The following is a 54,013-nucleotide window of genomic DNA, read 5'->3' as shown; positions in this document are numbered from 1 at the left end:
GCCCGCATCATGGAGCGCCTAGGGGCACAAAGCCTGCCTGAGCTGGTGCAGGTTGCCATGGCGGCGGGCTTGCAGGCATCAGGTCGCACCGATAACGGCACTCGCTGATCATCCTGAGCAAAGGCACCCTGTTTGAAGCCGCGGGCCCACGGCGAAGCCCGACTGCACGCGCTACCAATGAATGTCTTGTTATGGCACCGGGCAGACCTTAGCCGAAATTCCGCATTGGCGGCGTGAGCTGACCTTCATGAACAAAAGCTCAAAGGCTCAGTTTGACCTGGAGCAGACCATCACGCTCAACGGCGTCACTCGCTCCGGTAAGTGCTGCCTAATTACCCGCTCAACCGCTACAGCCGATAGTTTAGTCCTGGGCGTTCACGATCCTGGTGCTGCACTGAGTTCGCGAGCCAGGCCGACAAACGCCTTGAGAGCGGCTGACGGATTGCGCTGTCCCGGATAGTAGAGACAGAGCTCTCCAGTTCTCGAACCGCCACCGATACAGAGCCCCATTCGGAAGGCGGACACGGATGCACGGGTTATCAAGGAGGTCCGGCGGTACACGGGGAGACCAAGCGGTCCGAACCTCCTTAAAGTCTGCGCTTGAGATGGAGGGGGCGTGCGCGTCTACGACAGCGGCGCTTCCTTCCTGGTAAATCATGATCTTCCCCAGGATGTCTGTATCGTCATCGATTACAACATGCTAGGAACGAGCGGGATCGAATTGGTGGAGCGTCTCGACGAGCGCTACTTGCATTATCCAATCATTTTCATCACGTCCGGAAGAGCTCAGACATTCCAAGCGTCGTAACCCATCCGGACATCCGAGACGTCCTTGAGAAGCCACTTGCGGACGACGCACTCCTCGACTGCATCCATACTGCCGTTGGCGACCTGTACACGGACCCGATCCAACGAGAACTCGGCTCGAGAGTTTTGGCTTCGTGTTCTCGCTCCTCTCAGCAACACGGTGTCAAGGAGGATTTCATAAAGCCATCAGCAGACCTAGGCGTTGCGCTGAATCAAGGCTGCTCGACGAGGCCCATGCCAATCTAGCTGAATAGCAGGAGGCCTACCATGGGTATGTTGACCACGCTTACAGCTTGGTTGTCCGGCCGAGCAACAGGACAGGAACTCGCCAAACTGGACACCGAGGACCTCGGGGCGCTCGCCCGGGACGTTGGACTTTCTGCAGACCAGTTGATGCAACTGAGCGCTCACGGCAAAACAGCTGGCGAGGAGTTGCCACGCCTCATGCTTGCCCTCGGTCTGGCTCCAGAAAAGACAGAGCGCATCGACCCAACTATCATGCGCGACATGATCATCGTTTGCTCTGGTTGCAAGCTCAAGCACCACTGCCGGCGCGATATCCATTGTGGATGGGCGCCTGTGGTTCAGCGGTATTGCCCAAACGCCTACACCATCAGGTCATTGTTCCGGGAAAGGTATGAACTGGTCCTCCCGCGCTCCCGCGTCGATTGTTAGGCAAGTCCAAGATCGGCAGGCCCGTTTCTAAAAAGGCAAGATTATTTTGCAGCAAGATGTGTGTTCGAGACGCAAGGGCATTGAAACGTCTTATAATTGCTGACGACCTAGGATGAGCGCTCTGTTTGAATGATCAGGAGTTCGGCCGAATTTATCTTGCTTGCCTTGACGGTCGGTGCACCAGCTAATGCCTCTGAAGGTCAACGCAATCCTGCTGACTCGGCTGAGCCAGCGGCGTCCTGTTTCAACAACCTGCTCCGCAATCGCATTGTCGGAACGCAATCCAGGGGCACCGGAGAGTACACTCGGTTCTGGTGTGACCGAGCAGGCGTAGGATGCGCCGGGGGTTGCCTGTTCTTGCTGGAAAGATCATACCCGGGTCGGGCGTGGTGAACTCCTCGATCAGATGATGCCGAATCAATCGTTGAGCTGTTGGAGAGCTGTCTTGTCACTCAGGACGATCCGTCGGGCGGCGAGCATCTTGATCACGGCTTTTTTGTCGAGTTGGGCGAGGCACCGGGACACAGTCTCGATGGTCAGCCCAAGATGGTCCGCGATATCAGTCCGCGACATGGGAAGGTCAAGCGTATCGCCAGCGGGCAGTCGCTCCGCCAGATCGAGGAGGAATGTGGCGATCTTCTCGATAGCCGTTTTGCGTCCGAGCAGAAGCAGGTGGTTCTGCGCCCGCACCAGAGTGCGCATCATTGCAACCGCGAACTGCTGGACGAGTTGAGTGTCTGTTCCCGATAGACTTTCAATCTGGGAGCGGCGGTAGGCGACAACCATGCAGTTGTCGATGGCCTCGGCGCAGAAGCGGTAGTCATTGCCCGATTCGATGCCAAAGATGTCACCAGGCAGATGGAAAGCATCGATTTGACGGCGGCCATCGCTCAAGAGCTTGGCGGTGCGCACCGCGCCCGAAACAACCTTGTAGACATAAGCAGCTCGTTGGCCATCCGCGAAAATCTCATCATCTTTGGCGTAGGATCGCACGGAACCGGCTGCCAACGAGGAGGTGGCATTAGCCGGACGCAGCTCATGGAACGGTCGGGCGATAGCTGCCGCAGTCGAGGAGGGGCGCTTTGTGATGAGTGCGGTATCCATAGAACCCTCGCTGTCTCAAGTCGTTGGCGTTGGTTCATGGCTACCGCCAAGCCGGAGGCTCGGAAATTCAGATGTCCTACCTAAGGGATTCCCCTTAGCTCGACCGCTCCGTCGAAAAACCTTGCCAGAAGTCATGACGCCGACAGAGCGAATCGGATCGTGGTGATCAGGATTCTTGGATGTTGTTTCTTTGGCACCCGCAGAATACCCCCAATTTCGCTTCCGCTCCCGGCAAGCTCTGGTACTCCACGACGAGACAACCGCCCGGAGGTATATCGGAGACGGCCCTGTGGCCGTCCCTCCGAAAGCCAGCTTACTGGCATTTGAAATTCTGGGCCCCATGCGTGGCACGCTTTCGGCCGCCAATGATTGCCAAAAAGGACCGAATTGACTGTCTATGCGAAACCTCCGGTCATCAGAGCTCCTAGCAGAGCCCCCCAAGAATAATTCCGTCGTGTAGGCCGAGGAGCCAGCGGGATGGCCCGCTGCTATGGACCCATAGCGTCGTCCCAAGTGATACAAGCGACCAGCCAATGCCGAGGACCGCGGCGGAAATGGAGAAGCCCGCCGTGCTGTTCGAAAGTCCAAAGGACAACACGGCCATCCCGATGAAAGCGCATCCAGTCAGCGTCATCCATACGGGACGCTGCAGTCCGGGACAGCGGAGTAGGACAAGCGACGGGCCATACATCGCGACGACGTGCCAAGCCACTGCACCTGGGACCCCATTTGACAGGCTGCATCCCACCATAGCGATAGGCATGGCTCCCATCACGGCCGTCATGACGAACCAGCCGAGGGCACCAATCATGGTCGGAACGAGGAACGGGCGCCACCGGGCTGGAGCTGCATGACCATTCTGAGGGTCGCGGTGCCACCGGTAGGGCAAGACAGCAGTCGCGGCGAGCGATCCGACATGCGCCAGCGCAGCTGCCGCTGCCACGCCTACAAATGTCATTGGTGTTGCAAGCGCCTCGGCCATGCTCGCGACCGTGGGTGCAGCCAGACCGGCCATGGCGGCCATGCCGAACACGACGAGGAGTGCACTGGCTCCCTTGCCAGCGAGCGGTACGGCTGCATGACGATAGAAAAGGCTGAAGCCCGATGCGATGCCAAGCCAGAAGGAGCCGAGCACGAGGCCTCCGAAGTGCCACCGGGTCAGGGACCAGGTCAGGATCAGCCCACCGGCAACGCCGAGGCTTGCGCCCAGGGAAAACGCGGCGCGGCGGCCGAACACGTCGAGCAGGAGAGAGGCTGGAAGGCTTGCCACCGCCGCTCCAGCATAGAAGGCCGCATAGGGCAGGGTGGCCAAAGTAGCGCCGGGCGCGAGCGACAGGCCCGCAAGCGGCAGAATGCTCAAGGTGAGCACCTGGGACAAAACTGAGAGCGAGAAAGCAATGGCGAGAAGAGCCGTGTGGCCACGGTGGGAGACGCCCTCAGTGAGTCGCCGGGCTCGCGGACACAATCGAGCCGCCCGGCCCGAGGAATGGCTGTCGCGAGGGTCATCGGCGGATGTCGTCGTCCATCAGGACGCGCAGGGCCGCACCCTGCACGTCGTCATATTGGCCGCTCTTGAGGGACCAGAGGAAGGCCGCGAGCCCGCTCAGACCAAGAAGCAGCGCCATGGGAACAAGATAGATCAGGATATTCATCGTCAGGTTCCCTGCAGAGCTGGGGCGGTGGGCGCGGGATCGAGGCGGGTGGCGGCAGGCTCGGCAGCATCCGCTCGGCCACGGGCCCTGAGGGCATTCAAGATCACCAGCGTCGATGAGCCCGACATGGCGAGCGCGGCCACAAGCGGCGTCACGTAGCCGAGGAACGCGAGCGGCACCGCGATCAGGTTGTAGACCAAGGCCAGCATGAGGTTCTGGCGCATGAGGCTGTGCGCCCTGCGGGCGATCGCCACTGCGTCCAGGATGGGCTCAAGCCTGTCCCCGATGAATACGGCATCGGCCTGCGCCTGCGTGAGATCCGCAGCCGTGATCGGCGACATGGAGATATCTGCGGAGGCAAGTGCCGGCGCGTCGTTGAGACCATCGCCCACCATGAGAACCTTGCGTCCCTGTGCCTTGAACTCCTCCAGGGCCGCGATCTTGTCCGCCGGTGTGGCAGCAGCGCGCCACACCGGGATGCCGAGCGTAGCCGCGATGGGAGCCACTGCCTCTGGGCGGTCGCCGGAGAGAATGCGACAGTCGAGGCCACGGGCCTGGAGGGCTCTCACGGTCCTGACCGCATCCGGACGCAACGCCTGCCGGATGAGCAGGACCGCCCGCTCGTCGCCATGCGCGAAGGCGATCAGAGAGGCTTCGGGATCGCGGGCCGCCACCGCCTGGGAAAGTTCCAGAGCGCCGCAGAAGGCCGGGCTGCCAAGGCGGATCTCTGTGCCGTCGACCGAGGCGCGGACACCCTGGCCAGTTTCCTCGACGGCTCCGTCATACGGCTGGCGGTTCTTAGCTTCATGAGCGGCGGCCGCCGCCAAAGGGTGATGGCTTGAGAGGGCGAGGCGCGCGGCCATTTCCAGGAGCTCCGGGCGGATCGCCGAGGCATTCGCGACCCGCATCTCCGGCAGTGTCAGGGTGCCGGTCTTGTCGAACACGAGGGTATCGACCCTCGCCAAACGCTCCAGCGCATCGCCCGCATTGAGGAAGACGTTGGACCGGAACAACGCGCCGGAGGCGACGACCTGCACCACCGGCACGGCGAGGGCGAGCGCGCAGGGGCATGTGATGATGAGAACCGCAACCGCTGTAATGACGGCGTTATGCACGGAAGAGCCGGTGGCGATCCAGATGAGGGCCGTCAGCGCGGTGGCGATGTGCACCACCGGTGCATAGGCTCGTGCCACCCGGTCCGCCAGTTGCACGTAGCGGGATTTCGCGGCGGCCGCGTTTTCGAGCAGGCGCTCGACCTCGTCGAGCAGGGTGCCTTTGCCTGCTGCCGTAACCTGCAATGTCAGAGTGCCGTTATAATTCAAACTGCCGGCGTAGAGCGTATCGCCTGCAACCGCCGCCCGGCGCGCCGTTTCGCCTGTGACGAGGCTTTCGTCGATGTCCGATGCACCTGAGACCACGATTCCGTCGACAGCGATTCGCTCGCCCGGGCGCACCAGTACGCGGTCGCCGGGCTTCAAGGCCGCCGTGGGCACAAGAGTCGGCTCGCCCCCATCGTCCAGGCGATGGGCGACCTCCGCCTTGAGCGACGCGAGATTGCCTGCGACCGCCCTGGTTCTCCGGCGCATGGCTTGGTCAAGGTAGCGGCCGCAGAGCAGGAAGAAGAGTAGCATGACGACGGAATCGAAGTAGGTGTGCTCCGCATGACTGACGGTTTCCACCACGGACATGACGAGTGCGAGCAGAATGCCGATGGTGATCGGCACGTCCATGTTGGTGCGACGAAGCTTGAGAGCGCCGATGGCGCTGCGGAAGAAAGGCTGGCCCGCATAGGCCACCGTCGGCAGGGCGATCAGCGCAGAAAGCCAGTGGAAGAAATCGCGGGTCTCCGACGAGATGTCGGTCGCGTTGCCCGACCAGACCGAAACCGCGAGTAGCATGATGTTCATCGATGCGAAGCCCGCAATTGCGAGGCATTTCAGCAGCCACTGTGCGCGACGCGTCTCCTCTTCCTCGATGAGACGGGCCTGGAACGGATGGGCGCGGTACCCGAGCCGCCGTAATTCGTCCACGATAGCTGCGGGCTCCAGATCGCCCTGCCATTTCACCGCGAGGCGGTGGTTCGTGTAGTTGAGGCGGGCATCCACGAGCCTGGGGAGGTGCTGCAATCCCCCTTCGATATCATCGATGCAAGCAGCGCAGTCGATCCCCTCGACAGCAAGATCGAGATGCGCCGTTCCGTCGTTTTGGCGCTTCACATAAACGGAGAGATCGAGGATCTCGGCCATGATGCCATCCTTCAGAGAGTGATCCGGCTCTTGGAGCGGAAGACCTGTTCGTCCCGGCGCTTGAGGCCGATAACGAGATCCCATTGCCCGCGCGGAGCGTCGGCAAGCCCCTCGAAGCGGCCCGACTCCGTTTCGGCGAGGTCGATGGTTACGTCACGGCGCTTGTCGGTGGGGTGCGCCAGGCGCGCCTCGATCGAAAGACCTGCAAGGGGATGGGCTTCGGCGTCGTGGGTCGAGACTGTCACACGGGTTCCGCCGCTTTCGTGCCGGAGGCTAGCCTCGACGGCCCAATGGCGTGCATCCTGGGCCTGCGAAGCGGCTATGTCGTTCTTGAACGCGAGCCCCGCCTTGTAGGAGCTATCAGTCTCCACTCCTCCGAAACTCGACAGGGCGACACGGACCAAGACCACGTTCATGGCCAAGATAGTCCCGAAAAAGGCCAGGAGGCAGAACAGGACCATGCGTCCCGTGAGTGGGCGGCCGGAAGCGGCGGTGCCTGACGCGGTAGCGGGCATGGGGTTCATCCTCTTATGGGGCCTTGAAGTGGTCGTTCGCGTGGGCGGTCTCGCCGCTCGCAAGATCTGTCAGGGTGAAGCGAAGCTCCGTGGTCGACGGCAACCGGTTACCTTGAGCGGTGACGAGGATGCGCGCCTCCAGGGTCTGGTCGGGCCGAACGGCCAGGACTGGGCGGCCCTGCTGATCGATGGTTCCGCCCACGGCATCGAGGCTGACCTGGGCCAAGCCTTCGACACTCAGGGCGTAGCGACGTTCCTCTAGGCGCTTGTTGGCCACACGAATCGTGAAGGCATTCCGGATCGAGCCGTCGGACAAGCGAACGAAGATCGGATTGCGGTCATGCATGACGCTGAGGTCGATCCGCTGCCGCAGAGCAAGAGCCGTCAGCATGATGGCGCTGACGAGGACGATCAGCACTGCATAGAGTAAGGTGCGCGGGCGAACGATCCGCCGGACTTCCGGACGGCCCTCGATGCGGGCCTGGACGTTCATCTCGGTGTCGTAGGCGATAAGGCCGGTTGGACGTCCGATCTTCGTCATCACCGTATCGCAGGCATCGATGCACAGGCCGCACAGGACGCAATCGAGTTGCAGGCCCTTGCGGATATCCACACCTGTCGGACATACGGCGACGCATTGCGCGCAGTCGATGCAGTCGCCGGCCGGCAAGCCCTTGGCTTTCAGCGCATTGTTCTTCTTGGCGGAGCCGCGCGGTTCTCCCCGATCATAGCGGTACGTGACGTTGAGGGCATATTCGTCCGTAAGGGCAGCCTGGATGCGCGGCCAGGGGCACATATAGGTGCAGACCTGCTCGCGCATGAAACCCGCAAGCGTGTAGGTCGTGAAGGTCAGGATGGCTATCCAGATGTAGGCGATAGCCGGTGCCTGCAGCGTCGCCAACTCCATCACCAATGTCGGCGCGTCCGCGAAGTAGAGCACCCAGGCGCCCCCGGTCCACCAAGCAATGAGCAGCCAAACGGAATGCTTCAGCAGTTTCCTGGCCACGACATCGAAAGTGAGCTTGCCGCTCGCGTTCTTCATCCGCTGACGGCGGTCACCTTCGATCAAGCGCTCGACTGCGTAGAAGAGATCCGTCCAGACCGTCTGCGGGCAGAGATAGCCGCACCAGATGCGTCCAGCGACAGCGTTCATCAGGAACAGCGCCAGGGACGCCAGCACGAGAAGTCCCGTGAGGTAGTAGACCTCTTGTGGCCAAATCTCGATGAAGAAGAAGTAGAACCGGCCATTGGCTAGATCGACCAGGATGGCCTGATCTAGCGCATTCGGGCCACGATCCCAGCGAATGAACGGCAGGAAGTAATAGATCCCAAGGGTGTGGGCGAGCAGGACCCACTTGATTGTGCGAAAGCGCCCTTTCACGGCCTGTGGGTAAATCGGCTTGCGGGAGACATAAAGGGGCGCATCTTCGATGGACGCCGGTGTGGTATTCGCAAGAGGTCGAACCAGAGGTGCGTCAGCCATCGGACAGGTCGCGATCATCTCAAATTAGTGATGATCCTTCCTATGATGAGCTTTGCGGGCCCTCCTTGATCTGCGTCAAAGCAAGCGGCCGGCAGTTGCCCGCCGGCCGCTCATTCCCGACAGCGCTGTGCCCATTTCGGGTTCTCAGCGCTTCTGGTCGCCCCCCCAGGGAGTTCACGTAGAGAGTCAGCGCCTTGACGGTGGTGTCGTCCAGACGCTCGCTCCAAGCCGGCATCACGCCGCCGCGACCGTTCCAGAGGCTCTCCATGATGGTGGCCTTGTCCGATCCGAAGAGCCAAATCTTGTCCGACAGGTTAGGGGCGCCGAGTTCCTTGTTGCCCTGTCCCTTGTCGCCATGGCAGGCGGCGCAGTTTTCGGCGAATACCTTTGCGCCGGCAGCCAGATCGGCCCCTTTTTCCGCCGGCAGGCCGGACAGGGAGCGCACGTAATCCGCCGTATGCGCGAGTTCCTGCCGCTTGAGCATGCCGTCACGGCCGAAAGCCGGCATGGTACCTTGGTGACCCTTGTCGCTCGTGGAGCGCGCCCCGAAGCGGATGGTCTTCTCCACGTCGGTCAGAGAGCCACCCCAGAGCCAGTCGTCGTCGTTCAGGTTGGGGTAGCCTTTCGCACCCGCGCCGCCTGCGCCATGGCAGCCCGCGCAGTTGTCGCCAAAGGCCGCCTTGCCCTGAGCCCGGGCAAACGCGAAGAGTTCGGGATCCTGCCGAATTTCCTCGAGGGAGGCGTGCGCCAGCTTGGCGGTCGTCCCGGCCCGCTGCGCCTTCAGGGCATCGAGGTCCTGCACGATGGCCTCGCGCGAGTGCCAGTCGAGCACGCCCTTGGTGTAGGAGGAGACAAGGGGCCAGGCCGGATAGGCGATGCAGTAGGCAATGGCCCAGACGATAGTGGCGTAGAAGCTCCACAGCCACCAGCGGGGCAGGGGATTGTTGAGCTCTTGGATCTCGTCCCAACTATGGCCCGTCGTGCTGACGCCTGTGACGGCATCGATCTGCTCGTGAGTCTCCTGAGACATGGATCAGTCCTCCTGGAGAGGCATGCGGGCGGCAGTATCGAAACGGCTCTTCCGCGAAGGTGAAAGGGCGTAAGCCAAGACCACCAGGAAGACGGCAACGAAGTAGACGAGCCCCCAGGTCTGGGCGAAGCCGGCGAGAAATTGATAGGTCGAAAGCATCAGGTCATCCTCACCGCACGTTTGCCTTGTTGTCGTAGAGCTTGAAGTCGACCTGCGTTCCCAGCATCTGCAGGTACGCGATCAGAGCGTCTGCTTCGGTGATCCGCTGAGGGTTGGCGTCGAAGTCGCGTGCCGCCGCCTTGGGATAGCGCTCCGCCAGAGTGGTGGCGTTCGAGTCGTCGGTGGCGGCCTGCGTCTTCAGGTCGGAGGCTGCTTTCGCAATCATCTCGGGCGAGTAGGGCACGCCGAGCGCCGCTTGGACATTCATGTCCTCCTTCACACGCCCCACGTCGACCTCGCGCTCCGCAAGCCACGGATAGCTCGGCATGATGGACCCGGGCACCACGGCTCGGGGATCCTTCAGGTGATCCCGATGCCATTCGTCGGAATACTTGTTGCCGACGCGGGCGAGGTCGGGGCCGGTGCGCTTGGAGCCCCACTGGAACGGCCGGTCGTACATGCTCTCAGCCGCCAGCGAATAGTGCCCGTAGCGCTCCACCTCGTCGCGCAGCGGGCGTACCATCTGGCTGTGACAGTTGTAGCAGCCTTCGCGCACATAGACGTTGCGGCCGGCGAGTTCGAGCGGGGTGTAGGGCCTGACGCCCTCCACCTTCTCGATGGTGCTCTTGAGGTAGAAGAGCGGCACGATTTCCACCAAGCCGCCGATCGAAATCACGAACAGCGTGCCGATGAGGAGGATGATCGAGTTGGTCTCGAAGATCTTGTGACGGGACCAGAGTGACATGATCGTTCCTTTACTCCGCTGCGACGAGGATGGGCTGGGCCGGGAGAGCTTCTTCCTCGACCGCCTGACCGCTGGTGACCGTCTTCCAGACGTTCCAGGCCATGACCAGGCTGCCGATGACGAAGAGGGCCCCACCGAGCGCGCGGATGACATAGAAGGGGTGCATGGCCTCCACGGTCTCGATGAACGATTATTCGAGGAAGCCGAGGCTCGTGTAGGCGCGCCACATGAGGCCCTGGAGGATGCCCGCGACCCACATGGCCGAGATGTACAGGACGATGCCGAGCGTCGAGATCCAGAAGTGCCAGCTGACGGCCTTTAGCGAGTAGAGCTCCTTCTTGTTCCACAGCCAGGGAGCGAGGCAGTAGATGGCCCCGAAGGAGATATACGCCACCCATCCCAGGGCACCGGAATGCACGTGCCCGATGGTCCAGTCCGTGTAGTGGGACAGGGAGTTCACCGCCTTTACGGACATGAGCGGACCCTCGAAGGTCGCCATGCCGTAAAACGCGACCGACACTACCATGAGGCGTAGCACCGGGTCTGTGCGCAGCTTGTCCCAGGCACCGGAAAGCGTCATCAGGCCGTTGATCATGCCGCCCCAGGAGGGCATCCACAGCATGATCGAGAAGGTCATGCCGAGGGTCTGCGCCCAGTCGGGTAGGGCGGTGTAGTGCAGGTGGTGCGGGCCGGCCCAGATGTACATGAAGATCAGGGCCCAGAAGTGGATAATGGAGAGCCGGTAGGAATAGACCGGACGCTCGGCCCGCTTCGGGATGAAGTAGTACATGATGGCGAGGAAACCGGCTGTGAGGAAGAAGCCGACCGCGTTATGACCGTACCACCACTGCACCATGGCATCCTGCACGCCGGCCCACACGATGTAGCTTTTGGGCGAGAAGATCGAGACCGGGATCGTGGCGCTGTTGCCAAGATGCAGGACGGCGATCGTCAGGATGAAGGCGAGATAGAACCAGTTCGCCACGTAGATGTGGGGTTCCTTGCGGCGCATGACCGTGCCAAGGAACACAAGGAAGTACGTGACCCACACGACCGTCAGCCACAGATCCGCGTACCACTCGGGCTCGGCATATTCCTTGCCTTGGGTGATGCCGAGCAGATAGCCCGTGCCAGCGATGACGATGAAGAAGTTGTAGCCCAGAACCACGAACCAGGGTGCGAGGTCACCCACAAGGCGGGCGCGGCAGGTGCGCTGGACCACGTAGAACGAGGTCGCGATCAGCACGTTGCCGCCGAACGCGAAAATCACGGCCGAAGTGTGCAGCGGCCGCATACGCCCGAAGGAGAGCCACGCCGTGTCGAAGTTGAGCGCCGGGAAGGCGAGCTGCAGGGCGATCAGGAGGCCGATGGTAAACCCGGCGATGCCCCAGACGACCGCCGCGATCGTCGCAAACTTTACTGGCCCCATATTGTAATTAGGCTTGCCGTTGATGGTGAGCGGCGGAAGATCGTTTGGGCGGTCGTAGTAGCGATCGACGATCTTGAAGGCGGCCACCCCGAAGGCGGCGGCGTAAAGGTAGGCGTGGAACGCGTATTCGGGCGTATACGCCTTCGCGGCGATGATGATGCTTAAGAACGCCATTGCAACGAAGACGAGGGAGCACCCTGCTTCGCCGAAGGTCATTCCTTTGGGAGTTGTTGCCGTGTGGGCCATGGGCATCGACCGTTCTTTTGAGGGGCGAGGCACTAAGCTTCGCCATCAGTAACAGGCTCTAACGGCAGGGGCGGCCTGGGGCGTTGATGCAGATCAAAGAAACTTTTCGGACCCGAGTCCCTCGCGCGTCAAACGACCTGCGAATAGCGAGCCGCGACGGTATTGAGATATTGGTCAAAGACGGCACAAACGTTGCGTACTAGGGCGCGGCTGTCTTCGGGAACCGAGACGGCAAGGCCGTCCCGGGTCACGAGACCTTCCTGCGCAAGATCATCGATGGCCTGGAGTTCGCGGCTGAAGTCGGGAGCCGTAGTCGCGTGGGCTAAGCCGACCTGGTTCAAGTCGACCGAGAAGTCGCACATCAGGCGCTCAATGATGGTCCGACGCAGGCGATCCTCGTCCGTCAGGGCCACTCCTCGAATCGTCGGAAGACGGCCGTCCATCACGGCGGCGAGATAGGCGGCTGTGGTCGGTGCATTCTGGACATAGCCTTGAGGCAGCGACCCAATGGCGGATGTTCCGAAACCGATCAGAGCCGGCGCGTCATCAGTCGTATAGCCCTGGAAGTTGCGGTGAAGACGGCCTTCGCCCTGACGGGCCGCAAGCGGGTCGATGGGCTTGGCAAAGTGATCCACACCGATGGCCACATACCCGGCATCGATCAGCGTGGCTGCCGCGGCATCCCGCTGTTTCACCCGCGCGATGGAATCGGGCAGCGCATCCTCGGGGAGCAGAGCTTGGTGGCGCTTCATCCAGGGGACATGCGCATACCCGAAGAGGGCAATGCGGTCGGGGTCGAGTTGGAGCGCGAGTTTTACCGACCGTACGACGCTCTCGACGGTCTGATATGGCAGACCGTACATGAGATCGAGGTTGATACCTGAAACCCCGGCCTCCCGGAGCCAGGATGCGACCTGGCGCGTGCGTTCGAAGGACTGAACCCGTTTGATCGTTTCCTGCACTTTCGGATCGAAATCTTGCACGCCTAGACTTGCGCGATTTAGACCAGATTCCGCGAGAGCTCTCACATGCTCCTGGGTGATGGCACGCGGATCAATCTCGAGAGCGATCTCTGCGCCGGGCCGCACGTCGAAAACAACTCCGAGCGCCGACGAGATGCGCCGAAGATCCTCGGGCGACAGGATGGTCGGGGTACCGCCGTCCCAGTGAATATGGGTTACTCCCATGCGGCTCGGCAGGAGTTCGGCCACGAGAGCGATCTCTCGTTCTAGGCAGTCCACGTAGGCCGCTACGGGCCTATAGCTGCGGGCCACGGTCGTATGACACCCGCAGTAAAGGCAAAGCTCTTTACAAAACGGCACATGCAAATAGAGAGAAACTGTCGCCTGTGGCGACAGCGTCGACAGCCAGGCTGCATAGGTCGCAGCCGCGACCTCAGGCTTGAAGTGCGGAGCAGGCGGATAGCTCGTGTAGCGCGGAACGCGCTGATCATATCGGGCAATAAGTTCCGGTGTCATAGGGAAAACTTCTGCATTACACATGTCCACTCGTCGTTGACCTAAATCAAGGAGGGTGTGACGCGTCCTGATTTGAGGCGGACCGTGCTGGCCAATTTCCCTTCCGGGAGTGGATGGGCAGGTGCGCTAGGCTGCTAGGCTGATGTCGGTGAGGATGGCCAAGAGATCTTGCAGGATCGGCTGCAACTCTGGTGCGTAGATGCGCGATGGGGCTTGGGTGGCCGCAAGAGAAGTCTGTACGAACGAAACCCTTCCCGCAGCAGGAAAGTCGGTATCGACAAAGGCCAGGCTTGGCCTTGCGCTAGATCAAGGTGCTATTCCCAGATTCGCCTACTTCATTTCTCACGGTTCTGACCCAGGGAAACAGAACGTGGAGGAACATCATGGTCCAGAATATCAAGAGCGTGCTGATCGGCCTTACGAAGGAGTTCGGCCCCGATGAGGCCTCATCTGCCCTGGGATACGGCCTCTCCCTTGCGCAGCGTGCTGGTGCCCATGTCACGGTGCAGGCCGCATCCGTCAGACTGGCTCTAACGAGTGCCCGGGTCAGCAAGTTCGCGGCAGGCCTCGTGGTGACCGAGAATAGGCGCCTCCAGGAACTGGCCGAGGCCGCCGCCCGCAGCGCACAAGCCGATGCCGCAGTGGCCGGCATCGACTGCACCGTGGAAACCCCGCACCTCGGGTATCGCGATCTGCTGAATGCGTTCCGCGGTCAGGCTCGCCTTAATGACCTCACCATCCTCGATGCCGAGTCCGGGACCGTCAATCTCGACCGCGGTCTCATGGAGGCCCTGCTAATGGACAGCGGCCGTCCGCTCCTCATCGTGCCGCCGGGCCAGGATGCCTTCCGGGCGAGGCGCGTCATCCTGGCCTGGGACGGCAGCGCAAGGGCGGCTCGGGCGGCTGCAGATGCCTTGCCGCTCCTGCGGGCTGCGGAGGGCGTCGACGTGGTCTCCGTGACGGAAGAGAAGGACCTTCCGGTCGCGGTTCCGGGTGCCGGCATCGCGATGCACTTGGCCCGCCACGGCGTTGCCGCCACGGCATTGGACGTAGAGGCGCAGGACGGAGACGTGGCGCAAGCGCTCCGGAATACCGCGGATCGCTCGGGGGCCGACATGATCGTGATGGGCGGATACGTCCACTCGCGGCTGCGCGAGATGATGTTCGGCGGTGTTACCCAGTCCCTTCTGAAGCAGAGCCCCGTGCCGCTCTTCATGGCGTACTGAAGCCGGGGACCCAATTGGGCGAATCGGAGCGGAAACGCAGGTTCGGGGTGCCGTCGTTCGACCTGCACGCTGCGGCTTGCGACGGCCAGCCGTAAGGAGACACGCTAATGGATGTCACAGTCTTCAGCGCCAAACCCTATGACCGACGCTTCCTGGAAGCGGCGAACGCCCCGGCAGGCCACCGGCTGTCGTATCTCGAGGCTCGCCTCTCGACGGAGACTAGTTCTCTGGCGGAGGGCGCCGGTGCCGTGTGCGTGTTCGTCAACGATGAGGTGAGTGCGGATGTCCTGGCCCGCCTGGCCGCCATGGGTGTGAGGCTCGTTGCCTTGCGGGCGGCCGGGTTCAATAACGTCGACCTGGAGGCAGCTCGGCGTGTGGGGGTCATAGTGGCGCGAGTTCCAGCCTACTCCCCCCATGCGGTGGCAGAGCACACGATCGCGCTCATCCTGACCCTGAACCGCAAGACCCATAGGGCCTACAACCGTGTCCGGGAGGGCAACTTCGCCCTCGACGGCCTGCTCGGCTTCGATCTCGCCGGCAAGACGGCTGGCGTGGTGGGAACAGGAAAAATTGGGGAAGTGGTGTGCCGGATACTCTCTGGTTTCGGTTGCACTGTGTTGGCGCATGATCCCCAGCCCAATACCGGCTGCGAGCGGATGGGCGTGCGCTACGTGCCTCTGGAGGAGCTGCTATCGCTCTCCGACATCGTTAGTCTCCATTGTCCACTCACGCCCGCCACGCACCACCTCATCGATGCCGAGGCCCTGGCGCGGATGAGGCATGGCGTGATGCTCATCAACACGAGCCGTGGGGCGATGATCGACACCAAGGCCGCATTGCGGGGGCTGAAGGACGGCACCATCGGGCGCCTCGGTCTCGACGTCTACGAGGAGGAGGCGGACCTATTCTTCGAGGACCTTTCGCAGCGCTTCATTGGTGACGACGTGTTCGCGCGGCTGCTGACCTTCCCGAACGTTCTCGTCACCGGCCACCAAGCCTTCTTCACTGAGGAGGCGCTGACAAACATCGCTGAGACGACGGTCGGGAACATCACTTCGTTCGAGCGTACAGGCCGGGCCGTGCACGAGGTCTCTGTCGAGAGGATCGCCTGGTAAAGGCATCAGGGAACAGGAGTGACTTGTCTCGAAGGTCGAGGACGAGGCTGCATCCCGGCGTTGGGGCTTGCCCTTCAGGGAGGACGTCGGATCATCGCACGACCATAGGCATCGCCGCTTCAGGCTTTGCGCTGAATCAAGGCATCCTTCCTGGTCCTGCTTTATGATGGCCGGGACTGACGACCCGGCGAGCCAGCTTCGCTCCCGATTAGGAAGCAGGAGATGGCGATGATCAAGGACGTGATGGTGCATCTGGACGGAAGCCCCGAGGATGAGGTCCGGCTGGAATGTGCCCAGGCCATCGCGAATGGCGGGCAGGCCTGCCTGATCGGCGTCTTCACCAACCTCCTGCCCGACCTCTCTGTTGTCATGCCGTTCGATGGCGGGGCTGCCGCCGTCGTGCAGGTCGTGACCGAGCTGGAGCAGCAGGCGCGCAAGGACGGGAATGCCACCGCCGAGCGCCTGAGCGGGAGGTTTGCCGGGCTTCAGGTGCCATGGGAGTTGCGCCGCTTCGACGCGACCTTCGGCTCTATGTCGATCAAGGTGGTCGAGCAGGCCCGCTATGCCGACCTTTTCGTCGCCACCCGTCCATATGGTGCGGGCGACACTCCGGTATGGCTTGACCTGGTCGAGTCCGTTCTCTTCGGCAGCGGTCGCGGTCTCCTGGTCGTCCCGCCGGGCTACCGTCAATCGGAATCGGTTGGAACGGTTCTAGTGGCCTGGAACGGCAGCCGGGAGTCTGCCCGTGCCTTGCGCGAAGGGCTGGGCTTCATCCAGGATGCTGCCCGCTCCGTCGTCCTCATGATTGATCCCAAGGTCGATGGCGGGATGGGCCTGGACATCGAACGGCATCTCGCCTGCCACGGGGTGACAGCAGAGATCGTTGCGGTCGAGAGTCAGGGGCGCCGGGTTGCGGACGTGGTACTTGAAGAGGCGCGCCGCGTATCTGCCGATCTCATCATAATGGGAGGGTACGGACACACCCGCCTGCGCGAACAGGTCTTCGGCGGCGCGACCCTGGACATGCTGACGATTTCCGATCGCCCCATGCTCCTGGCGCATTGAGCGGAACGCTGCCCCTAATGGAGGAGCCGGCATGACACGCATCGTCATCATCCAGGGTCATCCGACCTCCGAGAGCCGCCATTTCTGCCATGCATTGGCAGACGCCTACGCCGAAGGCGCCATCGCGGGCGGCCATCAGGTCCGTTTCATTAAAGTTTCCGAACTGGACTTCCCGCTGCTGCGCTCGAAGGATGACTGGGAAAGTACTGCGGCGCCGCCTGCTATTGCGGCGGCACAGCAGGCACTGGCGTGGGCCCAGCACGTCGTCATCGTCTATCCCCTGTGGCTCGGCGGGATGCCGGCTCTTCTCAAAGGATTCATGGAGCAGGCGTTCCGGCCGGCCTTCATAACGGGCGGGGCTGGCGCCGGGACGAGCTGGAAAACCGCCCTCAAGGGCCGCTCGTCCAGGATCGTCGTCGCCATGGGCATGCCGGCCGTCGCGTATCGCTGGTACTTCGGCGCGCATAGCCTCAGGAGCCTCAAGCGCAGCATCCTGTCCCTTGTGGGCATCGGCCCCAACCGGCACCGCTCATCGGCATGATCGAGGCGATGGGGGACGCCAAGCGCGAGGCATGGCTTGCCGCCCTGCGCAAGCTTGGGACAAAGGCCGGGTAGCCGCGCAATGGCAGGTGTTGAACGGATCATTTCTCACCGCTCGTCCTAGCCTCGGCTCCCGGGTACGCAGGCAATGCGCAATCTGCACTACTTCGTCCGCCCTGTCCTCGGAATGGATGGGGCAATACTACGCGCCGCCGACCGATCGGGCTGGCGTAAACTTGCGACTTCGAGCACCCTCTTCCCCGAACCCCGGGGCCGCGATGGCCAACATGCTCTTGGTCTGTTTGATCCAGGTAGAATCGTGGCGCCACCCGATGTTCGCTGCTTTTCATGCGGCACAGCGGACAAGACCGCGCAGGCGATTGGAGCGGATTTGATTTAGGTGAACTCGTATTCGCAGTTGGTGAGGTAGTTCTGGCACTCCTCGGCTAGGAAGCGATCAAGCAGTTCTCCGATTGTCGTCCAGAGCGCCTCCTTGGTGCGAGCAGCAGCCTTGCGGAGCAGCGCCTTGAGTTTGGCAAACACCTGCTCGATCGGGTTCAGGTCGCGCGAGTACGGTGGCAGGTACAACAGGCTCGCTCCCGCAGCCTGGATCTCCCTCAGTGAGATGTCGGCTTTGGTATTAAGGAGAGCCCGCACGACAGCCTCATGTGGGTCGACGATGACTGCCAAAGCGGGCCCGAGCCGGACTGCCGCTCTGGCGAAAGCGCCGTATCAGCTTCACGGCGGCCGACGGGCTGACCTCAAAGCGCAAGGCCGCCTGCCCGGTGGAGGATCCGCCTACCACCGCACGCACGATCCGCTCACGCCAGTCTCGGGACAGAGGAGCTGGCACGGGATTCCTCCCGGCCAACCACAACCAATCGTATGGAATCAGCTCTGCCGATTCCACGCAACCGCTGCACGCTCTAGCGAGACAGATCCTCTAAACCTCCCACACCGTGGGGCGGATTGCGTCCCCCTGTCTGGTATCTGAACCGTCCAGCTTTGGCGGAGTTATCCTATTGGTCATAAGTCGGACTATGTGGAGGAAACCCATGCAAAAGCTCGCATTTGTTACAGTCCTATGTTTCTTGGCGGGTGCGTGCGCCACGCGGCAGCAGACTACAAGCACGGCCGTTGGGGCAACCGCAGGCGCGGTCGTCGGAGGACCGGTCGGGGCTGTGGTTGGTGCTGGGGCAGGAGCCGTGGCCGGAGCGCCCGGTGGGGCCGTTGACGAGGTGCAAGGAGACAACCGCCGCCGCGTTGTCCGGCGGCGCTAGCTTGATAGGTGGCTTGGTTTTGAACTGGGAAGGAGGGCCGCTCCTGGCACCTACCCGAACTAAGGCGAGCGTCGACATCGGCATGTGAAGCGGACATTCCGTTCGCTTCACTCGAACGGGGACCAGGATTGCTTCGCAACAGGTCCTTGGCGGAACCGACTGCAATAGCTCGCTAACGAGAGTACGCCGAAGTCAGACCCCAAACGTCAAGCAGCTTACGGCTCCCATAAAGCCTGGAGGCCATTTTTCTATGAAAGAGCTCTGCCCAGGATCTTCCCAGCGCCAGCTGCGAGAAACTCCAGCGTCTGCCTCTCAGCCCGCTGAGGGACGCCCAGCACATCCATTGCGGCTTTGTGGGCAACCTTTCCATCAGGTTCACGCTCCCGCCGATCCGAGCCCTGCTTTATGAGCCCGCCCGAGAGCCGGGCACCCAGCGGCTCAACCAGCGAAGTTTTCAACAGCATCGACCCACTTCGGACCTTTACTTGGCGCTTCACCTTAATCGCGTTGCTTAGGTTTGTGATCCGATAATCTTCTGAGCGAAAGGCCTAGACCCAATCTCGCCGAGATTGTGGGGCTCCATTGTGAGCAAGCACGAGGTGCCCATGAAGCTCGGCATTACTCGCTTGGATTTCCTGCGCGGCTCTATCGCCAACCTAGCCACAACAGCTGCCTCTCCAAGCTGGGCAGCTGACGCCATCGCCCAGCTTGCTCCACGACCCGCGGAGCGTTTGGAGCCATCCCTTCTCGACCTCGAGTTCTCAATCATCGAGCAGTTTCGACCCTTCGATCTTCTCCCCGAGAGCTTTACTCAGGTCCATGAGCAATTTCGTGAAGCGGCCTTGAGACGCTTCTCGAGAACGGGGGTGCAATCCGACGATGATCTGGCCCAGATGACCCTTTCGCCCGGCCGTCTGCGCCTGACTTCGTCCCGAGCCGAGCCAACGCTGCTCCGCTCCGAGACCGGTCCCCTCGCGCCTTATTGTACAATGGCCCTGACGATGGAGGCCTCTGAGACAGGGATCAATGAGGCGGGAACCGTCGCTGCCGGTCTTGTGCAGGATGCGGGCAACTACGTAGTCGCATCCTTCGAAAACAGCGGTGATCCGGCTAGGGGCACGGTCGGCATCGACGTCCAGGTCGGAGGCAGGAAGACTCGAGTTGCCTCGGCGAATGCCGACCTTGCCGGAGCCATGCAATGTGCGTTCGCGGTAAACGAGAACTACGTGACAGCCCTTGTGGCGAAGGGAGCAGACTGGGTACCACTCGTGCAGCATCGTATCACAGATCTGCTCGATCTACGGGATCCGGCCGTGCTGCGTCAGTTCCGCTATGGGTTCGGCGCCGGCGGGGCCGGCACGACCGTGACGATCGCAGATGTACGGGCAGGCTACTTCGGACAAGCCGGGATCAGGGATCTTCACGTCATCTGCTATTCCGACGGCAGACCCTACATCAGGAATGGAAAGCTGTACTTTACTGCTACGCAGGCAGGCCTGTCCTTTTTCCAGGCTGCGCATTGGGGGGTATGGACGCTTGATCTCGATGAGCCTCACCGGGTCGAACAGGTTGCAACCCTGTTTTTTGAGCGCGACGGCTTCGTTCTTGGCGATCATGCGGGCCAGATTGTTGCCAATGAACGCGAGGGCGGCTTTCATGTTGCGGTGAGCAGCTGGGGCGACTTCGCCTTCAAGGGCGTGCATGTTCGCTACTGCCGCACCTTCGAGAACATTCTCAGCGGTGTGCATGTGCTGAAGAGCGCAAAAATGTCGCTGCCGACCGATGTCAGTGCATGGGATCCGTCCATGGTGCGCATCGGAGGTCGGTGGTATGTCGGGTTCGTCGAAAGCCCTTATCAAGATCCCGCCCGCGGTTTCAATTTCCACCCAGCGCTTGCCCGCAGTGACAGGGGAGGTTCGCTGAACCGGTTGAACAAGGTCGGGGCCGATCTTTCGCGAGACCAGACCGAAGGCACAATTTTACAGAGGGTCGGCGGACGGTGGTACTTGCTTGCCAGTGACGGGGTTGATCGACAATACCGCGTTTACGACCTGTCGATGAAGCTGCTCGGTTTCCTCAAGGCACCATACGGAAGCAATATTCCGCATCCGCAGGTAGTCCCGATTTTCAGTCGGGGGCAGACCACCTACATGCTCATCACGTTCGAGGGTACGCAGTACCACGAAACGCTGCTCGGATATGGTACCCACGGGGACCTCATCATCATGCGTGCCGCCCAGACGAGGCGAGGCTCCGAGTTTGAGCGTCGTTGATCGAGGCTTCTTTGATCATATCGATCTGAAACGAGTCCTTCGTCAGTACGTTGAAACGATTGCCATTATCAGATGTCTGCAAATGGCAGATTGTGTTGATAAAATCTGCAACTACCGTTTTCCAGGTGGTCAGGAGACAGGGTGCTGAGTCTTATCTGACATGCTGACGCTCTTAATAATCCGGCGAAGCAGTGCTCGAAAGTTTTTCAACAAAATCTGCCACGAACGGACGGTCGCAAGGTCGGCGCGTCGTCGCCTAGTTGGCGGATCGTTCGGAAAAGTGGTCCCGGTTTTCCGTGCTGGACGATGTCTTCCTGCAAAAGTACGAGCGTTAGTTATCGGATGAATTGCTCGATGTAGTCTCCCCCGAGACCGTTCTGGCTGTAGTGGGCGCGGCACTTGTCAATGCGCGTGAACACATCATCGAATCCAACCACCTTGCCGTCAGGATCTACATAAATCATGGCTCCATTCACCTGAAACAGTGTAATCATCTCCTCGACGTGAGGGTCGACCACAAGGGTATGTGTCTCGCCGGGTGCTTCGTAGGCATACGACCCCTCGGTTGCAATCCAGTCATGTTCAAGGTAGCGCCATTCGCCCTTCAGTACGAACGCGTGGACCGGTTGCGGATGGCGGTGGCGTGAGAGCACACCTGATTTTCGGACTCGCAGGAGATTCATCCAGTATCCGCGGGAGGCAGCCAGCAGGAGAGGGCGGAACCATACGTTCTCCTCGACGGGCACCCAGATGCGCTCGTCCGTCGGAATCGCATTCGGAATCACCAGTTCCGGTGGTGACTCCTTGGGCTGCGGGTGCCGATAGGGCACCCACTTGCCGTTGAGGGGCGGATGGCTCGCGTCCGATTGGCTCATGGAAAGACTCCACGTCGATTGGGTCAGACAGTCAAGTAGCCGCCATCAACTGGCAGAATAGCGCCTGTCACGAATTGCGCAGCGGGTGAGGCCAGAAAGACAATGCCGGCGGCGACTTCGTCCGGCGTGCCCCAGCGACTCATGGGTGTTCGCGCCAGAATTGGGCCTGCCCGATCCGGATCATCCTGGAGAGCCTGTGTCAGCGGCGTGGCAATCCAGCCGGGCGCAACGGCGTTCACGCGAATTCCATCGCGAGCCCAAGCTGCCGCCAGGCTCTTGGTGAGTTGGCCTATACCGCCCTTTGAGGCTGCGTAACCCGGAACCCGTGCTCCACCAAAGAATGTGAGCATGGAGGCAATGTTCACGATGCAGCCCTTGGAAGAGGCAAGCTTCGCCTTTGCCGCCGTGCAGGCGCGCATGGTGCCGGTCAGATTGATCGCGATCGTGTCGGCAAAGACCTCTGGATCGTATTCCGCGTCACGCTGGATCACGCCTGCCGCATTGACGAGGACGTCGAGGCGTTCGAAGCCTGCGACGAGCGTCTCAACAGCAGCGCCATCGCGTACATCGAGAACTGCGAAATCTATTTCAGATGACCCGAACGCATCGGCTGCGGCGGCCCGCTCGGCCTCGCGGGCTCCGGTGGCGAGGACCTGAGCACCAAGATGACGGAATGCCCGCGCCGCGCCAAGGCCGATGCCGCTCGTTCCTCCGAGGACGAGCACCCTGTGGCGTCGAAAAAGTCCCGGCGCGAAGGTCTCCATCAGACCGGTCATTCGATCAAACCTTCTGCATATGGCACGGTCGTCCGAGCAACGCCGACCCGCTGAATTTCACGAACGTGGTTCCAAGGGAGCGCTTCACAGCGCCTGCTCCTGTGGCCGGTGCCGGATGCGCTTCCACAGCCAGATGAAGACGGGCCAGAGCAGGGCAGAGATGGTCATCGCCGCAAGAATGGCCGAGACGGGGCGCTCGAAGAACGGCAGCAGGCTCCCGTCCGACTTGATCAGCGATGTGACGAAGCTCTGTTCAACCATGGTGCCCATCACGATGCCGAGCACCATCGCGGCGACCGGGTACCCGTTGTTCTCCATCACGTAGCCGATGGCGCCGAATATTGCGACCAAGACGATCGCGAACAGATTGTTTCCAGTCGCAAAAGCTCCCACGGCGCAGCACACGAGGATCACCGGCAGGACCGTGGCTCGCGGTGCCCGCAAGACGGTGCTCGCCACGCGGATCATCACGATGCCTAAGGGAATCATTAGAATGTTGGCGAGAATGAAGATGATATAGAGCGCGTACATGCTCGACGCTCTCTCGGTGAATAGGGTCGGACCTGGATTGAGCCCCTTCATATACAGGACGCCGATGGCGATCGCAGTGATCGTGTCGCCGGGAATGCCGAACAGCAGCGACGGCACCCAGCCGCTCGCTAGGCTTGCGTTGTTGCTCGCGCCGGCTTCCACGAGTCCTTCCGGGTGGCCAGTACCGAACTTCTCCGGCTCCTTGGAGAACCGCTTCGACATGGCATAGCTGACCCAGGCCGCCATGTCGGCGCCAGCTCCCGGGAGGACTCCGATGATGATGCCGACGATATTGCCCCGGGTCATCTGCCGCCAGTATTTGCGGGTCAGGGCCAGTTGACCTGCCAGGATGCTGCCGAACTTGCGTCGCGGCAGGGGAGGCGGCTCCGGCGACACAAGGGCCCGGATCACCTCGGACACGGCGAATACCCCGACCAGGACAGGAATTGCCTCGACGCCGCCCAAAAGTTCCGGGACTCCAAAGGTGAAGCGCGGGACGCCGCCGGGATTTTCCATGCCGATGCAGGCGACGAGCAGTCCAAGCAGCATGCTGGCGATTGCCTTCACGGGGGATGACCGCGCCACCAGCGTCGCGCACATCAGGCCCAGGAAGGCGAGCCAAAAATATTCGAAGGTCGAAAAATTCAAGGCCAGCTCGGCGAGGATAGGGGCCATCACGATGAGCGAGATCGTTCCTGCGATCCCTCCGAGGGCGCTGAACCATAGGCCAGCGCCAAGGGCCACTTCCGCCTGGCCCTTGCGGGTCATGGCATAGGCCTCGTCCGTATAGGCGGCGGAGGCAGGGGTTCCGGGAATGCGCAGCAGGCAGCCTGGAATGTCTCCTGAGAAGATCGCCATGGCGGACGCCGCGATGATCGAGGCTACCGCCGCGATCGGGGAGAGATAGAAGGTCACCGGCACGAGCAAAGCTGTTGCCATGGTGGCCGACAGGCCAGGCAACGATCCAATGACGAGGCCGTAAATCGACGACAGCAGGATCGCGATCAGGACGTCGGGGGCAAGCACAAGGCGGAAGGCTTCGATGAGTTCGTTCATGATCACCACGGCATCGGCAGCAGGCCGGGAGGCAAAGGGACGCGCAGAAGCTTGTAGAAGATCAGGTGGATGGCGATCGGGGCGAGTGCCGCCAGCGGCAGGGCCACGCGCAGCCTAGCGCCAAAGGCGACCGCCACGACGAAGATCATGATGGCGGTCGTCGGCACGAAGCCGAGGCGATCTGCGGCATACACGTAGAACAGAAGCAGGCCGGGCGGAAGCAGGGCGCGAAGCCGGTAGGCCAGCGGATCTGCAGGCTGCGCTCGTTGTGGAGGTCCCTCGACGGCGGCAAGATCAGCCTCGGCTTCTTCCTCGAAGCTGCGCCCGATGCCGAGGGCGATCATGAGCCCGCACAGGATCAGACCCGCGCCGATCACCATCGGGAATGCGCTGGGCCCAACATCTTGGCCGGGCACCGGGGGAAGCCGGGATCCGCCATAGGTGGCTAGGGCGCCCAAGGTGGCGATAAACGAGCCGGTGACGCGATCGGACAGGCGCATAAACGAATGTCTCACTAACGAATGGCAGGGTGGATCGGGCGCCGCCGTCAAAGCGGAGGCTGGAGGGGAACGAGGCGCATGCACTTCATTCCCCTCCAATCATGCACGGACGGCGGGGCCGGGCGGCTGAGGACTGCTCTGGCCTTATCCTGTCAAGTCTTCGCTAAACCTGCGGCCTTCATGGCTTCGCCCATCTGCCGATCCGACTCGTCCATGAACTGACCGAATTCGGCCCGTTCTGCCCATTTGATCCCAAAGCCGCGCCCGCTCATAAAGTCCGTGTATTCCTTGGACGCGTAAACCTCCTTGAGGGCGGCGGTCAGCTTGTCCTGGATGTCTGCGGGCAGGCCCTTGGGGCCGGCAATCCCGCGCCACACCCCGACGGACTTGTGGGGGCCCATCTGCTCGTCGAGAGTCGGCACGTTCGGGAATTGCGGGTTGCGTTCCGACGCCAGAATGGCGAGGCTTTTGGCGCGACCTGCATCGATCATGGGCCGGGCTTCAGGGAGCGAGCAGGGCACGATATCGATCCCACCGGCTGCCAAGTCCTGCATCCCTGGCGCAGCGCCGTTCGACGGCACCCAGGCCACGTGGTTGGGTGGAAGACCTAGCGATTGCAGCCATCCTACAAGGGCCAAATGCCAGATTCCACCCTGGCCGGTTCCCGAAGCTTTTAGCTTGCCAGGCGGGGCTGCCTTGATAGCGTCGGCGAGTTCCTTGATATTCTTGTAAGGGCTGTCGGCCTTCACCTGGATGGCAGGCGCGTCGACGTTCATCAGCGACAGGGGCGTGTAGCTTCTCGGCGTGAGTTCCGTCATCCCCTGCCAGTGCATCATGGCAATCTCGACCGTGAGCAGTCCGATCGTGTAGCCGTCCGGTGGAGCGGTGGAAATCGCCGTATGCCCGACCACGCCGTTACCACCGGTCCGGTTCACGACATTGACGGGCTGGCCGAGCTTCTGCTCCAACACCTGCGCGATGATGCGCGCCGTCGCATCGGTGCCGCCGCCTGCGCCCCATGGACAGATGAGCGTGATCGGTCGGCTGGGATAAGTGGATTGTGCGAAGCTCGCTTTGAGCCCAACCAGCGAACCCGCAAAAACAGTGGACGCCGACGCAATAAAACCGCGTCTCGTGAACGAAGTCATTCATTTCCTCCCGTCTAGTCCCCAACCATAGCCGCGCCTGTTCCCGGCGCTTGACCTGACAGCATTCTACGTAACCTACCTGCCGGCACAACTGGTTTGCTTTGACTTGTCCCGACAATGACAGCAGCCTTGTCGAAAGCGAGCGGCGACCTCAGCCTCGGCGATCTGGCCGCGGCATTGGGCGCTGCCGACCACGAGCGCCGCTTCCGCCATTCACTTGTCTCGAAGTTACACTTTGGGCCGGAACGGCCATGCGATTGCGACAGCCGATCAGCCGCTTGATTAGCGAGCGCTCATGCGGGCAGAAGCAGGATGACCTGGCACCTTGAAGCGCTTACCCGTATCAACCACTTCGGTGCCCTCAACCTTGAGGATGGAGAAATCCTGATCGAGGTAGTTGCCGACGTACAGGTACCGACCATCTGGAGTAAAGCAGACCGGCTCGGGCAGCCCGCCCACCACGACGTCCTTCAGGCGCGTCACCTGCTTGCCGTCGATCTTCAGGATCGTGACTGTGCCAGCCGGATTGTAAAAATACGCCGCTTTCGCCGAGTTGCCGCCACGCAAGATCGCTGCGGCGGCGAGATCGCCCTTTGGACTGATTGCTAGCCCTTCGGGACCATCCCCCACCACGACCCGATCGGTGATACGGGGAGGAGTTGCCTCCAGGTCGATCACGCTCACTGTATCAACGCTACCGTCTGATGCTCCCGCATTGCCGTTATCCGCTGTGAGCGCGATCTTGCCTGATGGCGCAACGGCCACGTTGTAAGGCCACGGTCCAGTCGGCAAGTCGAGCTTGTTATAGCTTAGCTTGCCATCTTTGATTTCGAGCAGAGACACCTTATGGCTCGCGAACTTCACCGCAAGAGCCCTGGTGCCATCCGGAGCAAACGCCACATGCGCGACCTGATCGGCCGGGGATCCGAGTGCCAGGGTGTCCACAACGGTGACATCCGTCCCACGGATCGAGAGCAGACTTATGGTGCCGTCTGCCCGGTTAGCGACAAGCGCTTGATCACCCTTGGGCGAAACGTCGAGCCCTGAGGGTTGTTTGCCGGTCGTTACAGAGGCCACAACACGAGGCGGGCTCGCTTTGAGGTCAATGACATGAACCTTGCTATCCGGCACCTGCTTCAGGGTCTCGCTTTCCTTTGCCACGTCAACTGAGTCAGAGACAAGCGCCAGTACCCCATCCGGCGTGATGGCAACGTTCATCGGTGGGCCTACAATCGAGTTTTTGACAGGGAGATTGGCGATGATTTTGGGCGTCTCAGGATCGGCCAGGTCGAGGATCAACACACTGTCGCGACCGGGCGCTGAGAGAACCGGTTTGCCCTGCTCGTCCCAGATGAGCTTTTCATCATTGCCTACGATCATATAAGGAGCGGCCCGGACGCCATCGGCCAGCATGGAGGCGGCTGTAAGAGAAAGCAGGAACAGGCTCTGTCGCATGGTGCGCACCCTCCGGAGCATTTGCGCCCAAGTGTAGGGGAGCCGGGAAGAGTAGACCAGGGTATCGAATGAGTACCCCTATCTGCCCTGGCCTCGACTGTAACCGCTCACGGCAGGCAGGCGCAGTTCGCACTGGTGATGCCGTTGGACCAGAAATCACTTCCAGCTCGCTACATCGGGCATAACCTGGTTTTTCCTCGCTACGTTCGGCAACGGCGTCCCTTAAGAGCGTTCGCCGACTGGCTTCTTGCAGGACTTGGAGTCGAGGCTCAGATCTCCCTTGTGGGAATACAAGCTGAGATGGACCGACGATCTCGTCACTCCTAGGGGCAAGCGAAAGTATAAGTCCAATTGGAATGGTCAGCAGGCTGAGAAATGAGGCCAACGGCAGTTGATCCATAGATCCAACGCCTTAGTAAAAGTGATGGCAGGTTTCCGAACTCGGCAGAAGGAGCCGTTGATACAAAGTTCCGTCCATCGAGTGCCAAAGACAAGCACATATTAGGTGACGAGGAGGAAAGCTATGGCAGTTCAAAGATTGGTTCGCCAGACCCTGTGGTTGGCCCTCATGTCCGCGCTCTTGACCGGCCTTCCGCGGGTTGCGCAAGCCCAGATCAAAGAGCGCAGCATCAAGATGCCGATCGTGAACAGTATCGATCACCCACAGGGGATTGGTGCGAAAAAATTCGCCGACTTGATCGAGCAGAAGAGCGGCGGCAAAATCAAGGTCAGAGTATACCCGAGTGGAACCCTGGGCGGAGAGCAGCAGGTTGCCTCCGCCATGCAGGGAGGCACGGTTGAAGTATCGATGATGGCGCCGGCCCAGCTTGTCGGCAACATCAAGGAATTCCTGGTGCTCGATTTCCCCTTTGCTTTTGCGAACGAGCGCGAGGCCGACGCCGTCCTCGATGGACCCTTCGGCAAAAGCCTCCTCGACCTGATGCCCGCGAAGGGTTTGGTCGGCCTGGCCTATATGGAGCAAGGCTATCGCAGCATCACCAACAGCAAGAAGCCGATCCATAAGCTTGAAGACATCCAAGGATTGAAGATTCGTACGATCCTGAACCCGCTCTACATCGACATGCTTAATATGCTGGGGGCTAACGCCGTGCCGATGCCCTTCCCTGAGTTGTACACCGCGTTGGAAACTAAAACAGTCGACGGCCAGGAAAATCCGTATTCAACGGTGGAGGCATCCAAGTTCTATGAGGTGCAGAAGTACTTCAGCAATACAAAGCACATCTATAACCCGCAGCTGCTTCTTACAGGGAAACGGTTTTGGGACACGCTTTCCGGAGAGGAGAAAAAAATCTTCGAGGACGCAGCGATCGAGACGCGCGCCTTTCAGCGCAAAGTTGCCCGAGAGATGGACGAGAAGTCCCGCGAGTTTCTGCTCAAGAGCGGGATGGAGATCAACGATGTTGCGCCTGAGGAGGTCGCCCGTATGCGGGAGAAGGTCAAGCCTGTGGTCGACAAATACGCCTCACAGCTTGGTGAGGCTCTGGTGAAGCAGTTCGATGAGGAACTGGCCAAAGCTCGCGAAGCCGTGCGATAGAGAGGTTGCTGCAGGAGCCTTTCAGTGCGAAGGGAGGCTCCTCCGCAACCGTGCTTTTGCACTGGATGATACGGCCCTCATAGGGTGTGCGTCGGATGCATCCCAAAAGTGGAGCCCAGTTTACTCGCCCGGTGCACTAGCTTGATAGCGTCCTCGCATCTGGCGATCGCGGATCGATCGGCGTGGTTCCTCGCAACTCAAGAATTTCCTCAAGGGCGCGCGCGCCTGCCAATACACGTCCCTCCGTGCGGGTGCGGCCGACAATTTGCAAACCAACCGGACGTCCATCGCGGGTGAACCCACAGGGAAGGCTAAGTGCAGGTGCAGCCGTCAGGGAAACCGCATAAGCGATAGCCAGCCACTCGATGTAGTTAGAAAAGGTGTGACCGGCACACTCCCTGACATACCGCTCCCCCGCCGGGTAGGCAGCCACGATAGTCGCCGGGCAGAGAAGCAGGTCGTAGCTGTCGAAGAAAGAGTTCATCCTGCGAAACAGGGCTGCACGCTGGTTTTCTGCGCGGACGACGTCCGCCATCGAATATTTCAGGCCTTGCTCGATATTCCAGCTCACTTCCGGTTTCATCTTGCTCCGATGACTCTCCAAGAGTCCAGCGTAGCTGACGGCAAAGCTCATTGCCCGCAGGACTTGGAAAGTGTCATGAGCTTCTGAGAGGTCGGGATGCGCCTCCTCGACGATGACGCCTATATCCGTAAAGCGACTGGCCGCGGCCCGACAGATGGAGGCCACCTCGGGATCGACCGGCGTGATACCCAAGTCAGCGGAAAAGGCTACTCGTGCTGGCCGCCAGCCTGAGCGTGCCCAGGACAGAAAGCTTTCCGTTCTGGGTAGCGACAGGGGATCTGCCGGGCTCTCACCGGTCATGGCATCAAGAAGCAGAGCCGTGTCCTCGACCGTGCGACCCATGGGGCCGTTCACGCCGAGGAGGTGATCGATCTTTGCGCCCGGGCTGCTCGCAACGCGGCCTGGGCTCGGCCGCAGACCTACGACACCGCAAAAACTAGCTGGATTGCGTAAGCTGCCGCCCAGATCAGAGCCCTGCGCCACCCACGCTGTGCCTGTCGCAAGCGCAACCGCAGCCCCACCCGATGATCCGGCGGCGGAAAGCTCAGTGTTCCACGGATTGAGCGTGGCGCCAAACACCTCGTTGAAGGTGTTGCCGCCTGCACCGAACTCCGGGGTGTTGGACTTTGCATAAATCAGGCCGCCTTCAGCTTCGATCGTCTCCACGAGGATATCTGAGGTTTCGGGGACGTAATCGGCAAAGATGGGCGAGCCGTACGTCGTGCGAACGCCCGCGACTTCAGTCAGGTCTTTGATCGGAACCGGCAACCCGGCCAATCGACCTCGCTTGCCAAGAGGGCGTTGCATCAGTCTGCCAGCGTGTTCGCGTGCGCGTTCGAAGCAGAGGATAGGAAGCGCGTTGACGGTACCGTCCACTGCGGCAGCGCGGGCCTCAAGGGCGTCAAGGCAATCAAGTGGCGTAACATCTCCACGTTCTAGAAGATCGACGACCGCGCAGGCTGTCAGACTCGTTAAATTGTCGTCTTGCACCTTGATCACCATCCAAGATCGACCGTTCCGCCTCCGACATTGGGGCGGGGTCGGTATACATCGTACTCGCTGTAGCAGCCGCAACACCAGCTCATCCCAGCCAGACCGTGAGACATGACCGCTCCAAAGAGCTTATCGATTCGTGCAACAGCTGAGAGGATCTATCCAGCCAAGTTTGCCAAGCCTACAGGGTTGTTCCGTAACTTAATTGACGCCATTGTAAGCCGGCGCGAGAGGTTTTGGTTCTAGCGATTCCATAACCCACTAGCCGTGGCTGAGGTAAGCCATTTACATCGGGCAGAAGCTAGATATTTCCGGACGGGAAGAAATGTCTTGGTTTGATCCGGAACGGAGCTTCAGCAGAGAGGCGTCTTTCATGGACCTGAAGCAGGCTCAGGGGTTACTGGTGAACTACCTCTATGCCTTCGATGAGATCGAGAAGGACCACCGGGTCTTTACCAGGAAAGGCCTTGTAGCCCATAGTCCGCATAGCCTAGCGGGCTGATCTCCCCTCTCGTGATCTGGTGCCGGCCCCATGATTCAGCACTCCTTGATGCTTTTTCGGGTCCACCATAGATCCCCGTTTCGGAGCTCCTGTGATGAATGCCAACCTTTTCGACCGACTCGAACGTTCCGTCCTCGATCCCACGAAAAACGCCATCACCACGCCTGCCGGTGAGACGATCAGTTATGCTGACCTGATCGACCTTTCAGGCCGTTTGGCCAACGTGCTAGTCAGCCGCGGGGTCAAGTCTGGCGACCGGGTTGCAGTCCAGGTTGAAAAGTCTGTTCCGGCGCTGGTCCTTTACCTCGCGACCGTTCGGGCCGGGGCTGTGTATCTGCCCCTCAATACGGCCTATACCCTGACCGAACTCGAGTACTTCATCAGCGATGCCGAGCCCTCGCTGGTCGTCTGTGATCCTATCAAGCGCAGCGGTATCGAACAACTTGCCGCGAAGGTGGGAGCAGCAATAGAGACACTCGATTCCAAGGGGGAAGGATCGCTCGCGGATGCTGCGGCGGCGGCCTCCGAGACGTTCGAGACAGTGCAGAGGGCAGGCGATGACCTGGCTGCGATCCTCTACACCTCAGGCACCACCGGCCGCTCGAAAGGTGCCATGCTGACGCATGACAACCTGGTCTCCAACGCTATGACCCTGACAGATGTCTGGCGCTTCACGGCCGATGACGTGCTGATCCACGCTCTGCCGATCTACCACACCCACGGGCTCTTCGTGGCCAGCAACGTGACCCTGTTCTCGGGCGCAGCGATGGTCTTTCTGTCGAAATTCGATGCCGACGAAGTCCTCGGGCTGATGTCCCGCGCCACAACCCTTATGGGGGTGCCAACCTTCTACGTCCGCCTGCTGCAACATCCGGGCCTCACCAAGGAGGTGACGTCCGGGATGCGCCTGTTCGTGTCGGGCTCCGCACCGCTGCTCGCGGAAACCCACCGCGAGTGGAATGCGCGGACGGGTCACGCCATCCTTGAACGGTACGGCATGACCGAGACCAACATGAACACCTCGAACCCCTATGATGGCGACCGGGTTCCGGGCGCCGTTGGCCTTCCGCTCCCAGGCGTGTCCGTGCGCATCACCGACCCGAACACCGGAGCGGAGCTGGCGCAGGGCGAGATCGGCATGATCGAGGTGAAGGGGCCGAACGTCTTCAAGGGCTACTGGCGCATGCCGGAGAAGACTGCGTCTGAGTTCCAGCCTGATGGCTTTTTCATTACCGGTGACCTGGGCAAGGTCGACGAGCGCGGCTACGTCTCTATCCTCGGGCGCGGCAAGGATCTGGTGATCACGGGTGGCTTCAACGTGTATCCGAAGGAGATTGAGGACGAGATCGACGCCATTCCGGGCGTGTTCGAAAGTGCTGTGATCGGCGTCTCGCACAAGGATCTCGGCGAGGGCGTCACTGCGGTTGTGGTCCGCTCAAAGGAGGCGGCGGTCGACGAGCAGTCGATCCTTGTGGCGCTCGATAGCCGCTTGGCGAAGTTCAAGCTGCCCAAGCGGGTCGTCTTTGTTGACGATCTGCCGCGAAACACCATGGGTAAGGTGCAGAAGAACGTGCTGCGTGAGAAATTCGCTGACCTGTACACTCCGCCGGCGCGGGCCTCTCGGTGATGCCGGGCAGGAGTACTTCAGCGCCAGCATCACAAAGATCTTATCAACGACATTCCTCACCCTGTGGGAGATACAGATTCTGGCGAGCCTGCGACTCCAGGGCCAAATATAGCTGGCGTGCCGCCCGTATGGACGATGCATGCAGCCTCGTCACCGGGGATATCCCCTCTCGCGACGCAGCTGAGAAGCCCCGAGAACGTTTTCGCCACATAGGTCTGCTCAAGCACGAGGGCTTCGAGTTGCGCAAAGAGATAGCTGGCCTGCATGGAGGCCTTGGTCGGTCGGCCGTATCCTGCGCCCAGTTGATCCATATGAATTCGCACGCGACCTAGCATGTCATGCATGGGGCTGAATTCGGTCAGCCGGCACAAGCTCGCAAGGATGGTTTTAATCCGCACTTCGAGATCGGCAGCTTCGTATTCGACGCTGATGAGATGGAATGCCCATGGCAGGTCGAGCATGGCCGCGCCTAGGATCATCCCTGCTTCCGTGATGCCCATGGACCCCGGAAGAATGATGTGGCGCAGGTCGAGGCCTGCCGCACCGGCCTGCTCGTGAAGTTCCTGAGCGGCGCGGACATAACCGAGCGCACCGACCACCGGATCTCCCACCAGATAGGGGCGACGCCCGACAGCGGCTTGGTCCGCGACGACCTGTCTGGCTAACTTCTCGCGATCCGCTTCATCGACGTTGCCAAGGCTTTGGATCCGCGCTCCCATCATTTCCGTCAGCAGGCGGTTGCTATGGGTGAGTGAAGAGTCCGGCCCTGCGTAGAGCACCAAACACTCCAGCCCCAGCCTGGCCGCGGCGGCGGCCGTCAGCCGGACTTGGTTTGATGCGGCAGCACCTGCGATGACCAGGAGATCGCAGTCCCGCTCCAGCGCCTGGCCAAGCCAGAACTCAAGATTGCGTACCTTGTTGCCGCCAAAGGCGAGGGGCATGCAGTCGTCCCGCTTGACCCAGAGCTGCGGGTGCCCGGCGTGAAGGCTGGCTCGCACCATGTGCTCGAGAGGCGTTGGTCCTGGAAGAAGTGAGGCTCGTGGGAAGGAGCTCAGCATCTTGTCAATCCAGATCGACCGTCCGGGCCGCTCCCACCCGGCGCTCGGCCCACCGGGCGAACCGCAGAACGGGATAGCAGTACAGGAAGTAGATGAAAGCGATGAGACCATAGATGAACAGAACGTCCCGCGGGAAGCGCAGGATCGACACCTCACCCTGGCGGGTGAGTTCCGAGATGCCCACTACCGACAGGATCGCGGTGCTCTTGATGATCATCACGTAAACGCCGCTCATCGGCGGCACGGTCAGTTTCAGCGCCTGTGGAATGATGACGTACCAGAGGCGCTGAAGACGCGTCATTCCGAGGGCGGTTGCCGCCTCCGACTGCCCGCGCGGCACGGCCTCAACCGCGCCTTTTACGATCTCAGCCACATAGCTCGACGTGTAGACCGAGAGCGCTACGAAAGCCGCGGTGCGCGAGTCCCAACTGAGCCACGAGATCCCAGTGTTCGGCAGCACAAAGTAGAACACATACAGCTGAACGAGGAATGGCGTTCCGCGCAGGATATGGATGTAAAGGCCGAAGATGCTGGTGAGGACAGGCACGCGCTGGCTACGTACGAGACCGATCAGGGCTCCGATCAGCGAGCCGGCGATGATTGCCACGAGAGAGACGTAGAGCGTCTCCAGAAATCCCTGCCAGAGGAACGGCAGCAAGGATGAAGTGATGGACCAGTAGCGTTCAAGCATCGCGTTAGCCCTGCGCGTTCCAGGCAGGACCGGCCAGCCATTGCTTCACACCACGGGACAGAAGGAGGATCACCAGATAGATCAGGAGATAACCGAGAGCGATGGTGAGGAAGCTCTCATTGGGCCGCACCCGTTCGCTGTTCAGGAGAATGCCGGCGCTCGTGAACTCGAAAACCGTAATGATGGACAACAGCGACGTGTCCTTGATGAGAACTGCCGTTTGACCGATCAGCGGGGGAAGCGTGTTGGCGAAGGCCTGAGGAAGAACCACATAGCGCATACGTTGACCGTAGTTCATGCCAACCGCTTTGGCACCTTCGATCTGACCGCGGGGGACGGACTCGATACCAGCCCGGATGATCTCGCCCATATAAGGGGCGCTGTTCAGCGTAAGGGCGGCGATCCCAAAATACATATCATTCCAACTCTTCGCGATCGGCAGAAGAGCGGGGAGACCGTAATAAACGAGATAGATCTGGACCAGGAGCGGCGTTGCACGGATGAAGGCTACGTAGCCTTCGATGGGCTTTCGAAGGATTGCGCGGCTCGACAGGAGAGCGAGCGCAACGAGCGTGCCGAGCAGAAGCGACAGGATGAGGCTCACCCCGGCAGCCGTCAGCGTGTTGCTCAGACCCTCGGCGAAGCGGCCGAGATACTGCGCCACGATGCGGTAATTGTAGTAGTCGAGGAGCCAGGTCATCACTGTCTAGGGAAATGTGGCGCGGGGAGGAGGGCAGCCGGCCTTCGGCCGGCTGCCAGCAGCTTACTTGTGGTCCTTTTCCCAGTCGGTTGAGCTCCACCAGTAATTCACCTGGTTTTCGAGGCGCCGGTCAGCTGTGATGAGTTCCACGTAGTTGTCCAGCCAGAGCTTCAGGTGGAAGGCATTGGCCTGCGTAGCGAATGCGAGAGGCTCGCGGGTGATGACGCCCTCGAGGATCTTCAGGTTGCCGAACTCGCGTACAAAATTGGTGACGTTGCCAAGGTCCGATACGGCGCCCTCAAGACGGCCGCTGGAGAGAGCCTGGGCCACGGCCGCCGTTCCGCCGGCGAATTCCTTGAGGTTCGCCTTGGGCATGAACTTCTTTACGGCATCTCCATAGGAGCTGGCCTGCGTAGCGCCGATGTTGAGGCCTTCCTTATTGATCTCCTGCCAAGTTTTGTACGGCGCGTCCTTGCCGACGACCGCGACGGTTTCCTGGTAGAACATCGGGCGCGAGAACAGGAGCTGCGCGGCACGCTGAGGCGTCGGGGTCATGTCGGCCGCGATTATGTCGACTTTACCCGAAAGGAGCGCCGGGATCAGGCCCTTCCAGTCATAGTCCTGGAACGTGATCTTCACGCCAAGATCAGCGGCCATCATTTTGGCGAGTTCGACTGCGAGGCCGGTTCGTTCGCCCTTCTTGTTGACGAAGCTGACGGGCGCACCCTGCGACTGAACGGCGACGCGAAGCTCGCCACGCTTGAGGATTTCGTCCATCTCGTCCGCTTGGGCGACAGTGGCGAAGCCGAGGCAAGCCGTCACGGCCGCCATGATCATATTGCGTAGTCTTTTCATCTGGTTTCCCTCCTGGTTGTCATTTGGCGTGTTCCTCCGGAGCTGGTGGCCTAGAGGATCTGGTCTAGGAATGCCCGGGTTCTCTCGTGGGACGGTGATTCGAAAAAGGGGCCGGGCTCACCCTCTTCAACAATTCGTCCCTCGTCCATGAAGACGATGCGATCAGCGACCTCGCGGGCGAAGCCCATTTCGTGCGTCACGACCGCCATTGTCATTCCCTCCGCGGCCAACTTGCGCATGAGATCCAGAATGCCGCCAACCATTTCCGGATCGAGGGCCGATGTCGCCTCGTCGAACAGCATGATCTTCGGATCCATGGCGAGTGCGCGGGCAATCGCAACGCGCTGCTGCTGACCGCCAGACAGCTGGCTCGGATAGTGGCTGGCGCGATCCGCAATGCCGACCTTGGCCAGCAGTTCGCGCGACCGGGCGACTGCCTCAGCGCGGGAGCGCTTGCGTACGACCATCTGAGGCAGCACGACGTTGTCCAGCGCTGTCTTGTGCTGGAACAGGTTGAAGTGCTGGAACACCATTCCGATCTCGGCCCGGAGGCGGTTGAGATCCGTCTTCTTGTCGCTCAGAGAGACGCCGTCGATGATGATGCGGCCGGTGTCGAAGCTCTCCAATGCGTTCAGGGTGCGCAACAGAGTGCTTTTGCCGGAACCCGACGGGCCGATAACGACGAGCACCTGCCCCGGTTCGATGGACAGAGATACGTTATCGAGGGCGCGATGCTCTCCACGCCCATGGGCGGACCGAAATGTCTTGGAAACCTGGTCAACAACAACAATGGGGTTAGCGGTCATCATGCTACTTTCAGGTCGGTCGGAAGCCGGCCGGAGAATGCGACGGCCGCCGCGCCGATGAGCGTAACGCTCTCATCATCATGAACCTCGATTTGCAATTGTCCCCCAGGCATGTCCACCTTAATCCGGTCCTCACGCGTGAGTCCGCGGCGTCGAGCCGAAAGTACGGCTGCGCAGGCTCCGCTGCCGCAGGCGCGGGTGAGGATGCCGGGGCGCTCCCAAACCACCAGGCGGATCAGGTCCGGGGCTGCCATCTCTGCGACACCCACATTGGCTCCCTCTGGGAGGATGGGATCGTTCTGGATCGCCGGAGCCCAGCGCGGCACATCAATCGCATCACGGCTTGCGACGAAGCAGACGAGGTGCGGATTGCCGACATTCACCGCCGTGGGCTGCGCGAGAGGACCTGACGCGAGATCAATGGCGAGGGTATCGGCCGCGGACGCAAGGGGGATGCTTTGCCAGTCCCATTTAGGGGCTGGCAGGCCCAGGGCGACATCATGCTCGCCGACGCGGGTGGCTTCGATCAGTCCTCCAAGGGTTTCCAGGACCAGACGATCGTTGCTACTGTCGTGCAGCAGGAGCCATGCGACGCACCGGGTTGCATTCAGGCATGTTTGGGCTTCAGCGCCGTCGACGTTGTAGATCCGCATTCGGGCATCGGCGCCTGTTGCCACTACCCTTTCGATCACCAGCAACTGGTCTGCGCCGACGCCGACATGGCGATCGCAGATCCAACGGATTTCCTCCTGCGTGGGCTGAAATGGCTCATCGCGGCCGTCAATAACGACGAAATCGTTGCCAAGGCCATGCATTTTCAAGAACGGGCGTCCAGCAGGGAAGACAGGCAAGGCAGTGTACTCCATAGGACGAGAGGAAGACAAACCCGCCCGTCCCCAACAGGAATTCGAACACTGGTTTCCACACAAGGACAAGTCAATCCAGGGGTTTTCCTTGCCACCTAGACAATAGTTGGCATAACGGCTCCTGTTGCTCCATCGCAAGACGGGATATGGGACAGGCTTGCCTGGAAACGTTCGATAGTAACAATCTTCGCCAAGACTTGCCACTTTATCCACCTGTCAAAGTCGTGGCTGCCCCTGACTACGATCCCGATTTATGCTGACCGATCTGAAAACCGCCTTCTCATCAACCTGTAGTGAAAAGCAAGATGACGCCGCGTGAATCCCTCCCGCCGATGATTCCTGTTCCAGAAGCCGAGCGTCTGAACGTGATCGTCATCGGTGCCGGGGTCGTTGGACTTTCATCAGCACTCTGGTTGCAGCGTGCAGGCCATCAAGTCAGGGTCATTGATCGCGGACCTCCCCTGCCGGGGCAGCCCTACACCCATGCGTGCAGTTTCGGAAATGCATGCACGGTGGCATTGGGAGCCTGCCTGCCGGTTGCCATGCCGGGCGTGATTGCAGGCGTTCCCAAGATGCTCATCGATCGCAAGAGCCCATTGGCTCTCTTCTGGCGGGACCTGCCCAAACTCATGCCATGGCTCATGTCCTTTCTCCGATCCAGCACACCCTTGGAGGTCGATCGGATCGTGAGAGTCCTTGGACAATTGCTGCGTCTTGCAGAAGCGGGGAACGCTCCTCTGATGGAGGAAGCGGGATCGATCCGGCTGCTTCAGCGGAACGGATCTTTATATCTCTATAAATCAGAGCAGAGCTTCCAAGCCGCGACCAATGATATGTTGTTGCGTGAACGGGAGGGAGTTCGTATGGAAGTCCTGGACGCATCCGCGATCCGAGAGCGCGAGCCGAATCTGGCTCCCATCTACCAGCGAGGGCTGGTATTTTCAGACGCCTACCACATCGATACTCCCTACCAGTACATGTTGGATTTGGCTCAGTTGTTCCTCGCCCGAGGTGGCGAGTTTATCCGTGGAGAAGCAAGCTCGATCTCCCGACAGAACGACGATGTCTCTGTTCAAGTGGACGGTACGCATCACAAAGCCGATAGGCTTGTCGTTGCTGGAGGAGCTTGGTCAAAGCGCTTGGCCGCGACGGTTGGCGACTCGATCCGTCTCGATACGGAGCGAGGCTATCATGTGCTTTTTCCGGATGCGGGACATCTCCTTTCTGCGCCCACGTGCTATCCCGAGCATGGCTTCTATATGACACCACTGTCGGAAGGGCTGCGGGTCGCTGGAACTGTGGAACTCGGCGGCCTTGGACAGCCGCCTCGTCCGGTTCGGACAAACACGATTTCCCAAGTCGCCAAGATGCTGATCCCCGGCTTGTCAAGGCATGATAGAGAGTGGCTTGGTTTCCGCCCCTCCATGCCGGACTCTCTGCCCGTTATCGGTCCGTCGCCTCGCGACCGGCGGATCATCTATGCTTTCGGACATGGCCACATCGGCTTAACGCTCGGAGGGGTCACGGGCTATATTGTATCTGACCTGATCAGCAATCGCACGCCGCCGATAGAATTGGATTCTCTTCGTCCAAACCGGTTTTAGAGGTCGCAATCCTACTTGATCATTTGTCAGGCGCTTTGCAGAGCGCAATGGCGATTTCCCATGGGACGACGGGTTGCCGCCGGAAGGCCCACTTGAACAGGCATTAAGAGTTTAACGCAAGGCGATCCGGTGGAGCCGCCCAGGTCAGTCCGGGGCCCGAACATCGATGTCATCTGGCATCAGGTCTCGGCTCCTCTCCAGCAATTGAGGAAGAGACGGTGCGCCGTGCCGGCCGCCAAAGTGTTCGCACTTCATGGCGGCTGCGACGTTGGCTCTTTGCACGGAGCGCGATAATCCCCAGCCATTGACCAGGCCGTACACATAGGCCCCATGCCAGACGTCGCCGGCATTCAGGGTGTCCGCGGCGCGAACTTGCAAGGACGGGAACGTGCGCACGACAGGTGCATCGCTGCGCTGCCACACCAAGGCCCCATGTTCTCCAAGGGTCACACCGACGATGTCCGCATCGAGCTCTGCTGCGACCTGCAACAATGCGTCCTTGGGGGCTGTGGACGTCGTCAAAGAAAGCAGCGCGGGTTCTGAGAACAGCACGTGATCCGCCAGCGAGATCAACTCTCTGAGCACCGCCGGTGGAGCAACATCGGCATCGACCACGGTCGGCACCCCGTGGCGGCGAGCCTCCCCCAGAACGGCTCTTGCGCCCTCTGGCCAGCGCATATCCACCAGCACGGCGCTAGCATGCGCGATCTCGTGCAGGGGAAGCCAGCTTGGATCGGCGTCAAGAGCTGCATCGGTGTAGGGCACCACCAGCCTTTCCCCGCTGCTGTCCACCAGGATCGTCGAGAAGGCTGTGCGCGCCCCAGGAATTCTGCGGATGTTGGCGTTTCCGACATGTTCGCCGGACAGGTCGTGAAGGAATCTATCGCCCTCCGCATCGTCCCCTATACGAGCCCAGAGTTCGACCGTTCCGCCAAGGCGTGCAATGGTGATGGCGGCAGCGGTCGCCATGCCGGAGGCGGCCTGAACCACCCTCTCGGGCAGCACCTTCGTGCCATGTGAAGGAATGCGATCGATCTTGAAAATCGTATCCCAGAAAGCGCATCCGAGACAGATCACAGGCTTGTCCTGCATCGACACGGCCCCAAAATCTCCATTAGTCATCGTGGAAGTTCGACTGGTTGCCGTCATTCCATCCTGAGCGCTCGCGCCCGAGCGTTCATGATATGGGCAGAAGCCGCCTCCGTGGCGGCAACGACATCCCGCGCCTTGATAGCTGCGATGATGACGAGGTGTTCGCGCATGACTGGCAGCACCAGATCCTTATCCATGCTTGTTTCATTCTGACGGATCAGGCGGACCTTGATCCAATTGACCCGGTAAGCCTTCGAAATGATCTCGTTGTTGAGGTCGTCGATCACGGCCTCATGAAACTCCCGATCGACCTTTTGGGCCTCGGCGACGATTTCCTCTGTTGGGCCTTCCTGGGCTGATGTGACGATCGCCCGATGCGCCAGTTCGATCTGCTCGATCCTGGAATCGCTCGCGGTTTGGCAAAAAGACGTAATCGCCTCGCGCTCGAGGATGAGACGAAACTGAAACGCGTTCCGGATCAGGCTGATGTCCAGGGGCAGAACCTGCAACCCACGCCGCGGCACCGTGACGATGAGCCCCTCTGCTTCGAGCCTTGGGATCAGCTCCCGGATCGCTCCGAGGGGCTGACCCGTCAGGGCCACGAGTTCACGTTGAGTGATAAACTGCCCTGGCTTTATATCGCTTTGCAGCAGGTGGTAGGTGAACGCGTCGTAGGCCTGCTCGCGCAGTTTTGGCTCGGAGCGAGGCGCTCGGCGAGCCGAGATCATGCGACCGCCTTAGAAGAGGGGCGGAGGGGGTCAAGGAGCTTGGCGACGCGAGCAGCAGTTTGCTCGTCAATGGTGGCCAATGGCGGTCTCGCGATGGCCCACGCGGGGTCTTGACGCACATGCGCCACGAGAGCCTTCACCATCGGGACGACCGGGTGGCTGGTGATCTCCTGAACCAGCCGCACCACGTGTGGATCGTCGCGCCCATTCTCTGCCAGGGTAACGATGGCTTCGGGCACGATATTGGCAACGCCGCAGATGGACCCTGCGCCGCCAGCCGCACAGGCCTGGCCGAGATAGGTCTCGTCGCCTACGAGGATATTGAGATCGGGAAAAGCTTCGATCAACGCAAATGTCTCGTCGGCATTGCAGGCGCTGTCCTTGACGCCGCGGATGGCGCCTGGGAAAGCCGCAACCAAACGGCGGATAACGGTGTGAGACAGGGGCACCCCGGTCATGCCGGGAATGTGATAGAGGAGAACATCGCGAAGATCCCGCCCGACGGCCTTGAAGACCGTTGCGAACCACTCGAAGACTGCCTCGTCAGGCGCAGGCCGAAAATAGAACGGCGGCGCAAGGAGAACCGCCTGTGCGCCACGACGCAGTGCCGCGCTCGTGCTGTGGGCGGCTTCCTCTATCGAACATGCGATGACGCCCTCCACAAGCTGCTTCGATGGGATCCCGAGACTGATGAGCTCAGCCGCTACCCGATCTCGTTCGATCGGTCCGACAGACGGGCCTTCGCCCGTGGTGCCGAAAATTGTTGCCGTGCGGCAGCCGCGGGAAAGGCAGTCCTGGGCGTGATCGATCAAACGCCGAACGTCCACTCCTCCATCGGAAAACGGCGTGACAAGAGCAGGGCTGATGCCGAAACTGAGGGACAAGTGAGTCTCCAATAAAAGGATAGTGCTGACCAAAAGTAACTGCTGTGTTGACACTGACATGTTACAGGGTGCTTAATCCATGGCAAGCATGGAAAACGGCTCACAAGAAGTCGATACATTGAAACAGGGAGAACGACGATCATGGCCGAAACAGCAGGTTCACTCACGCGCCGCATGTTCCTTGCGACCACCGCCGCAACGGCAGCCTACAGTCTCGGCGGCGCCATGCCGGCGCTCGCGGATGTGAACTGGAAGAAATATGCCGGTGCGAAGATCGGCGTGAATCTCATCAAGAGCCCGCGTGGCGAAACGCTGCAGAAATACGAGAAGGAGTTTACCGAACTCACGGGGATTCAGGTCTCGTCCGAGCAGACGCCCGAACAGCAACAGCGCCAGAAGGCCGTGATCGAGCTGAACTCCGGAAGCCCGAGCTTCGACGTGATTCACATGAGCTATCATGTGCAGAAGCGCCAGTTCGAAAAGGCAGGCTGGCTCGCCGATCTCAGCGCATTCATGAAAAACCCGGACCTTACGGACGCCAGCCTCACCGAGAGCGACTTCGCGCAGGCCGGTTTGCTCTACGCCAAGAACCCGCAAGGCCAGATGCTGTCGCTGCCGTTTTCCGTCGATTACTGGATGGTCTACTGGAACAAGGAACTCTTCGCCAAGAAAGGCCTCTCCTATCCGCAGACATTTGACGAAATGGTGAAGGCGGCTGAAGCCCTTACAGATCCGAAGGAAGGAACCTACGGCTTCGTGGCGCGTGGCCTGAAGAACGCCAATGTTCCCGTCTGGACGAGCTTCCTCCTCGGCTACGGCGTCGATCCGGTGGACGCCAACGGCAATCTCAAGACGGACTCCCCGGAGGCCATTGAGGCCGCGCGACTCTACCAGCACCTTCTCACCAAGACCTCGCCACAGGGCGTAGCCGGCTTCAACTGGTCGGAATGCCAGTCCGCCTTCCTCCAGGGCAAGATCGGCATGTGGCTCGACGGCGTTGGCTTTGCTCCTCCGCTGGAGGATCCGGAAAAGTCCCGCGTCGTCGGAAAGGTGGGTTACGGCGTCATGCCGAGAGGCCCGAAAGCTCAGGCCTCCGCGACCTTCGGCGACGGAATTGGCGTCACCGCCACCAGCAAGAACAAGGAAGCAGCCTACCTCTACTGCCAGTGGGCGATCTCGAAAATGATGGGCGCGCGCCTCCTGCAGGCCGGTGGCGGCGTTCCATTCCGCCAGTCGATCCTGAACGATCCGGAAGTGCGCAAGGGCGTGAAGATGCCGCCGGCCTGGATCGACGCCGTGGTGGAATCCGGCAAGATCAGCAAGCTCGGCCTTCCGGTCGTCCAGCCTGTAACGGAGTTCCGCGACATCATCGGCATCGGCCTGACCAACTTGCTGGGCGGCGCGGACCCGGCGGCCGAGATGAAGAAGGCCACGGAACAGTTCAAGCCGGTTCTCGAGCGGAGCGAGAAGGCTTGATCATCCCTTGTCTGAAGCGGTGCAACGCAGTGGAGTTCACCCATGGGCACGCTCGTTGAACAGCAGGTGACAACCGTAACGGAGCCGGCGCCCGTCAAAGGCGCCGGCCGTCGCACCTCCTTCTGGCCGTTCGTCATCCCGGCGGTGGTGGTGGTCGGGTCCGTCATCGTCTTTCCGTGGGTTTTCACGGTCTGGATGAGCATGCATGAATGGACCGTGGGGGGCGCGCGTAACTTTACCGGCCTCGCCAACTACGCGCGGCTGGCGTCGGATACACGCTTCATCGCGTCCATAGGCAATACCCTGGTCTACACCTTCCTGGCGGTCATTCTCCCGTTGTTCTTCGGGACGCTCGCCGCGCTGATCTTCAACTCCCGCCTGCCGTTCAGAGGCGTCCTGCGCGGGTTGTTCGTCATGCCTATGATGGCGACACCTGTGGCCATCGCTCTGGTATGGACCATGATGTTCCATCCGCAGCTCGGCGTGCTGAACTACCTTCTGTCGTTCATCGGCATCGGACCGCAGGAGTGGGTCTTCAGCCCCAGGACGGTGATCCCGTCTCTGGTGTTGGTCGAGACCTGGCAGTGGACGCCGCTCGTCATGCTTATCGTCCTGGGCGGCTTGGCAGCCATTCCAACCGAGCCGTATGAGAGCGCCGAGATCGACGGGGCTAATGCGTTCCAGCGCTTTCGGTACATTACCCTGCCGATGATCGCGCCATTTCTCATGGTTGCCGTGATCATCCGCACCATCGATGCCCTGAAAAGCTTCGACATCATCTATGCCATCACCCAGGGTGGGCCCGGAACGGCGTCGGAAACCATCAACCTTTATCTCTACAGCGTCGCCTTCGCCTATTACGACGTGGGCTACGGATCGGCGATCGCCGTCGTGTTCTTCGCGCTCGTGATCGCCCTGTCGCTCCTGATGCTCCACCTTCGTCAGAGGACGAAGTGGATGGACCTCCAAGGTGGCCCATGAACCCGAGAAGTTTCCTCAATTCGCTGGGCCTCTGGTTTGCCGCCCTGGTGCTGGTGTCGCCCGCCATCCTGTTCTTTCTTTGGATGATTTCGCTCTCGCTCAAATTCGAGGTCGACAACGCCGCCTATCCGCCGGTCTTCATCCCTGAGCGCTTCGCCTGGAAGAACTACACCGGCGTGTTCGAATCCAACCGTTTCGGACTCTTCTTCATCAACAGCCTGATCGTCACCGGGGTTGCGACTGGCCTTGCTCTCCTGATCGGAGTTCCGGCAGGCTACGGTATCGCTCGTATGAAGGCCACCAAGGCGGCCGTGGTCGTGTTGATCGCTCGCATGACCCCGGGCTTGTCCTACCTGATTCCACTGTTCCTCCTGTTCCAGTGGCTGGGCCTCATGGGAACGCTCGTGCCGCAGATCATCGCCCATCTCGTCATCACCGTGCCGATCGTCATCTGGATCATGATCGGTTACTTCGAGACGACGCCCCTTGAGCTCGAGGAGGCCGCCGTGATTGACGGAGCCAACAGGTGGGAGGTGTTTCGCCATGTAGCCCTGCCTATCGCAAAACCGGGCATCACCGTCGCGTTTATTCTGGCGGTGATCTTCTCGTGGAATAACTTCGTCTTCGGCGTCGTCTTGGCCGGACGGGAGACCCGCACCCTTCCGGTTGCAGTCTACAACATGCTGTCCTTCGAGCAGCTGAGCTGGGGTCCACTGGCGGCGGCGGCGATCATCGTAACCTTGCCGGTCCTCGTGCTCACTGTCGTGGCGCAGCGACAGATCGTGGCGGGCTTGACAGCCGGCGCGGTCAAGGGCGGGTAGGCCGGAGCGCACCTTATCCAGGTCCCGGCGTTCAAGAGTTATCGGTAAAAACAAATGCACTGGCGGGATGTTGTCCCGCCAGTGCGCTTTTGGGCTTGAAAAGGCGCTTCTGCGTTATTTCAACATCGTGGCGACGTTGTCCTTCGTGACCCGGTCGATGCCAGCATAGACAATATCGTCCACCTTCTCGCCCTTCTTGAGCTTCAGGAGGATGTCCATGGCTCGCTCGCCCATTTCATAAGGCCGCTGCCCTACGAGAGCGTTTGCGAACCCATCGCGCAGCAGCTCAAGCTGTACCTTCAGGGTATCCGCCACGACGAGCGTGAACTTGCCCTGATCCATGGCGGCCTTGTTCTTGTTCACGAAGCTCTTGTAGGCCTCGGGAACGAACATCGGCCAACCACCGACGGGCACGATGGCCGCAAGGTCAGGATTTGCGGTCTTGAGGTCCTGCATCTGCTGGACCGCCAAGGCGAGATCGTCATTGCAATAGGTTGGAGAACCTGAGACCTCGGTCCATTTTGACCCCTTGAGGGCATCGCGCACGCCTTCGACCCGCTCCTTCAGATTAGCCGCCGCCGGGCCACCCGACACCATGGCGTACTTGCCGCCATCGGGACGCAATCTCAGGAGTTCCTCGCCAAGCGCACGGCCCATCGCTCTGTTGTCGGTGCCCACATGGGCCTGCCGCGCGGAGTTGGGCGCATCCGCATCGAAGGTAATGACCGGAATCCCCGCATCGCGGGCGGCCTTGATCACGCGAACCGCCGCCGCCGCATCCGACACGGAGATTGCGATTCCATCGACCTTCTGGCTGATCAGATCCTGAATGATCTGCGCCTGGCTTGCCGGCTCATGCTCTACAGGTCCCTTGTAGATGCATTCCACATTGCCAAGCTCCTTGGCCCGTTTGATGCACCCGTCGCGGGACAGGTCGAAGTAGGGGTTGTTCATCGCCTTAGGGACGATCGCGAACCTATAGGTCTGCTGGGCAAAAGCCGGGGCGGTGAGCGCCACGGCGGCCACCGCGGCTAGGATCAGTCGCTTCATCGTTCTTTCCTCCTGGTTAATTGACGCCCCGCGGCCGGGGTCTCGTGAACGGCTTCTCTCGGCCGATTGATCTTGCTTTCGCTCTGGAATGGCGAGGCAAATCTGTTCGTGCGTGAATCGCTCAAGGCGTCATCCGCATCGTCCGCATACGGTCGACCAGGACCGCCAGGATGATGATTCCGCCGACCAGGACGATCTGCCAATAGGCGTTGATGCCAGCGAGCACGAGGCCGTTGCGGATCACCTCGATGAGAAGCGCGCCGATCACCGCGCCTGCCGGCCCGCCAACGCCGCCCGTAAGATTGGCCCCGCCAATGACTGCCGCTGCGATGATCGTCAGCTCATACCCGGTTGCCAGATTGGCCGGAGCCGAGCCGAGCCATCCTACCATCAGAATGCCGGCGAAACCTGCGGAGAGGGCGGACAGAATATACACCGCAACCTTCACCCGCTCGACCGCGACGCCCGTGAGAGCCGCGGCCTTTTCGTTGCCGCCGAGCGCGAAGACATGGCGGCCGAATGCGGTGTGGTGAAGAACGACCCCCATGATAGCCGCCAGTACAAGCAGATAGATCACGGCCACCGGAATACCCGCGATATTGCCGTCGGTCAGGCCATAGAAAAGATCGACATCCGGCCCGGTCGGCGCCTGCCCACGCCCTTCCGTGACCGCATATGCGAGCCCTCTGACGATCGACAGCATGCCAAGGGTCGTAACGAAGGGTGACAGCCCGATCCGGGCGATGAGAAGGCCGTTGACGAGACCGATCAGCAGGGCGACGCCGAGCCCAGCACCGAGTGAAACGATCATGCCAACCAAAGAAATGGTATCGATTGCAGTCCCACTCACCGCCTGCATGACGATGGCGCATGTGATTGCCGCGAGCGCCATGGTGGAACCCACGGAAAGGTCGATCCCGCCTGTGACGATGACGAAAGTAACACCGAGGGTCACGATTCCCACGAAGGAGAAATTCTTCGCGACGTTGGCGAGGTTACCCGGGCTGAGGAATGCGGAACTCAGCAGCGACATCACGATCATGATGACGATGAGGGCAGCGGCCACGTAAGCCGTCTGGCTCGCAAAGAAGCCCCGCCGCCACCAGGCAGTCCGGCCGACATTCGAAAAGTCGGTGGTTTCGGGCTTCGCGCCGGGCGCCTGAGAAATATCGCTCATCAGGCGGCCTCCTTGGCACCTGTGATCAGCGCTGTGACTTCCTCGGGGCTCGATTGGTTGATCGGCTTGTCGGCGACCTTGTTTCCGCGCCGCATCACGACCACCCGTTCGCAGACGGAGAAGACATCGGGCATGCGGTGGGAAATCAGGATGACGGCGATCCCTGCATCCCTGAGCCGCCGGATGAGGTCGAGCACCTCTGCGACCTGCCGGACCGAAATGGCTGCTGTCGGTTCGTCCATGAGGATAAGCTTGGCCCGCGCGAGCCTTGTCCGGGCGATGGCAACGGCCTGCCGCTGGCCACCCGACATGACGCGTACCACATCGTCGGGGCGAGTCTCCGATTTGAGCTCGCGAAACAATTCGCCGGTCCTCTGGTTCATGGCGGCATGATCGAGGAATGAAAACGGGCCCACCTTGCGCTTGAGTTCGCGCCCGAGAAACACGTTGGCGGCCGCCGTCAGATTATCGGCCAGCGCCAAGTCCTGGTAGACGACCTCGATCCCGACGCCCCGGGCATCGACCGGCTTGGTGAAGTGCACTTCGCGATCCTCGAACAGGACGCGCCCATGGGACGGCGGAAAGTTGCCCGCGATGATTTTCACAAGGGTCGATTTGCCGGCGCCGTTGTCGCCCATCAGCCCGACGACTTCGCCGGGCTTGATCGTCAGATTGACGTGGGAGAGGGCTCGAATAGCTCCGAACTCCTTCCCGATGTCCTGTAAAACGAGGAGTGACAATACGATTCCCTCCCTTCGTTCCAAGCCTTGCTTGGCCAGCGTCTATGCGCCGGAACCTATATAAGCATGGCGGTCTGCAAGGTGTCACTACCTACTTCCGTCAGTGCAGTATCGGCGAAGTAACTTCCTGTCGGGGGAGGGCATTACTCTCTGGCGGAACTCATGACCGGTCGGCAACCTGTCCTTCATGACCGTGAAAAGATGAGACATGGGGAGGCGTGGCACAAAACCTTGCATCGTGCAGGTGTGCATTGCAGCATCGCTGCTGTGGCGCAACAAGGGACGCGTCAGCAGGGAAGGGGCTGTCTGACGCGTCAATTCGCGGGATCAGGCTCTCACACGTTGATGATGGCCTTGATCAGCCCATCCTTTTCATGGGTCCAGCGGGCCATGGCCTCCGGCGCTTGATCGAGGGTGGTCGAGTGGCTCGCCAGTTCATCAAGGGGCACCAACCCGTCGCGGATAGATGAGATGACGTGCTCGAAATCCGCTCTTTGAGCATTGCGGCTCCCGATCAGCATCATTTCCCGCTTATGGAACTCGGGATCCGAGAACGTAATGTTGTCCTTGACTACGCTGACCAGGACGAAGGCCCCGCCATGGGCAACCAAGCCAAACCCTTTGTGAATCGACGCAGCATTTCCGGTCGCATCAAAGACGACGTCGAAGCCATCGTTGCCCGTCAGTCTCATGAGTTCTTCATGGGCGCTGTCGCTCAAGACGACGCCTTTCTCGAAGCCGAGCCGCTCGGACGCAAAGGACAGGCGCTCCTGACTCATGTCGTGAAGGGTCACCTCGAGGCCGGCAATGCGAGCAAAGATCGCGACGCCCAAGCCGATCGGGCCGGTCCCGATCACGAGCGCGCGTGATCCCGCCTCCGCCAAGGAGCGCCGGACCGCGTGAGCGCCGATTGCCAGGAACTCGACCATGGCAGCGTCCCGAAGGGAGAGGCCTTCGGCCGGGTAGAGATTTTCCTCGGGCACGAGAATTCGTTCGCACATGCCCCCATCCGTATGAACGCCGAGGACTCGGATATTCGTGCAGCAGTTCATCTTGCCTTTGCGACACGCAATGCAGGTCCCGCAAGCAATGTATGGGTTGATGATGACAGGGCTACCTGTCTTCAGCCCGCTGCCGGCGGCAGCCTCTGCGACCATGCCCGACAACTCGTGCCCCATCACGCGTGGATATTCGAGGAACGGATGCTTGCCCTCGAAGATGTGATAATCCGTGCCGCAAATGCCGATATGTTTGATATCGACGGCCGCATATCCCTTCGGCGCCGGGCCCGGCGCTGGCCGTTCCACGACTTCCAAATGTCCTGGGGAATGACAGATAAGTGCCTTCATGGGAGCCTCGCAAATGGAGCTTGTAGCCGCCTATTCCAGGGTCAGAACGCCGGTCTTGAGGATCAGGTTGCCGTACAGGCGTCGTTCCCCGGTTGCCACGATGATGGCTGCCTGCCTAGCGCGCTCGTAAAACGCGAACCGCTCCAACGGCTTCACGTCGAAAGGGCCTGCCAGATTTCTGATAAGTTCGGCGAAGGCTTTACAGATGGGCGGAACCGCTGACGGATCTCCGACGACTTCCATCCGGAAGGCCGCCGCTTCCGCGAAAGTGTCGAGAGGCAGATGGGTCAGGATGGCGTCGGCCGCCGCAATGGCGTCAATCCCATCGAGGCGGACGACTCGAGGCCCGAGGGAGTGGGAAGGAAAATTCGCATCGGCGATGACGACCTCGTCCCCATGGCCGAGGCTTCGCAAGGCGTGGAGTAGATCCGGCCCGAGAAGAGGATGTATGCCGCGAAGCATGGATGGCTCCTACTTGTTGATCGCAATGGCGTCGAAGGCCTGCCATGCCTCCTGAGGCACCTGCTTGGCCAGATCGTCGAGATTGCGTTTGAGACTTGAAGGCTTGGCCGTCCCGATCAGTACTGTCGCAACGTTGGGATCTTGCAGCGGAAATTGCATGGCGGCCGCAGCGAGCGGAATGCAATGGCCCCTGGCAATATCTTCCATGCGACGCACCCGGTCGAGAATGTCTTGGCTAGCGGGTCCATAGTCGAAGTGAGCGCCGGGCACCGGGCCGGTTGCAAGTATCCCCGAATTGAACACGCCGCCGACGACCAGGGACGTCTGGGTCTTGGCGCAAAGCTGCAGGAGTTTGCGCGAGGCGTCCCGATCAAGGAGAGTGTAGCGGCCCGCCAGCAGAATGCAGTCGATGGATGCGCCGGACATGATGTCCAGACAGACCTCCACCTCATTCACGCCCAAGCCGAAAGCCGATATGGAACACTCGCTCTTGAGTTGGTTCAGTGCCTTGAGGCCGCTGTCCATGAGATCCCGCAGGTGCTTCCGGTTGGCCTCCTCGCCATGGGTATAGGCTCCGATATCGTGGACGAAAAGAATATCGATGCGGTTGAGACCCAGCCGCGCGAAACTGAACTCGAACGACCGCATGATGCCGTCATAGGTGTAATCATAGTCGACCGTGAACGGCAGAGGCTCCACATAGCTGTGGTCGGGCACCTGGTCGTCAGGAACGGGTCTCAGAAGACGCCCTACCTTTGTGGACAACACATAGGAATCCCGGGGCTTGTCTCGCAGAACGTCCCCCATCCGGCGCTCCGAGAGGCCAAAGCCATAGAACGGCGCCGTGTCGAAATATCGGATCCCCGCATCCCAGGCCGCCGCGATCGTTTCCTCAGCGCTTTCACGGGAGACGGCCCGATACAATCCTCCAATGGCGGCGCCCCCGAGGCTGACCTCCGTGACTTCGACAGAGGTCTGTCCGATCCTACGGCGCTTCATGCTGTTGATCCCCAATGATGCCGGCCTGAGAGCCTTATGCCTGCAGATGATAGAAGTTGCGGGCGACGTCACCCAAGATAAGTTTCTGTTCGCTCTCGGAAAGCCGCGCAACAAAGGCACGCACCTGGTCAAGCCAAGCAGAGTAGGGCGACGCCAACTCGAGGACCGGCCAATCGGATCCCCACATGAGACGCTGCGGGCCGAATGTGCCGATGAGATGATCAACGAATGGCAACAGGTCGTCCGCTCCGGCTCGCGCCCCGGCTTCAGTCAGCAGGCCGGAGAGCTTGCAGACCACGTGGGGGCGTTCGGCGACCGCGGCGATCCTGTCCGCCCAGGCGTCGAAGCCTTCGCGGCCCTTCGCAATCTCGGGCTTCGCACCATGGTCGATAACGACTGGGAGATTGGGATATCGGTCTACAAAAGCGACGAGCGCCTCGAGGTGCTCGGGCCTGACCAGAGCGTCGAAGGTCAATCCAAGGCGTTCGACGACAGCGAGGGACGGCTGCAAGCTAGGACGCAGCATCCAGTTCACGTCCGGGATCGACTGGATCATCGGACGGATTCCACAAAACTTCGAATGGTCGGCAAAACGCTCCAGATCGACGAGATGCCCGGGTTGCTCCAAATCGATCCAGCCGACGACCCCTGCGACGAACTCGGTCTTGAGGGCAATGTCCAGGATGAAGCTCGTCTCCGCGAGATAGGGGGCTGCCTGTACGAGCACTGTTTTCGACACGCCCGTGGCCTCGATCTCCGGCAGCAGGTCGGCGGGAGCGTAGTCCCGATAGATCGGCTTCAAATCGGGTGTCGGCCAGTCGAACCAAGACGCGCTCAATGACCAGAAGTGCTGGTGGGAATCGACAACGTCCAATGCTGCTTACCCCCGTGCCGCAACAGGCTCTTGGCCACGGTAATCCTGGCCGTAATGAATATGCGAGGCAAGCGATGCAAGGAGGACGCATCGTATTTTTCACTCATAGCTTGGGTGCGTTGGTCACGAGAGCCTATAGGTGAGCGCTTCGGCACATCTTGCTAAGAGAGTGCGGACAGACCGCCGTCAGGGCGGCGATTGCCGGATTGACAACCCCCTCAAGGCTGCCGCTGTACCTTGGGGGGAAGCGGAAACAAGGAAACAAACTGCTCGGCGACGGCCCGGTTGCCTTCAATTTGCAGGACGCCATCGGTTTCCAAGGCGTCGATTGGTTGTCCGGCGTAGATCGCCCGGGCGATGTTCGCGGCTGAGCCTGTGAAAACCACGTCGGCCCCTTCCAGAGGGCCTCGAATGATCCCGATGCTCTTGGGGGTGACATGACCGAGGAAGGTCTCGTCTCCCAGGCGGAAGCCGATCCGCGCCTCGATCCCCTGGGCGCGCCGCGCGTCGAACATCGTGCGGAGCGACAGCATCAGCGAGACCGCGCTGAAGGGCAGGCTTGGGTCGTGCGCAGGTGAGCGAGCCGCCCAGCGGCCCAGCGCTTGGAAAATCGGTTCGCTCTCGTGGCCCCACTCCGTCAGTTCATAGACCTGAGTGGCTGCCGGCGGAGGCAGCTTGTGGCGCATGAGCACGCCAGCGGCCTCCAGTCCCTCGAGACGCTGCGTCAGGACATTCGCGCTGATGCCCGGGAGACTGCCGCGCAGATCACTGAAGCGCCTGGGCCCCAGCATGAGTTCCCGCATCACGGGAAGAGCCCAGCGTTCACCGACGAGGTCGAGGGCATGAGCCGTCGCGCAGGCGTCCTCATACTGACGCCGGCGCCGCTCCTGCGTTCCAGTTAATTTTTCTAACTTCATAGTTGCTTTTTATAACTTGCTGGGAGATCATTGTCAAACCACAACCAGAACCAAGAGGGATCCATGTCCAAGCTGATTTTTGTAAACCTGCCGGTCCGCGACCTTGATCGTGCGGTCACATTCTTGGCGCAGACAAGAACGAGCAGTTCACCGATCACACCGCCGCCTGCATGGTCTTTTCCGAAACAATCCACGTGATGCTGCTCACCCACGACAAGTTTCGCCAATTCACCCCGAAGAAGATCGCCGACGCGAGGGAGGTCAGCGAGGTGCTGATCTGCATCTCTGCCGATAGTCGAGACGCTGTCGACGCCATGGTCAATAGGGCTCAGGCGGGCGGCGGGCGAAATGATCCAGGACCGACACAGGATTACGGGTTCATGTACGGCCGGAGCTTCGAGGACCCGGACGGGCACATTTGGGAGGTGATGTGGAGGCCGCAAAGGCTGCCGGCGGCGAGATGGCGCCTGCCTGATAGAGATCTCAGAGGCCGTAGCCGAAACCCGACCGCGTGGCCATGCCCGGGCTACACAAAAGACACCCAGAAGGCGTTGACAAACGCGGGCCCAACCGACATATCCGCGAGCCGTCTGGACTTCAGTCTGGACGGACTCGCTAGCCGGTCTAGGTTCCTTTGGCCTCCTCCGCTTGCTCAGCGCTGATCAGGATCCTGAGGTCCTGGTCGCGTCACGAACCCGATGGCACATCGAATAACGCAATCGTGGCTCCTCTGATGCACAAAAGATGTAATCAAACGGCACTAGCTGATTGATAACGGTCATCGCAGAAGCAAATCTGTTTCTGCGGATGATGACGCATGCAGATAATCAGTAATCCAGAAAAATTTACGCTTCCGACTAAAAATGTTTACGGCAAGTGTTGACGAAATAAACGGGAACGTGTAAATCAATACTTATCGGCGGCGAGGTTATGTTTGGTTTTGCTGCTGGAGTGTTTGGCGCTTTGGGTTGGAAAGTTTTCGATCCGGGTGTTGACAGGCGGGGCGGCTGAACTTATATCGGGTTCATCGCGGCGCTTCGAGGCGCTGACGCTCTCACGGACAAAGGGAACCTGGGCCGGATTTTCCGGACCGAGGTCGTTTTGTCCGGTTGATGGTTTTTTTGCACCCTTGGGTGCTGCTTTTTGACAAGTGAAGATGAGAGAGAGAAGCGTGGACGGCGGTGTCCTTGCGGACGGCCCCTTGGGGCTGTCGA

51 protein-coding genes and 3 pseudogenes are annotated in these 54,013 nt (G+C 60.8%); 15 read left to right on the top strand and 39 right to left on the bottom strand.

Features of this window, described 5'->3' with window-relative positions; translation table 11 throughout:
- Nucleotides 1-375: 375 nt before the first annotated feature.
- Nucleotides 376-565, bottom strand: a pseudogene (locus tag DRB19_RS31220) (hypothetical protein); the annotation flags it as partial.
- A gap of 51 nt (nucleotides 566-616) precedes the next feature.
- On the opposite strand from DRB19_RS31220, the gene DRB19_RS19390 reads away from it, so the two are divergent.
- Together DRB19_RS19390 and DRB19_RS19385 are read left to right on the top strand one after the other, a co-directional pair.
- Entirely contained in the window at nucleotides 617-808 is a 192-nt protein-coding gene (locus DRB19_RS19390) for a response regulator transcription factor (RefSeq protein ID WP_114187676.1), read from the top strand.
- A 266-nt stretch (nucleotides 809-1,074) separates the two neighbouring features.
- Nucleotides 1,075-1,482 (top strand): hypothetical protein, encoded by a 408-nt coding sequence (locus DRB19_RS19385; RefSeq protein WP_114187675.1) that lies wholly within the window; start codon nucleotides 1,075-1,077, stop codon nucleotides 1,480-1,482.
- 417 nt (nucleotides 1,483-1,899) lie between these two features.
- Here DRB19_RS19385 and DRB19_RS19380 read toward each other — a convergent pair whose 3' ends face one another.
- The 11 genes and pseudogenes from DRB19_RS19380 to hemN form a co-directional block, all read right to left on the bottom strand.
- Entirely contained in the window at nucleotides 1,900-2,586 is a 687-nt protein-coding gene (locus tag DRB19_RS19380) for a helix-turn-helix domain-containing protein (protein ID WP_114187674.1), read from the bottom strand.
- A gap of 424 nt (nucleotides 2,587-3,010) precedes the next feature.
- Entirely contained in the window at nucleotides 3,011-3,946 is a 936-nt protein-coding gene (locus DRB19_RS19375) for an MFS transporter (RefSeq protein WP_444980219.1), read from the bottom strand.
- 142 nt (nucleotides 3,947-4,088) lie between these two features.
- The gene (gene ccoS / locus DRB19_RS19370) at nucleotides 4,089-4,238 is read right to left on the bottom strand and encodes a cbb3-type cytochrome oxidase assembly protein CcoS (protein ID WP_114187672.1); all 150 of its coding nucleotides are present in this window, start codon (nucleotides 4,236-4,238) and stop codon (nucleotides 4,089-4,091) included.
- Nucleotides 4,239-4,240: 2 nt separating this feature from the next.
- Nucleotides 4,241-6,484 (bottom strand): heavy metal translocating P-type ATPase, encoded by a 2,244-nt coding sequence (locus DRB19_RS19365; RefSeq protein ID WP_114187671.1) that lies wholly within the window; start codon nucleotides 6,482-6,484, stop codon nucleotides 4,241-4,243.
- 11 nt (nucleotides 6,485-6,495) lie between these two features.
- The gene (locus tag DRB19_RS19360; RefSeq protein WP_114187670.1) at nucleotides 6,496-6,999 is read right to left on the bottom strand and encodes a FixH family protein; all 504 of its coding nucleotides are present in this window, start codon (nucleotides 6,997-6,999) and stop codon (nucleotides 6,496-6,498) included.
- A 13-nt stretch (nucleotides 7,000-7,012) separates the two neighbouring features.
- Nucleotides 7,013-8,482: a cytochrome c oxidase accessory protein CcoG gene (ccoG, locus tag DRB19_RS19355; protein ID WP_114187679.1), complete on the bottom strand. Its 1,470-nt coding sequence runs from the start codon at nucleotides 8,480-8,482 to the stop codon at nucleotides 7,013-7,015.
- A gap of 40 nt (nucleotides 8,483-8,522) precedes the next feature.
- Complete coding sequence (gene ccoP / locus DRB19_RS19350; protein ID WP_114187669.1) at nucleotides 8,523-9,512, bottom strand: cytochrome-c oxidase, cbb3-type subunit III; 990 nt, start codon at nucleotides 9,510-9,512, stop codon at nucleotides 8,523-8,525.
- 3 nt (nucleotides 9,513-9,515) lie between these two features.
- On the bottom strand, nucleotides 9,516-9,671 hold the full coding sequence (locus tag DRB19_RS19345; RefSeq protein ID WP_114187668.1) for a cbb3-type cytochrome c oxidase subunit 3: 156 nt from the start codon (nucleotides 9,669-9,671) through the stop codon (nucleotides 9,516-9,518).
- Between the two features lie 10 nt (nucleotides 9,672-9,681).
- Nucleotides 9,682-10,416: a cytochrome-c oxidase, cbb3-type subunit II gene (gene ccoO / locus DRB19_RS19340; protein ID WP_114187667.1), complete on the bottom strand. Its 735-nt coding sequence runs from the start codon at nucleotides 10,414-10,416 to the stop codon at nucleotides 9,682-9,684.
- A gap of 10 nt (nucleotides 10,417-10,426) precedes the next feature.
- A pseudogene (gene ccoN / locus DRB19_RS19335) lies at nucleotides 10,427-12,061 on the bottom strand (cytochrome-c oxidase, cbb3-type subunit I).
- A gap of 158 nt (nucleotides 12,062-12,219) precedes the next feature.
- Nucleotides 12,220-13,569 carry an oxygen-independent coproporphyrinogen III oxidase gene (gene hemN, locus DRB19_RS19330; protein WP_114187666.1) on the bottom strand — a complete coding sequence of 450 codons (1,350 nt, stop codon included), beginning with the start codon at nucleotides 13,567-13,569 and terminating at the stop codon, nucleotides 12,220-12,222.
- Between the two features lie 383 nt (nucleotides 13,570-13,952).
- Between hemN and DRB19_RS19325 the strand changes: the two genes are divergently transcribed.
- The 4 genes from DRB19_RS19325 to DRB19_RS19310 all read left to right on the top strand — a co-directional run bounded on the left by DRB19_RS19325 (nucleotide 13,953) and on the right by DRB19_RS19310 (nucleotide 17,516).
- Nucleotides 13,953-14,795: a universal stress protein gene (locus DRB19_RS19325; protein ID WP_114187665.1), complete on the top strand. Its 843-nt coding sequence runs from the start codon at nucleotides 13,953-13,955 to the stop codon at nucleotides 14,793-14,795.
- Between the two features lie 107 nt (nucleotides 14,796-14,902).
- Nucleotides 14,903-15,910, top strand: a complete 1,008-nt coding sequence (locus tag DRB19_RS19320) for a 2-hydroxyacid dehydrogenase (protein WP_114187664.1) — start codon at nucleotides 14,903-14,905, stop codon at nucleotides 15,908-15,910.
- Nucleotides 15,911-16,132: 222 nt separating this feature from the next.
- Entirely contained in the window at nucleotides 16,133-16,975 is an 843-nt protein-coding gene (locus DRB19_RS19315; RefSeq protein ID WP_114187663.1) for a universal stress protein, read from the top strand.
- A 31-nt stretch (nucleotides 16,976-17,006) separates the two neighbouring features.
- A complete protein-coding gene (locus tag DRB19_RS19310) occupies nucleotides 17,007-17,516 on the top strand; it encodes an NAD(P)H-dependent oxidoreductase (RefSeq protein ID WP_245439667.1) in 510 nt (169 codons plus the stop codon).
- A 395-nt stretch (nucleotides 17,517-17,911) separates the two neighbouring features.
- Here the strand turns inward: DRB19_RS19310 and DRB19_RS19305 are convergent, their stop codons facing one another.
- Together DRB19_RS19305 and DRB19_RS30050 are read right to left on the bottom strand one after the other, a co-directional pair.
- Nucleotides 17,912-18,205, bottom strand: coding sequence for a transposase (locus DRB19_RS19305; protein WP_276330620.1), 294 nt, complete (start codon nucleotides 18,203-18,205; stop codon nucleotides 17,912-17,914).
- Complete coding sequence (locus tag DRB19_RS30050) at nucleotides 18,180-18,368, bottom strand: hypothetical protein (protein WP_147021852.1); 189 nt, start codon at nucleotides 18,366-18,368, stop codon at nucleotides 18,180-18,182. Before DRB19_RS30050 ends, DRB19_RS19305 begins: the two co-directional genes overlap by 26 nt.
- A 1,032-nt stretch (nucleotides 18,369-19,400) precedes the next feature.
- On the opposite strand from DRB19_RS30050, the gene DRB19_RS19290 reads away from it, so the two are divergent.
- Nucleotides 19,401-21,068, top strand: a complete 1,668-nt coding sequence (locus DRB19_RS19290; RefSeq protein ID WP_114187661.1) for a hypothetical protein — start codon at nucleotides 19,401-19,403, stop codon at nucleotides 21,066-21,068.
- A gap of 335 nt (nucleotides 21,069-21,403) precedes the next feature.
- On the opposite strand, the gene DRB19_RS19285 is transcribed toward DRB19_RS19290, so the two are convergent.
- The 6 genes from DRB19_RS19285 to DRB19_RS19260 form a co-directional block, all read right to left on the bottom strand.
- Entirely contained in the window at nucleotides 21,404-21,943 is a 540-nt protein-coding gene (locus DRB19_RS19285; RefSeq protein WP_114187660.1) for a 2,4'-dihydroxyacetophenone dioxygenase family protein, read from the bottom strand.
- A gap of 23 nt (nucleotides 21,944-21,966) precedes the next feature.
- A complete protein-coding gene (locus tag DRB19_RS19280) occupies nucleotides 21,967-22,719 on the bottom strand; it encodes an SDR family NAD(P)-dependent oxidoreductase (RefSeq protein WP_114187659.1) in 753 nt (250 codons plus the stop codon).
- Between the two features lie 84 nt (nucleotides 22,720-22,803).
- Complete coding sequence (locus DRB19_RS19275) at nucleotides 22,804-24,309, bottom strand: tripartite tricarboxylate transporter permease (protein WP_114187678.1); 1,506 nt, start codon at nucleotides 24,307-24,309, stop codon at nucleotides 22,804-22,806.
- On the bottom strand, nucleotides 24,309-24,806 hold the full coding sequence (locus DRB19_RS19270) for a tripartite tricarboxylate transporter TctB family protein (RefSeq protein WP_114187658.1): 498 nt from the start codon (nucleotides 24,804-24,806) through the stop codon (nucleotides 24,309-24,311). The genes DRB19_RS19275 and DRB19_RS19270 overlap by 1 nt, the downstream gene beginning before the upstream one ends.
- A gap of 152 nt (nucleotides 24,807-24,958) precedes the next feature.
- The gene (locus tag DRB19_RS19265) at nucleotides 24,959-25,954 is read right to left on the bottom strand and encodes a tripartite tricarboxylate transporter substrate binding protein (protein WP_114187657.1); all 996 of its coding nucleotides are present in this window, start codon (nucleotides 25,952-25,954) and stop codon (nucleotides 24,959-24,961) included.
- 282 nt (nucleotides 25,955-26,236) lie between these two features.
- Nucleotides 26,237-27,409: a YncE family protein gene (locus DRB19_RS19260; RefSeq protein ID WP_245439665.1), complete on the bottom strand. Its 1,173-nt coding sequence runs from the start codon at nucleotides 27,407-27,409 to the stop codon at nucleotides 26,237-26,239.
- Between the two features lie 523 nt (nucleotides 27,410-27,932).
- Here DRB19_RS19260 and DRB19_RS19255 point away from each other — a divergent pair.
- Nucleotides 27,933-28,964 carry a TRAP transporter substrate-binding protein gene (locus DRB19_RS19255; RefSeq protein WP_114187656.1) on the top strand — a complete coding sequence of 344 codons (1,032 nt, stop codon included), beginning with the start codon at nucleotides 27,933-27,935 and terminating at the stop codon, nucleotides 28,962-28,964.
- Between the two features lie 136 nt (nucleotides 28,965-29,100).
- Here DRB19_RS19255 and DRB19_RS19250 read toward each other — a convergent pair whose 3' ends face one another.
- Nucleotides 29,101-30,549 carry an amidase gene (locus DRB19_RS19250; protein WP_114187655.1) on the bottom strand — a complete coding sequence of 483 codons (1,449 nt, stop codon included), beginning with the start codon at nucleotides 30,547-30,549 and terminating at the stop codon, nucleotides 29,101-29,103.
- 364 nt (nucleotides 30,550-30,913) lie between these two features.
- Here DRB19_RS19250 and DRB19_RS31535 point away from each other — a divergent pair, with 364 nt between their 5' ends.
- Nucleotides 30,914-31,042, top strand: coding sequence for a hypothetical protein (locus DRB19_RS31535; protein ID WP_276330619.1), 129 nt, complete (start codon nucleotides 30,914-30,916; stop codon nucleotides 31,040-31,042).
- Nucleotides 31,043-31,136: 94 nt separating this feature from the next.
- Entirely contained in the window at nucleotides 31,137-32,669 is a 1,533-nt protein-coding gene (locus tag DRB19_RS19245) for a malonate--CoA ligase (protein ID WP_114187654.1), read from the top strand.
- Nucleotides 32,670-32,725: 56 nt separating this feature from the next.
- On the opposite strand, the gene DRB19_RS19240 is transcribed toward DRB19_RS19245, so the two are convergent.
- From DRB19_RS19240 to dapF, 6 genes are all read right to left on the bottom strand, one after another.
- Nucleotides 32,726-33,727: a 1-aminocyclopropane-1-carboxylate deaminase/D-cysteine desulfhydrase gene (locus tag DRB19_RS19240; RefSeq protein ID WP_162815758.1), complete on the bottom strand. Its 1,002-nt coding sequence runs from the start codon at nucleotides 33,725-33,727 to the stop codon at nucleotides 32,726-32,728.
- A gap of 4 nt (nucleotides 33,728-33,731) precedes the next feature.
- Nucleotides 33,732-34,418, bottom strand: coding sequence for an amino acid ABC transporter permease (locus DRB19_RS19235; protein ID WP_114187652.1), 687 nt, complete (start codon nucleotides 34,416-34,418; stop codon nucleotides 33,732-33,734).
- Between the two features lie 4 nt (nucleotides 34,419-34,422).
- On the bottom strand, nucleotides 34,423-35,118 hold the full coding sequence (locus DRB19_RS19230) for an amino acid ABC transporter permease (protein WP_114187651.1): 696 nt from the start codon (nucleotides 35,116-35,118) through the stop codon (nucleotides 34,423-34,425).
- A 63-nt stretch (nucleotides 35,119-35,181) separates the two neighbouring features.
- A complete protein-coding gene (locus DRB19_RS19225; RefSeq protein ID WP_114187650.1) occupies nucleotides 35,182-35,973 on the bottom strand; it encodes an ABC transporter substrate-binding protein in 792 nt (263 codons plus the stop codon).
- A gap of 50 nt (nucleotides 35,974-36,023) precedes the next feature.
- On the bottom strand, nucleotides 36,024-36,782 hold the full coding sequence (locus DRB19_RS19220) for an amino acid ABC transporter ATP-binding protein (protein WP_114187649.1): 759 nt from the start codon (nucleotides 36,780-36,782) through the stop codon (nucleotides 36,024-36,026).
- A complete protein-coding gene (gene dapF / locus DRB19_RS19215) occupies nucleotides 36,779-37,594 on the bottom strand; it encodes a diaminopimelate epimerase (protein ID WP_245439669.1) in 816 nt (271 codons plus the stop codon). Before dapF ends, DRB19_RS19220 begins: the two co-directional genes overlap by 4 nt.
- 356 nt (nucleotides 37,595-37,950) lie before the next feature.
- Here dapF and DRB19_RS19210 point away from each other — a divergent pair, with 356 nt between their 5' ends.
- The gene (locus tag DRB19_RS19210) at nucleotides 37,951-39,249 is read left to right on the top strand and encodes an NAD(P)/FAD-dependent oxidoreductase (protein WP_114187647.1); all 1,299 of its coding nucleotides are present in this window, start codon (nucleotides 37,951-37,953) and stop codon (nucleotides 39,247-39,249) included.
- Between the two features lie 144 nt (nucleotides 39,250-39,393).
- Here DRB19_RS19210 and DRB19_RS19205 read toward each other — a convergent pair whose 3' ends face one another.
- The 3 genes from DRB19_RS19205 to DRB19_RS19195 are packed head-to-tail and all read right to left on the bottom strand — an operon-like array spanning nucleotide 39,394 to nucleotide 41,953.
- A complete protein-coding gene (locus tag DRB19_RS19205) occupies nucleotides 39,394-40,371 on the bottom strand; it encodes a PfkB family carbohydrate kinase (RefSeq protein WP_245439663.1) in 978 nt (325 codons plus the stop codon).
- A 23-nt stretch (nucleotides 40,372-40,394) separates the two neighbouring features.
- Nucleotides 40,395-41,069: a GntR family transcriptional regulator gene (locus DRB19_RS19200; protein ID WP_114187645.1), complete on the bottom strand. Its 675-nt coding sequence runs from the start codon at nucleotides 41,067-41,069 to the stop codon at nucleotides 40,395-40,397.
- Complete coding sequence (locus DRB19_RS19195; protein WP_162815756.1) at nucleotides 41,066-41,953, bottom strand: dihydrodipicolinate synthase family protein; 888 nt, start codon at nucleotides 41,951-41,953, stop codon at nucleotides 41,066-41,068. The genes DRB19_RS19200 and DRB19_RS19195 overlap by 4 nt, the downstream gene beginning before the upstream one ends.
- A 141-nt stretch (nucleotides 41,954-42,094) precedes the next feature.
- On the opposite strand from DRB19_RS19195, the gene DRB19_RS19190 reads away from it, so the two are divergent.
- The 3 genes from DRB19_RS19190 to DRB19_RS19180 are packed head-to-tail and all read left to right on the top strand — an operon-like array spanning nucleotide 42,095 to nucleotide 45,231.
- On the top strand, nucleotides 42,095-43,429 hold the full coding sequence (locus DRB19_RS19190) for an ABC transporter substrate-binding protein (protein ID WP_114187643.1): 1,335 nt from the start codon (nucleotides 42,095-42,097) through the stop codon (nucleotides 43,427-43,429).
- A 42-nt stretch (nucleotides 43,430-43,471) separates the two neighbouring features.
- Nucleotides 43,472-44,410, top strand: coding sequence for a carbohydrate ABC transporter permease (locus tag DRB19_RS19185; protein WP_114187642.1), 939 nt, complete (start codon nucleotides 43,472-43,474; stop codon nucleotides 44,408-44,410).
- Nucleotides 44,407-45,231 (top strand): carbohydrate ABC transporter permease, encoded by an 825-nt coding sequence (locus DRB19_RS19180; RefSeq protein WP_114187641.1) that lies wholly within the window; start codon nucleotides 44,407-44,409, stop codon nucleotides 45,229-45,231. The genes DRB19_RS19185 and DRB19_RS19180 overlap by 4 nt, the downstream gene beginning before the upstream one ends.
- A gap of 114 nt (nucleotides 45,232-45,345) precedes the next feature.
- Here DRB19_RS19180 and DRB19_RS19175 read toward each other — a convergent pair whose 3' ends face one another.
- The 8 genes from DRB19_RS19175 to DRB19_RS19140 all read right to left on the bottom strand — a co-directional run bounded on the left by DRB19_RS19175 (nucleotide 45,346) and on the right by DRB19_RS19140 (nucleotide 52,799).
- Nucleotides 45,346-46,281: a sugar-binding protein gene (locus tag DRB19_RS19175; RefSeq protein WP_114187640.1), complete on the bottom strand. Its 936-nt coding sequence runs from the start codon at nucleotides 46,279-46,281 to the stop codon at nucleotides 45,346-45,348.
- A 121-nt stretch (nucleotides 46,282-46,402) separates the two neighbouring features.
- On the bottom strand, nucleotides 46,403-47,458 hold the full coding sequence (locus DRB19_RS19170) for an ABC transporter permease (protein WP_114187639.1): 1,056 nt from the start codon (nucleotides 47,456-47,458) through the stop codon (nucleotides 46,403-46,405).
- Nucleotides 47,458-48,198: an ATP-binding cassette domain-containing protein gene (locus DRB19_RS19165; RefSeq protein ID WP_114187638.1), complete on the bottom strand. Its 741-nt coding sequence runs from the start codon at nucleotides 48,196-48,198 to the stop codon at nucleotides 47,458-47,460. The genes DRB19_RS19170 and DRB19_RS19165 overlap by 1 nt, the downstream gene beginning before the upstream one ends.
- A gap of 335 nt (nucleotides 48,199-48,533) precedes the next feature.
- Nucleotides 48,534-49,547 carry a zinc-binding alcohol dehydrogenase family protein gene (locus DRB19_RS19160; protein ID WP_114187637.1) on the bottom strand — a complete coding sequence of 338 codons (1,014 nt, stop codon included), beginning with the start codon at nucleotides 49,545-49,547 and terminating at the stop codon, nucleotides 48,534-48,536.
- Nucleotides 49,548-49,577: 30 nt separating this feature from the next.
- Complete coding sequence (locus DRB19_RS19155) at nucleotides 49,578-50,009, bottom strand: RbsD/FucU family protein (RefSeq protein WP_114187636.1); 432 nt, start codon at nucleotides 50,007-50,009, stop codon at nucleotides 49,578-49,580.
- A gap of 9 nt (nucleotides 50,010-50,018) precedes the next feature.
- Nucleotides 50,019-51,008, bottom strand: a complete 990-nt coding sequence (locus DRB19_RS19150) for an aldo/keto reductase (RefSeq protein ID WP_114187635.1) — start codon at nucleotides 51,006-51,008, stop codon at nucleotides 50,019-50,021.
- A gap of 34 nt (nucleotides 51,009-51,042) precedes the next feature.
- The gene (locus DRB19_RS19145) at nucleotides 51,043-51,882 is read right to left on the bottom strand and encodes an amidohydrolase family protein (RefSeq protein WP_114187634.1); all 840 of its coding nucleotides are present in this window, start codon (nucleotides 51,880-51,882) and stop codon (nucleotides 51,043-51,045) included.
- A 218-nt stretch (nucleotides 51,883-52,100) separates the two neighbouring features.
- Complete coding sequence (locus DRB19_RS19140) at nucleotides 52,101-52,799, bottom strand: winged helix-turn-helix transcriptional regulator (protein ID WP_114187633.1); 699 nt, start codon at nucleotides 52,797-52,799, stop codon at nucleotides 52,101-52,103.
- A 63-nt stretch (nucleotides 52,800-52,862) separates the two neighbouring features.
- Here DRB19_RS19140 and DRB19_RS19135 point away from each other — a divergent pair.
- Nucleotides 52,863-53,233: pseudogene (locus DRB19_RS19135) on the top strand (VOC family protein); the annotation flags it as partial.
- Between the two features lie 472 nt (nucleotides 53,234-53,705).
- Here the strand turns inward: DRB19_RS19135 and DRB19_RS30045 are convergent.
- The coding region (locus tag DRB19_RS30045) for a hypothetical protein (RefSeq protein ID WP_162815755.1) at nucleotides 53,706-54,013 on the bottom strand (308 nt) is incomplete at its 5' end.

Source organism: Microvirga aerophila, from assembly GCF_003332305.1.
In the GTDB taxonomy this organism is placed as follows: domain Bacteria; phylum Pseudomonadota; class Alphaproteobacteria; order Rhizobiales; family Beijerinckiaceae; genus Microvirga; species Microvirga aerophila.
This window is presented reverse-complemented; position numbering and strand designations above follow the sequence as displayed.

What these genes read in the sequence shown, in the direction of transcription:
- DRB19_RS19325 (WP_114187665.1), top strand. Translation starts at nt 13,953, where the DNA reads ATGGTCCAGAATATCAAGAGCGTGCTGATCGGCCTTACGAAGGAGTTC.
- ccoO (WP_114187667.1), bottom strand. Translation starts at nt 10,416, where the DNA reads ATGTCACTCTGGTCCCGTCACAAGATCTTCGAGACCAACTCGATCATC.
- DRB19_RS19140 (WP_114187633.1), bottom strand. Translation starts at nt 52,799, where the DNA reads ATGAAGTTAGAAAAATTAACTGGAACGCAGGAGCGGCGCCGGCGTCAG.
- dapF (WP_245439669.1), bottom strand. Translation starts at nt 37,594, where the DNA reads ATGCATGGCCTTGGCAACGATTTCGTCGTTATTGACGGCCGCGATGAG.
- DRB19_RS19230 (WP_114187651.1), bottom strand. Translation starts at nt 35,118, where the DNA reads ATGACCTGGCTCCTCGACTACTACAATTACCGCATCGTGGCGCAGTAT.
- DRB19_RS19315 (WP_114187663.1), top strand. Translation starts at nt 16,133, where the DNA reads ATGGCGATGATCAAGGACGTGATGGTGCATCTGGACGGAAGCCCCGAG.
- ccoP (WP_114187669.1), bottom strand. Translation starts at nt 9,512, where the DNA reads ATGTCTCAGGAGACTCACGAGCAGATCGATGCCGTCACAGGCGTCAGC.
- ccoG (WP_114187679.1), bottom strand. Translation starts at nt 8,482, where the DNA reads ATGGCTGACGCACCTCTGGTTCGACCTCTTGCGAATACCACACCGGCG.
- DRB19_RS19160 (WP_114187637.1), bottom strand. Translation starts at nt 49,547, where the DNA reads ATGAAGGCACTTATCTGTCATTCCCCAGGACATTTGGAAGTCGTGGAA.
- DRB19_RS31535 (WP_276330619.1), top strand. Translation starts at nt 30,914, where the DNA reads ATGGACCTGAAGCAGGCTCAGGGGTTACTGGTGAACTACCTCTATGCC.
- DRB19_RS19205 (WP_245439663.1), bottom strand. Translation starts at nt 40,371, where the DNA reads ATGACTAATGGAGATTTTGGGGCCGTGTCGATGCAGGACAAGCCTGTG.
- DRB19_RS19380 (WP_114187674.1), bottom strand. Translation starts at nt 2,586, where the DNA reads ATGGATACCGCACTCATCACAAAGCGCCCCTCCTCGACTGCGGCAGCT.
- DRB19_RS19250 (WP_114187655.1), bottom strand. Translation starts at nt 30,549, where the DNA reads ATGGTGATCAAGGTGCAAGACGACAATTTAACGAGTCTGACAGCCTGC.
- DRB19_RS19210 (WP_114187647.1), top strand. Translation starts at nt 37,951, where the DNA reads ATGACGCCGCGTGAATCCCTCCCGCCGATGATTCCTGTTCCAGAAGCC.
- DRB19_RS19260 (WP_245439665.1), bottom strand. Translation starts at nt 27,409, where the DNA reads ATGCGACAGAGCCTGTTCCTGCTTTCTCTTACAGCCGCCTCCATGCTG.
- DRB19_RS19235 (WP_114187652.1), bottom strand. Translation starts at nt 34,418, where the DNA reads ATGCTTGAACGCTACTGGTCCATCACTTCATCCTTGCTGCCGTTCCTC.
- DRB19_RS19255 (WP_114187656.1), top strand. Translation starts at nt 27,933, where the DNA reads ATGGCAGTTCAAAGATTGGTTCGCCAGACCCTGTGGTTGGCCCTCATG.
- DRB19_RS19200 (WP_114187645.1), bottom strand. Translation starts at nt 41,069, where the DNA reads ATGATCTCGGCTCGCCGAGCGCCTCGCTCCGAGCCAAAACTGCGCGAG.
- DRB19_RS19170 (WP_114187639.1), bottom strand. Translation starts at nt 47,458, where the DNA reads ATGAGCGATATTTCTCAGGCGCCCGGCGCGAAGCCCGAAACCACCGAC.
- DRB19_RS19280 (WP_114187659.1), bottom strand. Translation starts at nt 22,719, where the DNA reads ATGACCGGTCTGATGGAGACCTTCGCGCCGGGACTTTTTCGACGCCAC.
- DRB19_RS19360 (WP_114187670.1), bottom strand. Translation starts at nt 6,999, where the DNA reads ATGCCCGCTACCGCGTCAGGCACCGCCGCTTCCGGCCGCCCACTCACG.
- DRB19_RS19290 (WP_114187661.1), top strand. Translation starts at nt 19,401, where the DNA reads ATGAAGCTCGGCATTACTCGCTTGGATTTCCTGCGCGGCTCTATCGCC.
- DRB19_RS19220 (WP_114187649.1), bottom strand. Translation starts at nt 36,782, where the DNA reads ATGATGACCGCTAACCCCATTGTTGTTGTTGACCAGGTTTCCAAGACA.
- DRB19_RS19310 (WP_245439667.1), top strand. Translation starts at nt 17,007, where the DNA reads ATGACACGCATCGTCATCATCCAGGGTCATCCGACCTCCGAGAGCCGC.
- ccoS (WP_114187672.1), bottom strand. Translation starts at nt 4,238, where the DNA reads ATGAATATCCTGATCTATCTTGTTCCCATGGCGCTGCTTCTTGGTCTG.
- DRB19_RS19225 (WP_114187650.1), bottom strand. Translation starts at nt 35,973, where the DNA reads ATGAAAAGACTACGCAATATGATCATGGCGGCCGTGACGGCTTGCCTC.
- DRB19_RS19175 (WP_114187640.1), bottom strand. Translation starts at nt 46,281, where the DNA reads ATGAAGCGACTGATCCTAGCCGCGGTGGCCGCCGTGGCGCTCACCGCC.
- DRB19_RS19345 (WP_114187668.1), bottom strand. Translation starts at nt 9,671, where the DNA reads ATGCTTTCGACCTATCAATTTCTCGCCGGCTTCGCCCAGACCTGGGGG.
- DRB19_RS19285 (WP_114187660.1), bottom strand. Translation starts at nt 21,943, where the DNA reads ATGAGCCAATCGGACGCGAGCCATCCGCCCCTCAACGGCAAGTGGGTG.
- DRB19_RS19320 (WP_114187664.1), top strand. Translation starts at nt 14,903, where the DNA reads ATGGATGTCACAGTCTTCAGCGCCAAACCCTATGACCGACGCTTCCTG.
- DRB19_RS19365 (WP_114187671.1), bottom strand. Translation starts at nt 6,484, where the DNA reads ATGGCCGAGATCCTCGATCTCTCCGTTTATGTGAAGCGCCAAAACGAC.
- DRB19_RS19245 (WP_114187654.1), top strand. Translation starts at nt 31,137, where the DNA reads ATGAATGCCAACCTTTTCGACCGACTCGAACGTTCCGTCCTCGATCCC.
- DRB19_RS19265 (WP_114187657.1), bottom strand. Translation starts at nt 25,954, where the DNA reads ATGACTTCGTTCACGAGACGCGGTTTTATTGCGTCGGCGTCCACTGTT.
- DRB19_RS19155 (WP_114187636.1), bottom strand. Translation starts at nt 50,009, where the DNA reads ATGCTTCGCGGCATACATCCTCTTCTCGGGCCGGATCTACTCCACGCC.
- hemN (WP_114187666.1), bottom strand. Translation starts at nt 13,569, where the DNA reads ATGACACCGGAACTTATTGCCCGATATGATCAGCGCGTTCCGCGCTAC.
- DRB19_RS19150 (WP_114187635.1), bottom strand. Translation starts at nt 51,008, where the DNA reads ATGAAGCGCCGTAGGATCGGACAGACCTCTGTCGAAGTCACGGAGGTC.
- DRB19_RS19270 (WP_114187658.1), bottom strand. Translation starts at nt 24,806, where the DNA reads ATGCGCCTGTCCGATCGCGTCACCGGCTCGTTTATCGCCACCTTGGGC.
- DRB19_RS19385 (WP_114187675.1), top strand. Translation starts at nt 1,075, where the DNA reads ATGGGTATGTTGACCACGCTTACAGCTTGGTTGTCCGGCCGAGCAACA.
- DRB19_RS19180 (WP_114187641.1), top strand. Translation starts at nt 44,407, where the DNA reads ATGAACCCGAGAAGTTTCCTCAATTCGCTGGGCCTCTGGTTTGCCGCC.
- DRB19_RS19185 (WP_114187642.1), top strand. Translation starts at nt 43,472, where the DNA reads ATGGGCACGCTCGTTGAACAGCAGGTGACAACCGTAACGGAGCCGGCG.
- DRB19_RS19240 (WP_162815758.1), bottom strand. Translation starts at nt 33,727, where the DNA reads ATGCTGAGCTCCTTCCCACGAGCCTCACTTCTTCCAGGACCAACGCCT.
- DRB19_RS19190 (WP_114187643.1), top strand. Translation starts at nt 42,095, where the DNA reads ATGGCCGAAACAGCAGGTTCACTCACGCGCCGCATGTTCCTTGCGACC.